At 64.0% G+C, this 55,621-nt stretch carries 53 protein-coding genes and 1 pseudogene (1 of these 54 cut by a window edge); 28 read left to right on the top strand and 26 right to left on the bottom strand.

Annotated features, from left to right (window positions below):
* Positions 1 to 634: pseudogene (locus H3V53_RS08815) on the bottom strand (LysR family transcriptional regulator); the annotation flags it as partial.
* Between the two features lie 98 nt (positions 635 to 732).
* Here H3V53_RS08815 and H3V53_RS08820 point away from each other — a divergent pair.
* A complete protein-coding gene (locus H3V53_RS08820; RefSeq protein WP_336597631.1) occupies positions 733 to 1,116 on the top strand; it encodes a tautomerase family protein in 384 nt (127 codons plus the stop codon).
* 90 nt (positions 1,117 to 1,206) lie between these two features.
* Entirely contained in the window at positions 1,207 to 2,037 is an 831-nt protein-coding gene (locus H3V53_RS08825; RefSeq protein WP_336597632.1) for a TOBE domain-containing protein, read from the top strand.
* 61 nt (positions 2,038 to 2,098) lie between these two features.
* Here the strand turns inward: H3V53_RS08825 and H3V53_RS08830 are convergent, their stop codons facing one another.
* The 4 genes from H3V53_RS08830 to H3V53_RS08845 all read right to left on the bottom strand — a co-directional run bounded on the left by H3V53_RS08830 (position 2,099) and on the right by H3V53_RS08845 (position 5,148).
* Positions 2,099 to 2,800 (bottom strand): ATP-binding cassette domain-containing protein, encoded by a 702-nt coding sequence (locus H3V53_RS08830; RefSeq protein WP_336597633.1) that lies wholly within the window; start codon positions 2,798 to 2,800, stop codon positions 2,099 to 2,101.
* A gap of 1 nt (position 2,801) precedes the next feature.
* On the bottom strand, positions 2,802 to 3,476 hold the full coding sequence (gene modB / locus H3V53_RS08835) for a molybdate ABC transporter permease subunit (protein ID WP_336597634.1): 675 nt from the start codon (positions 3,474 to 3,476) through the stop codon (positions 2,802 to 2,804).
* Between the two features lie 44 nt (positions 3,477 to 3,520).
* Positions 3,521 to 4,300, bottom strand: a complete 780-nt coding sequence (gene modA, locus H3V53_RS08840; RefSeq protein WP_336597635.1) for a molybdate ABC transporter substrate-binding protein — start codon at positions 4,298 to 4,300, stop codon at positions 3,521 to 3,523.
* A 116-nt stretch (positions 4,301 to 4,416) separates the two neighbouring features.
* Positions 4,417 to 5,148, bottom strand: a complete 732-nt coding sequence (locus H3V53_RS08845; protein ID WP_336597636.1) for a phosphatase PAP2 family protein — start codon at positions 5,146 to 5,148, stop codon at positions 4,417 to 4,419.
* 317 nt (positions 5,149 to 5,465) lie between these two features.
* Between H3V53_RS08845 and H3V53_RS08850 the strand changes: the two genes are divergently transcribed.
* Positions 5,466 to 6,656, top strand: a complete 1,191-nt coding sequence (locus H3V53_RS08850; RefSeq protein WP_336597637.1) for an extracellular catalytic domain type 1 short-chain-length polyhydroxyalkanoate depolymerase — start codon at positions 5,466 to 5,468, stop codon at positions 6,654 to 6,656.
* 131 nt (positions 6,657 to 6,787) lie between these two features.
* Complete coding sequence (locus H3V53_RS08855; RefSeq protein ID WP_082427183.1) at positions 6,788 to 6,964, top strand: DUF3563 family protein; 177 nt, start codon at positions 6,788 to 6,790, stop codon at positions 6,962 to 6,964.
* A 55-nt stretch (positions 6,965 to 7,019) separates the two neighbouring features.
* Here the strand turns inward: H3V53_RS08855 and H3V53_RS08860 are convergent, their stop codons facing one another.
* The 6 genes from H3V53_RS08860 to H3V53_RS08885 all read right to left on the bottom strand — a co-directional run bounded on the left by H3V53_RS08860 (position 7,020) and on the right by H3V53_RS08885 (position 12,223).
* The gene (locus H3V53_RS08860) at positions 7,020 to 8,534 is read right to left on the bottom strand and encodes a cryptochrome/photolyase family protein (protein WP_336597638.1); all 1,515 of its coding nucleotides are present in this window, start codon (positions 8,532 to 8,534) and stop codon (positions 7,020 to 7,022) included.
* A gap of 174 nt (positions 8,535 to 8,708) precedes the next feature.
* The gene (locus tag H3V53_RS08865) at positions 8,709 to 9,128 is read right to left on the bottom strand and encodes an Ohr family peroxiredoxin (RefSeq protein WP_054924729.1); all 420 of its coding nucleotides are present in this window, start codon (positions 9,126 to 9,128) and stop codon (positions 8,709 to 8,711) included.
* Between the two features lie 156 nt (positions 9,129 to 9,284).
* Positions 9,285 to 9,740 carry a transcriptional regulator, SarA/Rot family gene (locus tag H3V53_RS08870; RefSeq protein ID WP_054924728.1) on the bottom strand — a complete coding sequence of 152 codons (456 nt, stop codon included), beginning with the start codon at positions 9,738 to 9,740 and terminating at the stop codon, positions 9,285 to 9,287.
* A 127-nt stretch (positions 9,741 to 9,867) separates the two neighbouring features.
* The gene (locus tag H3V53_RS08875) at positions 9,868 to 10,671 is read right to left on the bottom strand and encodes a BPSS1780 family membrane protein (protein ID WP_336597639.1); all 804 of its coding nucleotides are present in this window, start codon (positions 10,669 to 10,671) and stop codon (positions 9,868 to 9,870) included.
* 18 nt (positions 10,672 to 10,689) lie between these two features.
* Positions 10,690 to 11,661 carry a homoserine kinase gene (locus H3V53_RS08880; protein WP_336597640.1) on the bottom strand — a complete coding sequence of 324 codons (972 nt, stop codon included), beginning with the start codon at positions 11,659 to 11,661 and terminating at the stop codon, positions 10,690 to 10,692.
* Positions 11,662 to 11,815: 154 nt separating this feature from the next.
* Positions 11,816 to 12,223, bottom strand: coding sequence for a hypothetical protein (locus H3V53_RS08885; protein WP_054924725.1), 408 nt, complete (start codon positions 12,221 to 12,223; stop codon positions 11,816 to 11,818).
* Positions 12,224 to 12,442: 219 nt separating this feature from the next.
* Between H3V53_RS08885 and H3V53_RS08890 the strand changes: the two genes are divergently transcribed.
* Positions 12,443 to 13,969 carry an AMP nucleosidase gene (locus H3V53_RS08890; protein WP_054924724.1) on the top strand — a complete coding sequence of 509 codons (1,527 nt, stop codon included), beginning with the start codon at positions 12,443 to 12,445 and terminating at the stop codon, positions 13,967 to 13,969.
* A gap of 7 nt (positions 13,970 to 13,976) precedes the next feature.
* Here H3V53_RS08890 and H3V53_RS08895 read toward each other — a convergent pair whose 3' ends face one another.
* Together H3V53_RS08895 and H3V53_RS08900 are read right to left on the bottom strand one after the other, a co-directional pair.
* Positions 13,977 to 14,510, bottom strand: coding sequence for a chromate transporter (locus H3V53_RS08895; RefSeq protein WP_054924723.1), 534 nt, complete (start codon positions 14,508 to 14,510; stop codon positions 13,977 to 13,979).
* The gene (locus tag H3V53_RS08900; RefSeq protein WP_336597641.1) at positions 14,507 to 15,109 is read right to left on the bottom strand and encodes a chromate transporter; all 603 of its coding nucleotides are present in this window, start codon (positions 15,107 to 15,109) and stop codon (positions 14,507 to 14,509) included. Before H3V53_RS08900 ends, H3V53_RS08895 begins: the two co-directional genes overlap by 4 nt.
* A gap of 110 nt (positions 15,110 to 15,219) precedes the next feature.
* Between H3V53_RS08900 and H3V53_RS08905 the strand changes: the two genes are divergently transcribed.
* Positions 15,220 to 16,155 (top strand): transcriptional regulator GcvA, encoded by a 936-nt coding sequence (locus tag H3V53_RS08905; RefSeq protein ID WP_336597642.1) that lies wholly within the window; start codon positions 15,220 to 15,222, stop codon positions 16,153 to 16,155.
* 105 nt (positions 16,156 to 16,260) lie between these two features.
* On the opposite strand, the gene H3V53_RS08910 is transcribed toward H3V53_RS08905, so the two are convergent.
* Positions 16,261 to 17,004 (bottom strand): LOG family protein, encoded by a 744-nt coding sequence (locus tag H3V53_RS08910; protein ID WP_336597643.1) that lies wholly within the window; start codon positions 17,002 to 17,004, stop codon positions 16,261 to 16,263.
* 1 nt (position 17,005) lies between these two features.
* Between H3V53_RS08910 and polA the strand changes: the two genes are divergently transcribed.
* The 3 genes from polA to H3V53_RS08925 all read left to right on the top strand — a co-directional run bounded on the left by polA (position 17,006) and on the right by H3V53_RS08925 (position 22,347).
* Positions 17,006 to 19,753 (top strand): DNA polymerase I, encoded by a 2,748-nt coding sequence (gene polA / locus H3V53_RS08915; protein WP_336597644.1) that lies wholly within the window; start codon positions 17,006 to 17,008, stop codon positions 19,751 to 19,753.
* A gap of 275 nt (positions 19,754 to 20,028) precedes the next feature.
* Positions 20,029 to 21,375: an NAD(P)/FAD-dependent oxidoreductase gene (locus H3V53_RS08920; protein ID WP_336597645.1), complete on the top strand. Its 1,347-nt coding sequence runs from the start codon at positions 20,029 to 20,031 to the stop codon at positions 21,373 to 21,375.
* Between the two features lie 99 nt (positions 21,376 to 21,474).
* Entirely contained in the window at positions 21,475 to 22,347 is an 873-nt protein-coding gene (locus H3V53_RS08925) for a dienelactone hydrolase family protein (protein ID WP_336597646.1), read from the top strand.
* Positions 22,348 to 22,445: 98 nt separating this feature from the next.
* Here the strand turns inward: H3V53_RS08925 and H3V53_RS08930 are convergent, their stop codons facing one another.
* Together H3V53_RS08930 and H3V53_RS08935 are read right to left on the bottom strand one after the other, a co-directional pair.
* Positions 22,446 to 23,315 carry a sulfurtransferase gene (locus H3V53_RS08930; RefSeq protein WP_336597647.1) on the bottom strand — a complete coding sequence of 290 codons (870 nt, stop codon included), beginning with the start codon at positions 23,313 to 23,315 and terminating at the stop codon, positions 22,446 to 22,448.
* Positions 23,316 to 23,426: 111 nt separating this feature from the next.
* Positions 23,427 to 24,533 carry an aromatic ring-hydroxylating oxygenase subunit alpha gene (locus tag H3V53_RS08935; RefSeq protein ID WP_336597648.1) on the bottom strand — a complete coding sequence of 369 codons (1,107 nt, stop codon included), beginning with the start codon at positions 24,531 to 24,533 and terminating at the stop codon, positions 23,427 to 23,429.
* A gap of 286 nt (positions 24,534 to 24,819) precedes the next feature.
* Here H3V53_RS08935 and H3V53_RS08940 point away from each other — a divergent pair, with 286 nt between their 5' ends.
* The 4 genes from H3V53_RS08940 (at position 24,820) to folE2 (ending at position 28,968) form a co-directional block, all read left to right on the top strand.
* Positions 24,820 to 25,128 carry an exodeoxyribonuclease VII small subunit gene (locus H3V53_RS08940; protein ID WP_054924715.1) on the top strand — a complete coding sequence of 103 codons (309 nt, stop codon included), beginning with the start codon at positions 24,820 to 24,822 and terminating at the stop codon, positions 25,126 to 25,128.
* Positions 25,125 to 26,018 carry a polyprenyl synthetase family protein gene (locus H3V53_RS08945; protein WP_336597649.1) on the top strand — a complete coding sequence of 298 codons (894 nt, stop codon included), beginning with the start codon at positions 25,125 to 25,127 and terminating at the stop codon, positions 26,016 to 26,018. The genes H3V53_RS08940 and H3V53_RS08945 overlap by 4 nt, the downstream gene beginning before the upstream one ends.
* A 96-nt stretch (positions 26,019 to 26,114) precedes the next feature.
* Entirely contained in the window at positions 26,115 to 28,013 is a 1,899-nt protein-coding gene (gene dxs / locus H3V53_RS08950) for a 1-deoxy-D-xylulose-5-phosphate synthase (RefSeq protein WP_054924731.1), read from the top strand.
* 148 nt (positions 28,014 to 28,161) lie between these two features.
* Positions 28,162 to 28,968, top strand: coding sequence for a GTP cyclohydrolase FolE2 (gene folE2 / locus H3V53_RS08955; RefSeq protein WP_336597650.1), 807 nt, complete (start codon positions 28,162 to 28,164; stop codon positions 28,966 to 28,968).
* A 90-nt stretch (positions 28,969 to 29,058) separates the two neighbouring features.
* Here folE2 and tsaD read toward each other — a convergent pair whose 3' ends face one another.
* Complete coding sequence (gene tsaD / locus H3V53_RS08960; protein ID WP_336597651.1) at positions 29,059 to 30,084, bottom strand: tRNA (adenosine(37)-N6)-threonylcarbamoyltransferase complex transferase subunit TsaD; 1,026 nt, start codon at positions 30,082 to 30,084, stop codon at positions 29,059 to 29,061.
* 122 nt (positions 30,085 to 30,206) lie between these two features.
* Between tsaD and H3V53_RS08965 the strand changes: the two genes are divergently transcribed.
* The 4 genes from H3V53_RS08965 to dnaG all read left to right on the top strand — a co-directional run bounded on the left by H3V53_RS08965 (position 30,207) and on the right by dnaG (position 34,400).
* A complete protein-coding gene (locus H3V53_RS08965; RefSeq protein ID WP_336597652.1) occupies positions 30,207 to 31,424 on the top strand; it encodes a BaiN/RdsA family NAD(P)/FAD-dependent oxidoreductase in 1,218 nt (405 codons plus the stop codon).
* A gap of 93 nt (positions 31,425 to 31,517) precedes the next feature.
* Complete coding sequence (rpsU, locus tag H3V53_RS08970) at positions 31,518 to 31,730, top strand: 30S ribosomal protein S21 (protein WP_012403240.1); 213 nt, start codon at positions 31,518 to 31,520, stop codon at positions 31,728 to 31,730.
* A 241-nt stretch (positions 31,731 to 31,971) separates the two neighbouring features.
* Positions 31,972 to 32,418, top strand: coding sequence for a GatB/YqeY domain-containing protein (locus H3V53_RS08975; protein ID WP_336597653.1), 447 nt, complete (start codon positions 31,972 to 31,974; stop codon positions 32,416 to 32,418).
* Between the two features lie 104 nt (positions 32,419 to 32,522).
* Positions 32,523 to 34,400 (top strand): DNA primase, encoded by a 1,878-nt coding sequence (dnaG, locus tag H3V53_RS08980; protein ID WP_336597654.1) that lies wholly within the window; start codon positions 32,523 to 32,525, stop codon positions 34,398 to 34,400.
* Between the two features lie 31 nt (positions 34,401 to 34,431).
* Here the strand turns inward: dnaG and H3V53_RS08985 are convergent, their stop codons facing one another.
* Positions 34,432 to 34,776, bottom strand: coding sequence for a hypothetical protein (locus H3V53_RS08985; RefSeq protein WP_336597655.1), 345 nt, complete (start codon positions 34,774 to 34,776; stop codon positions 34,432 to 34,434).
* A gap of 61 nt (positions 34,777 to 34,837) precedes the next feature.
* On the opposite strand from H3V53_RS08985, the gene rpoD reads away from it, so the two are divergent.
* Together rpoD and H3V53_RS08995 are read left to right on the top strand one after the other, a co-directional pair.
* Positions 34,838 to 36,880, top strand: a complete 2,043-nt coding sequence (gene rpoD / locus H3V53_RS08990; protein WP_336597656.1) for an RNA polymerase sigma factor RpoD — start codon at positions 34,838 to 34,840, stop codon at positions 36,878 to 36,880.
* A gap of 649 nt (positions 36,881 to 37,529) precedes the next feature.
* Positions 37,530 to 38,288 carry a YoaK family protein gene (locus H3V53_RS08995; protein WP_336597657.1) on the top strand — a complete coding sequence of 253 codons (759 nt, stop codon included), beginning with the start codon at positions 37,530 to 37,532 and terminating at the stop codon, positions 38,286 to 38,288.
* A gap of 99 nt (positions 38,289 to 38,387) precedes the next feature.
* Here H3V53_RS08995 and H3V53_RS09000 read toward each other — a convergent pair whose 3' ends face one another.
* From H3V53_RS09000 to H3V53_RS09020, 5 genes are all read right to left on the bottom strand, one after another.
* Complete coding sequence (locus H3V53_RS09000; protein WP_054923914.1) at positions 38,388 to 39,098, bottom strand: dienelactone hydrolase family protein; 711 nt, start codon at positions 39,096 to 39,098, stop codon at positions 38,388 to 38,390.
* Positions 39,099 to 39,344: 246 nt separating this feature from the next.
* Positions 39,345 to 39,782: a carboxymuconolactone decarboxylase family protein gene (locus tag H3V53_RS09005; RefSeq protein WP_336597658.1), complete on the bottom strand. Its 438-nt coding sequence runs from the start codon at positions 39,780 to 39,782 to the stop codon at positions 39,345 to 39,347.
* Positions 39,783 to 39,909: 127 nt separating this feature from the next.
* A complete protein-coding gene (locus tag H3V53_RS09010; RefSeq protein ID WP_054923916.1) occupies positions 39,910 to 40,755 on the bottom strand; it encodes an ABC transporter permease subunit in 846 nt (281 codons plus the stop codon).
* Positions 40,752 to 41,642: an ABC transporter permease subunit gene (locus H3V53_RS09015; RefSeq protein ID WP_054923917.1), complete on the bottom strand. Its 891-nt coding sequence runs from the start codon at positions 41,640 to 41,642 to the stop codon at positions 40,752 to 40,754. Before H3V53_RS09015 ends, H3V53_RS09010 begins: the two co-directional genes overlap by 4 nt.
* A 176-nt stretch (positions 41,643 to 41,818) precedes the next feature.
* A complete protein-coding gene (locus H3V53_RS09020; protein ID WP_336597659.1) occupies positions 41,819 to 43,051 on the bottom strand; it encodes an ABC transporter substrate-binding protein in 1,233 nt (410 codons plus the stop codon).
* 302 nt (positions 43,052 to 43,353) lie between these two features.
* On the opposite strand from H3V53_RS09020, the gene H3V53_RS09025 reads away from it, so the two are divergent.
* The 3 genes from H3V53_RS09025 (at position 43,354) to H3V53_RS09035 (ending at position 46,194) form a co-directional block, all read left to right on the top strand.
* Positions 43,354 to 44,127: an SDR family oxidoreductase gene (locus H3V53_RS09025; RefSeq protein WP_336597660.1), complete on the top strand. Its 774-nt coding sequence runs from the start codon at positions 43,354 to 43,356 to the stop codon at positions 44,125 to 44,127.
* Between the two features lie 59 nt (positions 44,128 to 44,186).
* Entirely contained in the window at positions 44,187 to 45,251 is a 1,065-nt protein-coding gene (locus tag H3V53_RS09030; protein WP_336597661.1) for an ABC transporter ATP-binding protein, read from the top strand.
* 70 nt (positions 45,252 to 45,321) lie between these two features.
* Entirely contained in the window at positions 45,322 to 46,194 is an 873-nt protein-coding gene (locus H3V53_RS09035) for an SIS domain-containing protein (RefSeq protein ID WP_054923920.1), read from the top strand.
* Between the two features lie 6 nt (positions 46,195 to 46,200).
* Here H3V53_RS09035 and H3V53_RS09040 read toward each other — a convergent pair whose 3' ends face one another.
* Positions 46,201 to 47,055, bottom strand: a complete 855-nt coding sequence (locus H3V53_RS09040) for an IclR family transcriptional regulator (protein WP_336597662.1) — start codon at positions 47,053 to 47,055, stop codon at positions 46,201 to 46,203.
* Positions 47,052 to 47,888 (bottom strand): IclR family transcriptional regulator, encoded by an 837-nt coding sequence (locus H3V53_RS09045; protein ID WP_336597663.1) that lies wholly within the window; start codon positions 47,886 to 47,888, stop codon positions 47,052 to 47,054. Before H3V53_RS09045 ends, H3V53_RS09040 begins: the two co-directional genes overlap by 4 nt.
* 217 nt (positions 47,889 to 48,105) lie before the next feature.
* On the opposite strand from H3V53_RS09045, the gene H3V53_RS09050 reads away from it, so the two are divergent.
* The 4 genes from H3V53_RS09050 (at position 48,106) to H3V53_RS09065 (ending at position 52,575) form a co-directional block, all read left to right on the top strand.
* The gene (locus tag H3V53_RS09050; RefSeq protein ID WP_336597664.1) at positions 48,106 to 49,065 is read left to right on the top strand and encodes an MBL fold metallo-hydrolase; all 960 of its coding nucleotides are present in this window, start codon (positions 48,106 to 48,108) and stop codon (positions 49,063 to 49,065) included.
* A gap of 70 nt (positions 49,066 to 49,135) precedes the next feature.
* Positions 49,136 to 50,848, top strand: coding sequence for an FAD-dependent oxidoreductase (locus H3V53_RS09055; protein WP_336597665.1), 1,713 nt, complete (start codon positions 49,136 to 49,138; stop codon positions 50,846 to 50,848).
* A 41-nt stretch (positions 50,849 to 50,889) separates the two neighbouring features.
* The gene (locus tag H3V53_RS09060) at positions 50,890 to 51,126 is read left to right on the top strand and encodes a DUF2783 domain-containing protein (RefSeq protein ID WP_336597666.1); all 237 of its coding nucleotides are present in this window, start codon (positions 50,890 to 50,892) and stop codon (positions 51,124 to 51,126) included.
* 114 nt (positions 51,127 to 51,240) lie between these two features.
* Positions 51,241 to 52,575, top strand: coding sequence for an MFS transporter (locus tag H3V53_RS09065; protein WP_336597667.1), 1,335 nt, complete (start codon positions 51,241 to 51,243; stop codon positions 52,573 to 52,575).
* Between the two features lie 26 nt (positions 52,576 to 52,601).
* Here the strand turns inward: H3V53_RS09065 and H3V53_RS09070 are convergent, their stop codons facing one another.
* Positions 52,602 to 53,075, bottom strand: a complete 474-nt coding sequence (locus H3V53_RS09070) for an Lrp/AsnC family transcriptional regulator (protein WP_336597668.1) — start codon at positions 53,073 to 53,075, stop codon at positions 52,602 to 52,604.
* Positions 53,076 to 53,599: 524 nt separating this feature from the next.
* Here H3V53_RS09070 and H3V53_RS09075 point away from each other — a divergent pair.
* Both H3V53_RS09075 and H3V53_RS09080 read left to right on the top strand, forming a co-directional pair.
* Positions 53,600 to 55,069: an NCS1 family nucleobase:cation symporter-1 gene (locus H3V53_RS09075; RefSeq protein ID WP_336597669.1), complete on the top strand. Its 1,470-nt coding sequence runs from the start codon at positions 53,600 to 53,602 to the stop codon at positions 55,067 to 55,069.
* Between the two features lie 217 nt (positions 55,070 to 55,286).
* Positions 55,287 to 55,621 carry the beginning of a LysR family transcriptional regulator gene (locus H3V53_RS09080; protein ID WP_336597670.1) on the top strand. The gene runs 592 nt beyond the window's last position, so 335 of the gene's 927 nt are visible here — the first part of the coding sequence; the start codon lies at positions 55,287 to 55,289; its stop codon lies off the right edge, out of view.

Consider the following 55,621-nt stretch of genomic DNA (forward strand, 5'->3'; position numbering starts at 1 on the left):
CGACAAACGCCTCGCGCATGCCAGGCCCGCGCCGTCGAGCGTGCGCAGCGCGATTGCGCGGACGTTGCATGGCGCGGCGAGCAGAGCGAGCGGCAGCGGTTCGCCGCTCGCGCTGCCATTCGGGCGTCGCGAGCCACGCGAGCGGCTCGGTGAAGAGCAACTGGCCATCGTCGCGCGGCAAGTCGTCGGGCTCGGAACGCGCGATGACAGCGTCGAGGCGCCTCTCGTCGAATTGCTGCAGCAGCGCGCCCGACAAGCCCATGTGCAGTTCCAGCAGCAGCCCCGGATCATGCGCATGGATGCGCGCGAGCAGCCCGGGCAGATCGGTTCCCGCCACGTGCTCGCTCAGGCCGAGCACGAGGCGCCGCCGGTCGGCGGATAACGCGCCGAGCGCCCGGTCGTGCGCCGACAGCAGATCGCGCGCGCCTTCGAGAAACGCTTCGCCATCCGCCGACAGCCGCACCACGCGCGGCGTTCGCTCCAGCAATTGCTTACCCAGGTGAGATTCGAGCCTCTTCAGCTTCAGGCTGACGGCGGATTGCGTGGTGTTGAGCGCGTCGGCGGCACGCGTGAAGCTGCGCAGATCCGCAACGAGCACGAACGCGCGCACGGCGTCCAGATCGAGCATGTCCATTTCAAACGAAAATAGATGAAATATCCATCAATGTCTGGTGACAATGATAGACCTGAACTAACCTGAATGCACTTTCTCGTCATTCAAAGGAGTTCGACATGCCTCTCACCCGCATCGCATTGCGCGCCGGCAAACCGGCGGAGTATCGCCGGGCGCTGACGCAAGGCATCCAGCGCGCGCTGATCGCCGAGTTCAAGGTACCCGAAGACGACATCTTCATGGTCATCACCGAGCACGACGAAAGCAATTTCGTGTACGGCCGGAACTATCTCGACATCGAGCGCAGCGCCGATCTCGTGCTGATCCAGATCGCCGCGAACAACACGCGCACCGTCGAGCAGAAAAAAGCGCTCTACAAACACATCGCCGACAACCTCGCGGAGAATCCGGGCGTCCGGCGCGAGGACGTGTTCGTGAATCTCGTCGAAGTGCTGAAGGAAAACTGGTCGTTCGGCAACGGGATTGCGCAGTACGCGCTCTGAGTCCGCGCTGGCCGGCTCGCGTGCGGGCAGCAAGACGGGCGTCGCTATAATGGGCCGCATCGCTCCCCTTCGACGACATGCACGCGGGCCATGACAACCGACAATAACGACGCTCCCCAGCACGCTTTGCAATTCGGCGGTTCCGTATGGTTCCGGGCGGGCGAGCAGACGCTCGGCGGCGCGCAGCGCATCGCGCTGCTGGCCGCGATCGGCGAAACGGGCTCGATCACGGGCGGCGCGAAAGCCATTGGCATGAGCTACAAGGCAGCGTGGGATGCCGTCGACGCGATGAACAACCTGGCCGGCGAAGCGCTCGTGATCCGCTCGACGGGCGGCAAGGGCGGCGGCGGCACGCAGCTCACGCCGCGCGCGCAGGCGCTGATCGACACGTTTCGCGCCGTCGATCGCGAGCACCGGCTGTTTCTGGAACGCGCGGGCGCCGCAGTGGCCCGTTTCACCGACGACTGGCAGCTGATCGGCCGCATCGGCCTGAAGACGAGCGCGCGCAACCAGCTGTACGGCAAGGTCAGCGCGATCCGGCGCGGCACCATCAACGACGAAATCTCGCTGGCGCTGCCGGGCGGGGAAACGCTGGTCGCCGTCCTCACGCACGAAAGCACGGAGACGCTGGGGCTCGCGGTTGGCGCGGCGGCGGTCGCGCTGATCAAGGCGTCGTCGGTGATGCTCGTCGCCGACGATGGCACGCCGGAACGACTGTCGACACGCAATCGACTGCGCGGCACCGTGTCCGCCGTGCAGCGCGGCGCGGTGAACGCGGAAGTGTCGCTGACGCTCGCAGGCGGCGCGGTCGTGACGGCCGTCGTCACGAACGACAGCCTCGCGGAACTCGGTATTGGACAAGGGCAGCCGATCGTGGCTGCGTTCAAGGCGTCGAGCGTGATTCTCGGCGTGACGGCCTGAGCGGCGCGCCGTTTTCCCGTTTTTCCTTCCGGACACGCAACACGAGGAACAGCAAGCCGCGCTACGAAACCGTGCGCGGGTAGTCCTTCAGCGACGCGTTTTCGCGCACGCTGCCGTCGTACACCTGCACGACCTGGTCGCCGAACGCGGCGACATCGTCGGGGTCGTGCGTGATCAACAACATGGGAATGTCGAGCCGCGTCTGCAGATCGGACAGTTCGCGGCGCATGCGATCGCGCAGCGCGTAGTCGAGTGCGGAAAACGGCTCGTCGAGCAGCAGCAGGCGCGGCTGCGCGACGAGCGCGCGCGCCAGCGCGACGCGCTGCTGCTGTCCGCCCGACAGTTGCGCGGGATGATGTCCGGCCACGCCGCGCAGATCGAGCGCGTCGAGCCAGTAGTCGATCTGCGGATGCGAAAAGCGCCGCCCCGGATTCAGCCAGCCCGAATGCACGCCGAAGCCGATGTTCTGCCGCACGTTCAGATGCGGAAACAGCGCGTAGTCCTGAAACAGATAGGCGAGGCGGCGCGCCTGCGGCTTCTGGTCGATGCCGCGCGCGCTATCGAAAAGCGCATCGCCGTGCAGCGTGATCCGGCCTTCGTCGGGGCGCAGCAGCCCGGCGATCGCCTGCAGCGTCAGGCTCTTGCCCGCGCCCGACGGCCCGAACAGCACCATGCGCTGCGCGCTCGCTGTGAACGATATGTCGAGCGCGAACTGACGTTCGGCCGTGCGCAGCGTTTTGCGGATATCGACGGTGAGCGGCATATCAGCGGGACGTCATCAGCGAATGTTGCGGCACGAGCCGTCCCGCGAGCACGAGGATCACGACGCACGTGACAGACGTGACGAGCACGAGAAAATTGGCCGTGGTGTCGTCGCCCGCCTGCACGGCGGCGTAGACGGCCACGGAAAGCGTCTGCGTGCGGCCGGGCAGATTGCCCGCGATCATCAGCGTCGCGCCGAACTCGCCGAGGGCCCGCGCGAACGCGAGCAGCGCGCCCGCCGCGATGCCGCGCGACGCGAGCGGCAGCGTCACGCGAAAGAAGAGGGCCGTCTCACTGATGCCGAGCGTGCGTGCCGCGCGCTCCAGCTGCGGATCGACGGATTCGAACGCGGCGCGCGCCGATTTCAGCACGAGCGGAAACGCGACCACCATCGACGCGATCACGGCGCCCTGCCACGTGAACACCAGCTGGATATCCATGCGGTCGAGCCACGCGCCGATCACGCCCCGCCGTCCGAGCAGCACCAGCAGGTAGTAGCCGAGCACGGTCGGCGGCATCACGAGCGGCAGCGTCAGCAGCGAATCGACCAGGTCGCGCGCGCCCGAGCGCCAGCGCGACAATCCGAAGCCGAACGCCACGCCGAACACGATGTTCAGCGCCGTCGCCCAGCCTGCGACTTTCAGCGACAACATCAGCGGAATCCAGGCTTGTTGCATGTTCTCGTCGTGTGTCTTCGGTTGGCGGAGGCTCAGTGCGTCGCTCAGTGCGCTGGCCTGAAGCCGTACTTCGCGAGCACCGCCTGCCCCGCCGGCGACAGCACGAACGCGATGAACGACTGCGCGTCGGCGGCGTGCTTGCTGCCTTCCACTTGCGCGATCGGATAGCGGATGGGTGTGGTCGTCGGCACGGTCAGCGCGACTTTCACCTTGTCGGGCATCAGGGCGGCGTCGGTGCCGAACACGAAGCCCGCGTCGACCTCGCCGCGTGACACGTAATCGAGGCTCTGGCGCACGTTCGACGCCAGCACGCCCTTGGCGCTGACGGCGTCCCACACGCCCGCGGCCTTCAGTGCGCCTTCCGTGTAGCGGCCTACTGGCACGGACGCCGGGTCGCCGTACGCGACGCGCTTCACGTTCGGCGAACTCAGCTCGTTGACGCTGGACGGCGCGAGCTTGCTGTCCGTCGGCACGATCAGCACCAGCGAGTTCGCGGCGAAGTCCTTGCGCGTCGACGGGGAGATCACCTTCTGCTCGGCGGCCTTGTCCATCGCCTTTTGATCCGCGGAGGCAAACACGTCGGCGGGCGCGCCCTTGACGATCTGCTGCATCAGCACGTCGGACGCGCCGAAGTTGAACAGCAGCCTGGTGCCGGGATGCTGCTGTTGATACGCGTCGCCGACGGCCTTGAACGCGTTGGTCAGACTGGCTGCCGCCGACACGACGATCTCGTCGGCGCGAGCCTGCGCGCGGACAGCAAACGAAATCGCGCTTGCGGCGAGCAGGGCAGGTTTCAGAAAGCGGATCATCGACGGGAGGGACATGGAAAGTGGCGCGGGGTGGACCGGATCGACGTGGAAAACGCCATCGTAATATATGCGAGGCTACAGCGGTCGGCATGTTGAACATGTCGGAGCCGAACTAGCCGAATTCGTGTGATTTATGCGTCGGAATCGGCCAAAGGCACCGCGACGTTGCGAGTTTTCTGCAGCGGCGGCGCAGGCGAGGCGGGTGACGAGGGCGAAAAAGGCATGCCGTTGTCGAGCATCGCTTTCCAGCGGGCGCGGACGAACGGATGATCGTGACCCGACACTTTCAGCGCGATATGCGTGATCCAGCGCTGCGTCGGCACGTGCACGTTGTGCAGGCCGAGCGCGACCAGCATCAGGCTCAGCGCGACGGGGACGATGGGCAGCAGGCGGCCCGGCGTCGCGTGCCACGCGATGCGAACGAACACGAGCGCCGTCAGCGCACCGACGATGCAGCCGGTAATGGCCTCTGACGGCGAATGCGCCTCGATGACCACGCGCGAAAAGCCGACCATCGCGCCGCCGAACAGTGCGAGCGCCACGCCTGCCGCGCGCACGGCGGGCGGCGCGGGCAGCAGCACCAGCAAGGCGCCGACGGGGAACACGGCGGTGGCGAGCATCGCGTGTCCGCTCAGGCCTGTGAAGTCCCACACGCGCAGGCCCACGCCCCAGCCGAGAAACGCCAGCTTGGTCGCCGTCACCAGCGCGATGGCCACGCCGAGCAGAAACAGCCAGCCGGCCGCGAGCCGCCACGAATAACCGACGGCCAGCCAGAGCGCAATGGCGAAGGCCAGCGGCAGCGTGACGCCGGCGCCGCCGAAGCTCGTAATCAAATACCAGAGGTGAGGTGGCAGATGCAGCATAAGTAGTTGTTCACGACGTATGACGGGGCGCGGACGGCGGGCTCTTCGGCCACACAGCGTCGAGGAATATGCGCGAGCCGCGCGAATTCTATAAGTATAGAGGGGGGTGTTCTGCTGCAGTCGCATACAGAAAGCGCTAAAACTGCCAGATGTTAGGACAATTCGGAAATCGTCTGACGCAAAAGCCCGTCGCCTCGGGCTTTCTCGGAAAAGCGCCCCTGTCGATGCCAGCATCGCACGGGGATTGATGTTATTGTGCATTGCACAAGTCTGCCTTTAGGCGGACAGCATTGATCCCTATTTGCGAGAAAAACCCTATGCCAAAAAGTTTCTCCAAGATCTGGCTAGGCGGTCTGAAACGCCTGTTTGCGATCCAGACGGAGCATGCCCGTTCGACCTTGAAGCGCGCCGCCAAGCGGCCATCGACGCGCGCGGCGACCCGCCCGGCCGCGACGGTGGCGAAGCCTTCCGCGAAGGTCCGCAAGACGACGACCCGCGACACGCCCCAGCGCGGCGCGCGCGAATCCCGCGTGCGGCCGCGCGCTGCCGCGTGGGCGAGCGGTTCGTGGACCCGCTCGTTCCACTCGGCGCCCGCGGCGCCGGGCAGTCTGGTCAATCATTTGCAATACGGGCTGTATCTGCCCGCCGGCAAGCCGGTCAAGCACGCGCCGCTGGTCGTGATGCTGCACGGCTGCCAGCAGTCGATCGACGAATTCGCCGAAGGCACGCGCATGAACCTGCTCGCCGACCGCTACGGATTCGCCGTCGTTTATCCCGAGCAGTCGAAGCACGCGCACGCGCACCGCTGCTGGCACTGGTACGACGATACGGAGCGCGCGGGCCGCGCGGAGGCGCGCGCCGTGGTGTCGCTCGTCGATGCGCTGGTCGACGCGCACGGATTCGACCGCGAGCGCGTGTATGTGGCGGGATTGTCGGCGGGTGCGGGGCTGGCGTCGCTGCTGGCGCTGCATTTCCCGGAGCATTTCGCGGCCGTCGCGCTGCACTCCGGGCCGGCGTTCGGCGAAGCGCACTCCGGCATCACCGCGATGGACGTGATGCGACGCGGCGCGCGCCAGGAACCCGTCGCGCTCGTCGACGCGATCGCGGACGTGACCGCCTACCCCGGCATGCCCGCCATCATTCTGCAGGGCGAGGCCGACCGCGTCGTGGCGCCCGTCAATGCGCAACAGCTGACCGAGCAGTTCTTGCGGCTGAACGGCATCGTCGATGCGCAAGGTTTGCGCAGGGTCGGCGACGTCAAGGAGGACCATAAGGCGACTGTCACGACCCGCGACTACACGCGCGGTGGGCGGCGCGTGGTGCGCCTGTGCCGCGTGCAGGGGCTCGGCCACGCCTGGAGCGGCGGCGACGACGCCATACCGTTCCATTCGTCGAAAGGGCCGGACGCGTCCAGTCTGCTATGGGATTTTTTCCGCTACCAACGCCGGGCGGAGTCGACGCGCACGGCTGGCCGCGGCTCGGAAAGCGCCCGGCAGCGGGCCAGTTGACGGACGATTGAGGCGCTGAGTTGACAAATCGCCACACCTCGAATTTTGACACTGGCGTTGACCTAGGGTTTTCCCTATAATACGGGTTATCCCTAGGTGAGAATCACCTGACGCCAATTTCGAGGTTCACCATGTATCTGCTCAGCCGCCTTTTCCTGTTCCTGACGAAGTCGTACGACGAGATCAGCAAAGAACGCAACGACGCGTATCTGGCTGAAGCCACGGACCTGTACGACCTCGAGTTCCGCATGCGCAAGATCGACCGCGAGTCGAAGCTGCGTCATCCCTCGTGGATGAGCCAGCACTAAGCATCGCGATCAGCGCGTGCACAGGCCGGCGGCAAGCCGGCCCTATATTTGCCGCTCAACGCGGGCGTATCACGCCATAGCGCGCCAGGGTTTCCTCGCGCGCTTTTGCATGATCGACGACAGGCTGCGGATACGTTTCCCCCAGCACCACACCCCATTCCTTCAGATCGTCGGGATTTGCCTGCCACGGCGCGTGAACCCACTTCGCGGGCACCTGTTCCAGTTCCGGCAGGAAGCGCTTGATGAAGAACCCCTGCGCGTCGAATTTCTCCGATTGCGTCACCGGGTTGAAGATGCGGAACCAAGGCTGCGCGTCGCAGCCCGTCGATGCCGCCCATTGCCAGCCGCCGTTATTCGCCGAGAAGTCGAAGTCGTTGAGCTTTTCCTCGAAATAGCGCTCGCCGCGGCGCCAGTCGATACCCAGATCCTTCGCCAGAAAGCTCGCCGTCACCATCCGCAGACGGTTGTGCATGAAGCCTGTCTGGTTCAGTTGCAGCATCGCCGCGTCGATGAGCGGATAGCCCGTACGTCCGTTGCACCAGGCGTCGAACAGCACGTGGGCGTCCTTGCCCGTCTTCCAGCGCAGTTTGTCGAACGCGGGCTTGAACGGCGCCCCCTTCGCGATCTGCGGATGATGGGCGAGGATCATGAAGTAGAAGTCCCGCCAGATCAGCTCCGATAACCACGTGGCCGCGCCCGCGCCGTCGGGTTGCAGCGACCGCTCGTGCGCGAGCCGCGCGAGCGTGCGGATCGACACGGTGCCAAAGCGCAGATGCACGGACAGGTGGCTCGTGCCGCCGGCGGCGGGAAAATCGCGCCGCTCGGCGTAGCTGTCGATGCGCGTGAGGAAATCTTCGAGCCGTGCCCGCGCGCCGCTCATGCCAGGTTGAAGTTGAGTCTGCGCGAGCTTGCCGGGCGCGAAACCCATTTGCTCGAGCGTCGGCCACGCGCGATCGAGCTCGCGCGGCGGCTTCGCGAGATGGTGCGCATAGCGCTCGACGGGATACGGTTTCAGATCGAAAGGCGTCAGCTGTTTTAGCCACGCGTTCTTGTAGGGCGTGAAAACGGCAAATGGCTTGTTTTGTCCGTTCAGCACTTCGTCGCGCTCGAAGATCACCTGATCCTTGAACGTGAGCAGCTGCTGGCCTGCGTCGCCAAGACGCTCGGCGACCGTCTCGTCGCGTTCGATGGCCGCCGGTTCGTAATCGTGATTGGCGAACACGGCCTGCGCTTCGAGCTGCGCGGCGAGCGTCGGAATGACGTCGGCGGGATCCCCGTGCAGTACGATCAGTCCGCCTCCGCCGTCTTTTAGCGACCGGTCGAGTTCGTCGAGCGACGCCAGAATGAATTCGATCCGCTGATCTTTCACTTTTCCGGCGCGCGTCTCACGCTTGTGAGCCCAGTCGATCAGCGGTTGAAGAATCGTCGTGTCGAACACGAACACGCACCAGACGCGCTCGCAATGCTTGAGCGCGTAGTAGAGGGCGGCGTTGTCGCCCGTGCGCAGGTCACGGCGAAACCAGACAAGTCCGTTCTGAAAATGTGCGTCGAGTTGGCGGGCGCGGGTCATGTGTCGTCGGGATGGTGGCGCGTCCGTCGATGCGGACGTCCGATGATAGTGTCGTCGTCGCGCAAACCCAATGCCGGACGCGTCGGGAACCGACGCAAAAATGAAGCAGCGCCCGCGTCTCTTGCGAGAGGCGGGCGCTGCGCGACGAAAAAAAGCCGTGCTGAACCAGCCGCCTTAGACGACCTTCACGCGCACGTCGACGTTGCCGCGCGTCGCGTTCGAGTACGGGCAGACCTGATGCGCTGCGTTCACCAGATCCTGCGCCGCCGCCGCGTCGAGGCCCGGCAGCGACACGCGCAGTTCGATGTCCAGCGCGAAGCCGCCCTTGTCGTTCGGGCCGACACCGACGTCTGCGGTTACGGTCGTTTCGGCGGGGACGGCCTGCTTGCGCTGCCCCGCCACGAACTTCATCGCGCTCAGGAAACACGCCGAGTAACCGGCCGCGAACAGCTGTTCCGGGTTCGTGCCCTGCGCGCCGTTGCCGCCGAGTTCGCGCGGCGCGGCGAGCTTCACGTCGAGCGCGTTATCCGACGAAACCGCACGACCATCGCGACCACCATTGCTCGTTGCCGTTGCCTTGTACAGTACGTTCATGTTGACACTCCTTGATCGGTTTCAGTGATTGGGTCAATGCTTGCCAGTGTTTCGCGCCTTCGCTATCGAACTGGCATGAATCGAAAGATATCGAACTAATCATTAGTGTGCAAACTAAATTGCCTATCGAAACGATAGGTGCGACGGCGCGCGCTGTCAGTAGCGTTCGAGGTGGTCGTTCAGCGTGCCGCGCAACTGCTGGAGATCGTCACGCAGCCGCATCAGGAACTCGGGTGTCTGTTGGGTCGCGCAGAAGATGGCTTCGGGCACGTCGCGCGCGGCACGCTTGAGCGCGACGCCCGATTTCGTCAGCCGGATGAATACGAGCCGTTCGTCGTCGGTGCCGCGCACGCGTTCGACGTAGCCCTGAGTCTCGAGCCGCTTGAGCAGCGGTGTGACCGTGGCCGAATCGAGATTCAGCCGCGCCGCGATGTCCTTGACGGTGACGTCGTCGCTTTCCCACAGGATCAGCATCGTCAGATACTGCGGATACGTGAGGCCGAGCTGATCGAGAATCGGCTTGTAGGCCTTGGTCATCGCGAGGGACGTCGAATACAGCGCGAAGCAGAGCTGCTCGTCGAGCGTGACAGGAAATGCGGTGCGCTGGGTCATGTGCGTCCCCTTGAAGCGAAGCGTGCGAATGGATTGCGTGCAAACCATTGTGCCGCAAAACCGGCCCGATGCAATCGGGATGCTCAATCGCGCGCGAAGCGCATGCCGCGCGCGGGCGCGGCGTATCTCAGGGTGAAGGCTCGGGCGGCAGCGGCTGGCTCGGCGACTGAACGCCGAAGCAGCCGCGATAGGTCGCGTAGAACGAGCAGTAGAGCATCGTCGTGACGATGATCGACGCGGGCATCAGGATGACGACCGCGAGGTCGGTCGCGCCGAGGGCCTGCAGCAGCTGCGACAGTCCAAACGACACCACCGTGGCGACGGCGAACCACAGCGCGCCATACACGATGAACGCCCCGCGATTTCGCCAGCAACTGACGATGCTGAAGAACATCGCCTTGATGGTCGGGACGTCGTGCCATGCAGCGAGAACGGGCGCGAACCAGAACAGCATCGCGACGGGCACATAGAACGCGAGCGCCGTCAGCACGGCGAGCGCGATATCGCTGTTGGCGATCGTTTCCGGCTGCATCGATTCGCCGCTGATCATCAGATGCAGCAGCACGCCGCCGTCCGCGAGCGCGGAGCCCGTCAGCACGATCGCCATTGCGATGATGTAGAGCACGCCGAGCAGCAGCAGGCGCTTCGCGACCTGACTGCCATAAGAGCGAAAACCGTCGACGAGAATGGTGGGCAGCACCGGCTTGCCCGCGATCGTATCGCGGCAGGCCGCCATGAAGCCCACGGCGACGCCCGGAATCAGCATCAACGGCAACACGCTGCCGATGATGGGAATCAGCGAGATCGCCGTCATCGCGAGCAGATACGCGAAGAACAGCGTCAGAAACGCAAGCGGGTTCCGGCGGAACAGCCAGATGCCTTGCCGGAACCACACGTAGCCGGTTTTCGCCGGAACTTCGATAAGTTGCATGAGGTGTGTCAACAGACCCTAGAGTGCGGCGCCTGCAAGGCGCTCGCGGAGAATGCGCTCGAAATGGCCGGGATCATGCGGCTTGAGCAGTTCGGCGGCGCGCGGCATGTGGAAATCATACAGGCGCGAGACCCAGAAACGATACGCGCCCGCGCGCAACATGTCGTTCCAGTGCCGGTTTTCGGCGGGCGTGAACGGTCGAACGGTTTGATAGGCGCGCAAAAGCGCATCGACGCGCGCCTCGTCGAGCTTGCCCGTGGGCAGATCGACGCACCAGTCGTTGACCGTCACGGCGACGTCGAACAGCCACTTGTCGCAGCCTGCGAAATAAAAATCGAAGAAACCGCCGAGCGCCACTTCGTGATGCGTGCCCGGCGCGGGATGCGCGAACAGCACGTTGTCGCGGAACAGATCGCAATGGCACGGGCCGCCGGGCAGCGACGCATAATCCGCCGACGCGAAGAACGCTTCCTGATGCGCGAGTTCGCTGGTGAGCAGCGCACTCTGGGCGTCCGTCAGAAACGGCAGGACGCTCGGCACCGTCTCGCGCCACCATGGCAGGCTGCGCAGATTCGGCTGATGATGCGCGAAGTCGCGGCCCGCCAGATGCAGACGCGCGAGCATCTGGCCCACTTCGACGCAATGGTCCGCGTGCGGCGCGAGCTCGGGCGCGCCGTCGAGCTTCGTGACGATCGTCGCGGGCTTGCCGTTGAGCATGCCGAACAGGGCGCCGTCGTCGCGCGGCATCGGATCGGGCACGGGCACGCGATGCGACGCCAGATGCCGCATCAGGTCGAGATAGAAGGGCAGTTGCTGCGCCGTCAGCTTTTCGAAAATCGTCAGGACGTATTCGCCGCGTGTGGTCGTCAGAAAGAAATTGCTGTTCTCGATGCCGGACGTAATGCCGCGGAAGGCGACGACTTCGCCGAGATCGTAGTGGCGCATCCAGTCTGCTAGCTGGGCTTCGGTGACAGCGGTGAAAACGGCCATGCGTGGGGCGTCGAATCAGGTTGGTCGGCTGGCGTAGCGCCAGTGCGAGGTCGGGACAAGCGGGTTGAAAGCGGCGTCGCGCCGCCGGATGGCGGGCGGATCGGCCTGAAGCAAGGCGGACGCGCCTTGCCAGGCGGGCGCCCGCGCGCGTCGATCAGTAATGCAGGTTCACGGACGGCAGGCGCGCAGGCGGCTTGCCGGATTCGTACACCTTCGGCGAGGTATCGGTGGGCGCGCTCATCTGATAGCGCGTGCCGAAGTTCGAGCGGACGTCGATTTCGACGGGCTTGCCCTTGTCGCGGTATTCGGTGATTTCGGTGCCGTTGCCGCTGCGCTCGTAGAAGCTCGGCTGGCGCGGCTGGTTGATGTCGACTTTCGAGCTGACTTCAGCCGCGGGGCGGTTGATCGCTCTCAGATCCGGCAGACCCGCCCGTTCGTTGGCTGCGGCTTGAGCGTCTGCGTCGGCCTGCGACTGCTTCGACGACGGGGCGGGCTGGGCAGCCATCGCGGCGCCGCTGACAGCAAGCATCAGCGCAACGGCGACGGGGAAGAGCGGCTTCATGATGTTTCTCCGGAAAGGTGGCCCAATTCTAGCAAATCCACTGCTGCTCACGGACATCGGCGACGGGCGATAGCCTTATTTTGCGCGCTTCCCGCGCGGCACGCAGCAAGCGCGTCAGAACGCGCGCGACGCCGCGCAGGCAGGCGCCGCGAAGGCGCCGGGTCATCAGAATGCGCGGGTTCCGTGGTAATGTCGTTGCATCCATCGAGGCGAACGAAGATGAACTACGAGACCAATCAACGCGCGGTGCACATGCCCGCCAACGCGTTCCCGACCGAGGCGTTCGACGACGCCGCCGACGCCGTCACGCGCCTGTCCGCCATCTATGAAGCGAACACGTCGTTTCTGCGCGACGCGTTCGCGCGCTACCGCCGCAACGAGCCGTTCGACCGGCGCGTGCGCGCGTGCTATCCGTTCGTGCGCGTGCGCACGGAAACCAACACGCATGTCGACTCGCGCCGCTCGTATGGCTTCGTCGCGGGCCCGGGCGTGTTCGAGACCACGGTCACGCGGCCCGATCTGTTCGGCAATTACTATCGCGAGCAATTGCGTTTGCTGGTGAAGAACCATCATGTGTCGGTGGAAGTGGGTGTGAGCGATCAGCCCATTCCCATTCACTTCGCGTTCGCGGAAGGTATCCATCTTGAAGGCGATCTGGACCGCGAGCGCCTGCTCGCGATGCGCGACGTGTTCGACGCGCCCGATCTCGCGCTGCTCGACGACCGCATCGTCAACGGCACGTACGAACCGCTGCCGGGCGAGCCGCATCCGCTCGCGCTGTTCACGGCGGCGCGCGTCGATTTTTCGCTGCATCGGCTGAAGCACTACACGGCGACCTCGCCCACGCATTGCCAGAACTACGTGCTGTACACGAACTACCAGTTCTACATCGACGAATTCGTGAAGCTTGGCCGCACGATGATGGCGAAGACCGACGACGCCGATCTGCGCGCGTATCGCAGCGAGTACACGTCGTTCGTCGAACCCGGCGACGTGATCACGTACAACGCCAATCTCGGCGAACAGGACGACGAAGGCCACGCGCCGCCGCGCCTGCCGCAGATGCCTGCCTACCACCTGAAGCGCGCGGACGGCAGCGGCATCACGATGATCAACATCGGCGTCGGGCCATCGAACGCGAAGACGATTACCGACCACATCGCCGTGCTGCGCCCGCATGCGTGGATCATGCTCGGCCACTGCGCGGGTCTGCGCAACACGCAGCGTCTGGGCGACTACGTGCTCGCGCACGGCTATGTGCGCGAGGATCACGTGCTCGACGACGATCTGCCGCTGTGGGTGCCGATTCCCGCGCTCGCCGAAGTGCAGGTCGCGCTGGAGCGCGCCGTGGCTCAAGTCACGCAGCTCGACGGCGCCGAACTCAAGCGCGTGATGCGCACGGGCACGGTGGCGAGCGTCGACAATCGCAACTGGGAACTGCGCGATCATCGCGAGCCCGTGCTGCGGCTGTCGCAAAGCCGGGCCATTGCCCTCGACATGGAAAGCGCAACCATTGCCGCGAACGGTTTCCGGTTTCGCGTGCCGTACGGCACGTTGCTGTGCGTATCCGATAAACCGCTGCACGGCGAATTGAAACTGCCCGGCATGGCCGACCAGTTCTATCGCGCGCAGGTCGACCAGCATCTGCAGATCGGCGTGAAGGCGATGGAAATTCTGCGCACCAACGGGCTGCACAAGCTGCATAGCCGCAAGCTGCGCAGCTTTGCGGAAGTGGCGTTTCAGTGAACGCTGTCTAGCTGAAATACGGGAGCGCGACGAGCCCTGCCAGCGCGCCGCCTCCCAGCAGCCATAGCGGATGGATGCGCGTTCTGAATGCGAGCAGCGCGCAAGCGCCCGTAATGGCCCACGCAAACCACGACTCGTCCGAAGCCCTTGCGATCAGCAGCGCGCTCGCCGCGACGAGACCCGCCGTCACGGGCACCAGCCCTTTCTGCGCGATGCGCCGCCACGGGCGGTCCTTGAAGCGGTTCCAGGCGTGCATCGCGAGCAGGGTCACGACCGACGACGGCCCGAACTTCGCCAGCGACGTCACCAGCACCCCCGCCCAGCCGGCCACGTGCCAACCGACCAGCGTCACGACCATCATGTTCGGGCCGGGCGCGGCCTGCGCGAGCGCGAACAGCGCGCTGAATTCGCTGGCTGGCATCCAGTGATGCACGTCGACGACTTGCCGCTGCATCTCCGGCAGGATCGTATTGCCGCCGCCGAACGCGAGCAGCGAAAGCTGGCTGAAGATGACGGCCAGCGCGATCAGCGTTTCGATCATCTGGATGCCTCGTCCTGTTGCGCCGGGCGGGCCGCCTCGGCTTTCGCGACACGCGCCGCGACGGCGATGCTGAGCGGCGTCAAAACGAGCATCGTCGGCAGAAGCGGAAAGCGCAGCAGCGCGATCACGAAGCCGAGCGCGGCGATGGCCGCGGCGCGCGGATCATGCCGCAACGGCAGCAGGATCTTGACGGCCATCGCGATCAGCAGCCCCGCCGCCGCCGCCGCGAGCCCGGCGAACAGATGTTTGATGCGCGGGTCGTCCTGGGTGTGCTCGTACAGCACGCCGAGCGCGATGACGACCAGCGACGGCCCGGCAATCAGGCCGAGAATGCCCGCCAGCGCGCCGCGCAAACCGCGAAAGCGCATGCCGAGCGCCACCGACAGGTTGATCACGTTGCCGCCCGGCAAAAACTGGCACAAGCCGAGCAGGTCGGTGAATTCGGCGCCCGTCAGCCAGCGGTGCCGTTCGACAATGGTCCGCCGCGCGAGTGGCAGCGCGCCGCCAAACGACGTCAGGCCGAGGCCCAGAAAGCCCATGAAGATTTCGCGCGAGGTCGGGGCGGGCGCGAGCCCCGGCGCGTCGGGTTGCTGATCCATGGTGGTTCGCTATCCAGTACAAGCGGAATACAAGCGGGAAAGCGTAGCGCCGTTTCGCGCCCGCTCAAAACGATTTCTTCAGCCGTTCTTTGTGACCTAGAATCACAAGGATGAACCGCAAGCTTCCTCCATTTCCGGCGCTGCGCGCCTTCGAAGCCGCGGCGCGACACAACAGCTTCACGGCCGCCGCCGATGAGCTCCATGTGACGCACGGTGCAATCAGCCGGCAGGTCGCAGCGTTCGAGACGTGGGTCGGCGTGCAGGTGTTCCATCGCAACGGCAAGCGCGTGCGTCTCACGGAAGACGGGCGGCGGTATCTGTCCACGGTGCAGGCCGCGTTCGACAGCATCGCCGTTGCGACCGACCAGCTGCGCGACACGGGCGTGGTGCACGTGTTGCGCGTGAACGCGCTGCCCACTTTCGCGATGAAGTGGCTGCTGCCGCGGCTGTCGCAGTTTCAGCGGATGGCGCCGAACGTCGAGTTGCGCCTGGCGACGTCGAACGAGCCCATCGAGCGGCTGGACAGCTTCGATGTGGCCGTGCGGCGCGGGCCCGCGCACTGGCCCAATTGCGCGAGCGGCCACTTTCTCGACGAGAGCGAGCTGCCCGTATGCAGTCCGGCGCTGCTGCGTCGCTTGCCGATCCGCACCGCGGACGACCTCTCGCGTCACGTGCTGCTGCATTCCGATACGCGGCCGGACGCGTGGCATCACTGGCTGCAGGCGGCGGGCGTCAAGGCGAAGTGCCGCAAGAAACAGTCGTTCGACCATTTCTATCTGGCGCTGCAGGCTGCCGTGGATGGTTTGGGTGTTGCGCTCGGTCCGATGCCGCTGCTCGACGACGAACTCGCGTCAGCGCGGCTCGTGACGCCGCTCGCGGGGCCGCGCATCGATGCGCGCGGCTATTGGTGGGTGGCGAGGCGCGAAGTGGCGAATGCGCCGCTGGTCGAGCAGTTTTGCCGCTGGCTCGAAACGCAGGCCGCGCAGCCCGACGAGGGCGAGACGGAACAGAAGAAGCGCGGCACGACACACGCCGCATCGCAGTAAGAAGGATTGCAGTAAGAGAAATTGCGGTAAGCCAGATCGCAGTAAGACAAATCGCGGACACGGCGCCCGGCGTGTCCGCGATGCGACTGCGGTCTCAGACGGCGATTACAGATAGAACATCCGGTCTTCGTCCGATTTGGCGGGATGCGGCTCGGGCTCTTCGCGCTCTTCATAGAACGCGAGCACCGCTTCCAGAACCTGGTCGGGATCATCGATCACCTGCATCAGGTTCATGTCGCCGGGATTGATGAGGCCCATCGGCACCAGCTGCGATTCGAACCAGGCGAGCAGACCTTTCCAGAACTCCGCGCCGACCAGAATGATGGGCACGTGCCGCGACTTCTTGGTTTGAATCAGCGTGAGCACTTCGGCAAGTTCGTCGAGCGTGCCGAAGCCGCCTGGCATCACGATCACGGCATCCGAGTTCTTCACGAACGTGACCTTGCGCGTGAAGAAATGCCGGAAGCGCAGCGAGATGTCCTGCCACTGGTTGCCCGACTGCTCGTGCGGCAACTCGATGTTCAGACCGACGGACGGCGCCTTGCCTGCGTGCGCGCCTTTATTGGCCGCTTCCATGATGCCCGGGCCGCCGCCCGAGATGACGGCAAAGCCCGCATCGGACAGTTTGCGCGCGATCTGCGTGGCCAGTTTGTAGTACGGCGAGTTCGGCTTCAGACGCGCCGAACCATAGATGCTCACGGCCGGGCGGATCTCCGACAGGTACTCGGTCGCCTCGATAAACTCTGCCATAATCGTGAACATCTGCCACGATGCGCGGGCCTTCTTGGCTGTTGCGCGCTCTTGATCTGCGAGTGATCGCAGACTCGGAATCACTTTTCTCTTAGTCATAATGCCTGAAGAACAGAACCTGGAAGGTAAGACCCTGCTATTGGTTGACGGTTCGAGTTATCTGTACCGGGCCTACCATGCGATGCCCGATCTGCGCGGTCCCGATGGCGGGCCAACAGGTGCGCTCTACGGGATCATCAACATGCTGCGCCGTATGCGCAAGGAGGTTACGGCAGAGTATAGCGCGTGCGTGTTCGATGCCAAAGGCAAGACGTTTCGTGACGACTGGTACCCGCAATACAAGGCGAACCGCCCGTCGATGCCTGACGATCTCTCGAAGCAGATCGAGCCGATTCACGTCGCCGTGCGCGCGCTCGGCTGGCCTTTGCTGATGATCGAAGGCGTCGAGGCCGACGACGTGATCGGCACGCTCGCGAAGCGCGCGCAAGCGCGCGGCATGAGCGTGATCGTATCCACGGGGGACAAGGATCTGGCTCAGCTCGTGACGGATCATGTCACCCTCATCAATACGATGACCAACGAGAAGCTCGACCGCGAGGGTGTCGTCGCGAAATTCGGCGTGCCGCCCGAGCGCATCGTCGATTATCTGTCGCTGATCGGCGATACCGTCGACAACGTGCCCGGCGTCGAGAAATGCGGCCCGAAAACGGCGATCAAATGGCTCACGCAATTTGAAACCCTCGATGGCATCGTCGCACATGCAGACGAAATCAAAGGTGCGGTAGGAGACAATCTGCGACGCGCGCTCGACTTTCTGCCGATGGCGCGAAAGCTCGTCACGGTCGAAACGGATTGCGATCTGACCGAGCACGTCATGTCGTTTGAAGAGACGCTCGCGACGCGCCCCGAAGCGCGCGAAGAACTGCGCGACGTCTTTACGCGCCATGGCTTCAAGACGTGGCTGCGCGAAGTGGAAATCGCGGATGCCGTCGAAGGGCCGGAGACGGACGTGCCGCCCGCGCCCACCATCGAAGGCGACGGCGAGCGCGAGTACGACACCGTGCAGACGTGGGAACAGTTCGACGCATGGCTCGACAGGATTAATGCCGCCGACATCACGTCGTTCGATACGGAAACCACTTCGCTCGACCCGATGACGGCGCAGATCGTCGGCATTTCGATTTCGGTCGAGGCGGGCAAGGCCGCGTACATTCCGCTCGCGCATCGCGGGCCGGATGCGCCCGTGCAGCTGCCGCGCGACGAGGTGCTTGCGAAGCTCAAGCCCTGGCTCGAAAGTGCGGACAAGAAAAAGGTGGGCCAGCATCTGAAGTACGACGAGCAGGTGCTCGCGAACTACGGCATCGCAATGGACGGCGTCGAGCACGACACGCTGCTGCAATCTTATGTGCTCGAATCGCATCGTCCGCATGACATGGACAACCTCGCGCTGCGTCATCTCGGGCTGAAGACGATCAAGTACGAGGACGTAGCAGGCAAGGGCGCGGCGCAGATCGGCTTCGACGAAGTCGCGCTCGACAAGGCCGCCGAATACGCCGCGGAAGATGCCGACATCACGTTGCGTCTGCATCAGGCGCTGTATCCGCAGATCGCCGCCGAAGTGCCGCTCGATCACGTGTATCGAAACATCGAAGTGCCCACGTCGCGCGTGCTGCGCAAGATGGAGCGCAATGGCGTGCTGATCGACACGGAAAAGCTGCGCGTGCAAAGCAACGAGATCGCGGCCCGCCTGATCGAACTCGAACAGCAGGCGTATTTGTTCGCGGGCGGCGAATTCAATCTCGGTTCGCCGAAGCAGATCGGTCAGATCTTCTTCGAGAAGCTCGAACTGCCCGTGATCAAGAAAACGCCGAGCGGCGCGCCGTCCACTGACGAAGAAGTGCTGCAGAAGCTCGCCGAAGATTACCCGCTGCCGAAGACGATTCTCGAGCACCGCGGGCTGTCGAAGCTGAAATCGACGTACACCGACAAGCTGCCGCGCATGGTCAACGCGAGCACGGGCCGCGTGCACACGAACTATGCGCAGGCCGTCGCGGTGACGGGGCGTCTCGCATCGAACGATCCGAATCTGCAGAACATCCCCGTGCGCACGGGTGAAGGCCGCCGCATCCGCGAGGCGTTCATCGCGCCGCCGGGGCATAAGCTCGTGTCGGCGGACTACTCGCAGATCGAACTGCGCATCATGGCGCACATCTCCGGCGACGAAGCGCTGCTTCGTGCGTTCCAGCAAGGCGAGGACATTCACCGCGCCACTGCTTCCGAAGTGTTCAGCGTGACGCCGCTCGAAGTATCGAACGATCAGCGGCGCATCGCGAAGGTCATCAACTTCGGGCTGATCTATGGCATGAGCTCGTTCGGACTCGCATCGAACCTCGGTATCACGCGCGATGCGGCGAAGCTCTATATCGACCGCTATTTCGCGCGTTATCCGGGCGTGGCCGCGTACATGGAAAACACGCGTACGAGCGCGAAGATGAAGGGCTACGTCGAGACGGTGTTCGGACGCCGTCTGTGGCTGCCCGAGATCAACGGCGGCAACGGTCCGCGCCGCCAGGCGGCCGAACGCGCCGCGATCAACGCGCCGATGCAGGGCACGGCCGCCGATCTGATCAAGATGTCGATGATCGCCGTGCAGAAGTGGATCGAAGAGTCGGGCATCGGCACGCGCATGATCATGCAGGTGCACGACGAACTGATTCTCGAAGTGCCCGACGACGAACTATCGGATGTGCGCAAGCGCCTGCCGGAGTTGATGTGCGGCGTCGCTCAACTGAAGGTTCCCCTCGTCGCCGAAGTGGGCGCGGGTGCGAACTGGGAAGAGGCGCACTGAGGGCGCGCGCGCGGACAGGACGCACCGGGCGCGACTGGCATGTCAGTCGCGCTTTATCCGAACACTGACACACCAATATTGCCTCTCCGGGGCAACGGACGACGCGGGGACAAATAGGGCATAACGTCGCTCGCATGTCACAGTTTGGTTTCGACAGACTTGTGACTTGTCCCCTTGCTCGCCGACAATCGACGGAACGCGAATAATAAAAGCGGCCGCACGCGCGAAGCGCGCCGCATCGACGCACAACTTGTCGTTTCACACGGAGAGTTCTGATGCATCGTATTGTCGTCGTGGGTGGAGGTGCGGGCGGTCTCGAACTGGCGACGCGGCTCGGCGACCGTTATGCGCGCAAAAAAAGCAACGGCGTGCCGTTCGCGCAGGTCACGCTGGTTGACCGTTATCCGACGCATATCTGGAAGCCGTTGCTGCATGAAGTGGCCGCAGGCAGCATGGACCCGTTCACGCAGGAACTCGAGTACGCGGCGCAGGCGCGCTGGCATGGCTTCGAGTTCCAGCAGGGCGAGCTGGCCGGGCTCGATCGCACGGCCCGACGCATCACGCTTTCGCGTGTACTCGACGACGACGGCGCCGAGCTGCTGCCCGAGCGCATGCTCGAATACGACACGCTCGTCATCGCAATCGGCAGTACGACGCATTTCTTCGGCGTAAAGGGCGCGCCCGAATATTCAATTGCGCTCGATACCGTTCACCAGGCCGAACGCTTCCGCAAACGCCTGATCGCGGCCTGCATGCGCGCCGAGCATCAGGCGCACGAGCCTGTCGAGTCGGAGCATGGCGCGGTGTCGACGGAGCCGCGCATCCAGGTGGCGATTGTCGGCGGCGGCGCAACCGGGGTGGAACTGTCGGCGGAACTGCGGAATACGGCGCAGGTGCTGTCGGCCTACGGGCTGCACAAGCTCGATCCGCGTCATGACGTCGGCATCGTGCTGATCGAGGCCGGGCCGCGCATTCTGCCGGCGTTGCAGGAGCGCGTGTCGACGGCGACGGCGGAACTGCTGCAGAAGCTGGGCGTGAAGCTGATGGTCGGTGAGACGGTCGCGGAAGTCGCGCCGGGCGTTGTTCGCACGGCGAGCGGCAAGAGCGTGCGCGCGGATCTGACCGTCTGGGCCGCGGGCATCAAGGCGCCCGCCGTGCTGGGGCAGCTCGACGGTTTGCCCGTGAACCGGCTCGGGCAGCTCGAAGTGCGCCGCACGCTGCAGACGGCCGTCGACGACAACGTCTTCGCGCTCGGCGATTGCGCGGCTTGCCCGTGGCCCGGCAACGAGCGCAACGTGCCGCCGCGCGCGCAGGCCGCGCATCAGCAGGCGAGCTTTCTGCTGCGCGCCATCGCGAACCGGATCGAAGGCCGGCCGCTGCCGGAATTCACGTATCGCGACTTCGGCTCGCTGGTGTCGCTCGGCCACTTCAGCGCCGTCGGCAATCTGATGGGCGGCGTGATCGGCGGCAACATGCTGATCGAAGGGCTGTTCGCGCGCTTCATGTACATGTCGCTGTACCGGCTGCATATCGCCGCGCTGCACGGCTATGCGCGCATGGTGCTCGATACTTTCGCGCACTGGCTGCGGCGCACCACGCTGCCTCGCGTCAAGCTGCACTGACGCCGAGCCTGACCGCTTTCGATGCTCATGCAACAGGATGCGCTTTACGCGTATCCTGTTGGCTCCCTTGCCGATACCCATTCCATCGAGGAGCACAGCATGTTGAAGCCTGAAGTCGACAGTCTCGTTCCGCATGTTCCGTTTGACCGGCGTACGTTCATCAAGGCGGCGCTCGGCAGCGGCTTCGCGGCGTGCGTGCTGCCCGTGTCCGCGCAAACCATCCATACGGACAGCGAGGGTCTCGATGCGGGCGAAGTCGGCATCAAATCGGGCGACACGCTGGTGCCCGCGTACCGCGCGCAGCCGAAAGGCAAGACGCATCTGCCCGTTATCATCGTGGTGCACGAGATTTTCGGCGTGCACGAGCACATCGCCGATGTCTGCCGGCGCTTCGCGAAGCAGGGCTACCTGGCCATCGCGCCGGACCTCTACACGCGGCAAGGCGATGCGAGCAAGTACACGTCGATGCAGCAGCTCAACGATCAGCTCGTCAGCAAGGTGCCCGATTCGCAGGTGCTGGCCGATCTCGACGCGACGTTCAAATGGGCGGGCGAGCATGGCGGCGACGTCAACAAGGTGGGCATCAACGGCTTCTGCTGGGGCGGGCGCATCGCGTGGCTGTATGCGGAGCACAATCCGCGGCTGAAGGCGGCTGTCGCGTGGTACGGCCGGGTAGCCGGCAACCAGACGCCCATGACGCCCGCCAATCCGATCGACCGCGTGTCCGATCTGCAGGTGCCCGTGCTGGGTCTATACGGAAGACAGGATCAGAGCATTCCGCAGGAAACGCTGGAGCAGATGAAGCAGGCCATCGCGCAAGGGCCGCAGGCCGGACGCGGCTCGCAGTTCGTCGTGTACGACGATGCAGGGCATGCGTTCTTCGCGGACTATCGGCCGAGTTACAAGCAAGCCGATGCCGAAGACGGCTGGCGCCGTGCGCTGGCCTGGTTCAAGGCGCACGGCGTCGGTTGACGGAGCTTGTTGTCTTTGTCTGCGGCGCCATCCAGGCGCGAGCGCCGCAGACGCCGGCAGGCAACGGCAGGCAACGGCAGGCAACGGCAGGCAACGGCTCAGGGATTCGGGCCTGTCGCCACCGGCCGCGCGGGATCGGCACTCCACTCGCTCCACGAGCCGGGGTACAGCGCCGCGCCGTGCAGGCCGGCGACTTCCATCGCGAGCGCGTTGTGGCAGGCGGTGACGCCCGAGCCGCATTGCAGGACGATATGCTCGGCCGCGACGCCTGGAATGATCGCGCTGAATTCTTCGCGCAGCGTGTGCGCCGGCTTGAAGCGGCCGTCGGGAGTCAGGTTTTCGCCGAAAAAGCGGTTGCGCGCGCCCGGAATGTGGCCGCCCACGCGGTCGAGCGTTTCGTTCTCGCCGCGATAGCGGTCGGCGGCGCGCGCATCGAGCACCACGCGCTCCTTCGTGCCGATATTGCGCTCGACAGCCTGCGCGTCGACGGTCACCGCCAGCGGTGCGCCCGCCTTCAAGTCGCCCCTCGCCTGGGCCGGCGCGTCTTGCGTCAGCGGCTGGCCCGCGGCCTGCCAGGCGGCGAGCCCGCCATCGAGCAGCGCGACGGAATCGTGCCCCAGCCAGCGCAACAACCACCACAGGCGTGCGGCGTAGCGGCCGTCTTGCGCGTCGTACGCGACGACCTGCTGGCCTTGGTTGAGGCCGAGTTCGGCCAGCCGTTCGACCAGCTTTTGCCGGTCCGGCAGCGGATGACGCCCGTTCGTGCCCGTCTTCGGGCCCGACAGATCGCGATCGAGATGAAGATAGTGCGCTTGCGGCAGATGACCCGCTGCGTAAGCCTTTTCGCCGGCTTCCGTGTCGGCGAGATCGAAACGGCAATCGGCGATAAACACGCTCCCTGGCGCGGCGGCGAGACGTTCGGCGAGATTGCCTGCGGAGATCAGTGTGGTGTAGTGAGTGTGTGGCATGACGGCTCCTGAGAGACGGACTTCGGCTGCGCCGAACGATATCTCTAGTCTAAACAAAAAAGACGGGCCGAAGCCCGTCTTTCCTCGTTCATAGCCGTTTGGCCAGGTGCGTCAGATCGTGCCGAGCTCGCGCCGCAGGAACTCATGGAAGTGCTGCATGCCGTCTTCCATCGGGCTCTGATACGGACCGACCTGCGATTCGCCGCGCTGCATCAGCGCGAAACGGCCGGCGTCCATGCGCTCGGCGATTTCATCGTCTTCGCGCGCCGTTTCCATGTACGCGGCGCGCTCCGCCTCGACGAAGTCGCGCTCGAACAGCGCGATTTCCTCAGGGTAATAGAACTCGACGACGTTGGTCGTTTTCTGCGGACCACGCGGAATCAGCCAGGACACCACGAGCACATGCGGATACCACTCGATCATGATGCCCGGGTAATACACCATCCAGATCGCGCCGAAGTCCGGCATCTTGCCGTCGCGGAAACGCAGCACCTCGTCGTGCCACTTGCGATACGTCGGGCTGCCCGGACGCGCAAGCTCGTTGTGCACGCCGACCGTCTGCACGCTGTACCAGTCGCCGAACTCCCACTGCAGATCGTCGCAATTGACGAAGCTGCCGAGGCCCGGATGGAACGGCACGACGTGATAGTCCTCCAGATAGACCTCGATGAAGGTCTTCCAGTTGTAGTTGCACTCGTGCACTTCGATGTGATCGAACATGTAGTCCGTGAAGTCGAAGTGCTGCGCCGTGCCGAGACGCGCGAGGTCTTTCGCGGCGTCGCGGCCCTGCGCTTCGAACAACAGGCCATTCCAGCTTTGCAGCGGCGTGCCGCCGAGATTCAGACACGGGTTGTCGGCGAAATGCGGCGCGCCGAGCAGCTGGCCGTTCAGGTCGTACGTCCAGCGGTGCAGGGGGCAGACGATGTTCTCCGTCTGGCCGCGGCCGTTCAGCATGATTGCCTGGCGGTGGCGGCATACGTTCGACAGCAGTTCGATCTGCGACTGCTGATTGCGCACGAGCACGCGCCCCTCGCTCTCGCTGGGCAAGGCGAAATAGTTGCCCGCCTCTGGAACCATGAGTTCGTGCCCGATGTAGCGAGGACCTTTCTTGAAAAGGGTTTCGAGTTCGCGCTGGTGAAGCGCCTGGTCAAAGTAAGCCGTGACTGGCAGCTGGCTGTGAATAGCCTTCAGCTGCAATGCATTGCTCAGATTGGACATTCCCACTCCCGATGAAGACGTGAAAGCAGTGAACAACCCAACCATCGAAGATTCGATTTAGGGAGCCCGCGATTATACCTGTTTCCCCCTCCTTGGGGCACTTAAGTACCTGATTTGGGTTAAAAATGTCATCGAAGTTCGCTATTTCGGCGCGTGAACGTCAGATTCTTTTCTGATGCAGAAAGTGTTGCGCAAGCGTCGCGCCAGCACCGATTGGTGCGCTCACAGGTCGAAAATATTGCTTTTGCCGTAGAATGTCCGACTTGTTTTAATTTTGCGACGATTCATGGCGAAGACGGATACGGCTGGTTTGTCCCCTACCAGCGCCGAAGGTTCCGACAGCACGCCGCTGCCCGAGAGCTACGAGGCGGCACTGGCCGAGCTGGAGGGGCTTGTCGGGCGGATGGAAGGCGGCAGCCTCAATCTCGAGGAGTCGCTGGCGGCTTACCGGCGCGGCGCCGTGCTCGTGGCGTTCTGCCAGCAGCAGCTCGAGAAAGTGGAGCAGCAGGTGCGCGTGCTCGATGGCGAAACGCTCAAGCCGCTTCCCGTGAATACAGCAGGTACAACCGCTGCCGACAGCGGAGACGATCTATGACCTTCGAACAATGGATGCGCTCGGTGCTGGACCGGGTAGAGAGCGCACTCGAAAACTACTTGCCGTCTGAAGCGACCGAGCCGGCGAAGCTGCATGAAGCGATGCGCTATGCCGTGCTGGGCGGCGGCAAGCGGGTACGCCCGCTGCTCTGTCATGCGGCAGGCGAGCTGACGGGCGCGAAGGCCGAGTGCCTCGACGCGGCGTCGGCGGCGCTGGAGATGATCCACGTCTACTCGCTCGTACACGATGACATGCCTTGCATGGACGACGACGCGCTGCGCCGCGGCAAGCCCACCGTACACGTCAAGTATGACGAAGCGACGGCCTTGCTGGTCGGCGACGCGCTTCAGTCCCAGGCTTTCGTTGCACTGACATCGGACGTGCTCGCGCCCGCGGCGCAGGCCGCGCTCGTGCGCGAACTGGCGCTCGCGAGCGGCTCCATCGGCATGGCCGGCGGCCAGGCGATCGATCTGGCGAGCGTCGGTCATACGCTGACGCGCACGCAGCTCGAAACGATGCATCGTCTGAAAACGGGCGCGCTGCTGCGCGCCGCCGTGCGGATGGGCGCGCTGACGGGCCAAATGGATAACGGCGGCCCGGACGCGAAGGCGCTGGCCGCGCTAGACGCATATTCTGCCGCTGTCGGGCTGGCGTTCCAGGTCGTCGACGACATTCTCGACGTCACGACGGACTCCGCGACGCTCGGCAAGACAGCTGGAAAGGACGCGAAGGACGGCAAGCCGACCTACGTGTCGATCATCGGGCTCGATGCTTCGCGTGCGCTGGCTGCGCAATTGCGCAGCGACGCGCACGATGCCCTTGCACCTTTCGGCGCCCGCTCGCAGCGGCTCGCCGAGTTGGCCGACCTCGTGGTGAACCGGGTCAGCTGAAGTAGCTGTAACGCGAAAGCCCGCCGCCCGCACAAGCACCTTCGGATGTGCGCGAATGAAGTGCGGGCGCGTAAGTTTTCCTACAATGGAACGACGATGTACGACTTGCTGAAAACCATTGACGACCCCGCGGACCTGCGCCGCCTCGATCGCCGCCAGTTGCAACCGCTTGCAGACGAGTTGCGTGCCTTCGTGCTCGACAGCGTCTCGCAAACGGGCGGCCACCTGTCGTCCAACCTCGGCACGGTCGAACTGACGATCGCGCTGCACTACGTGTTCGACACGCCGCGCGATCGCGTCGTCTGGGATGTGGGTCACCAGACCTATCCTCACAAGATCCTGACAGGCCGCCGCGATCAGATGTCGACGCTGCGCCAGCTCGGCGGCATTTCGGGCTTCCCGAAACGCGACGAGTCGCCGTACGACACATTCGGCACGGCGCACTCGAGCACGTCGATTTCGGCGGCGCTCGGCATGGCGATCGGCAGCAAGCTACGCGGCGAAGACCGCTTCGCGATCGCCGTGATCGGCGACGGCGCGATGACGGCGGGCATGGCCTTCGAGGCGATGAACAACGCCGGTGTCGAAGACGACGTGCCGTTGCTCGTCATCCTCAACGACAACGACATGTCGATCTCGCCGCCCGTCGGCGCGCTGAATCGCCATCTCGCGCGCCTGATGTCGGGCCGCTTCTACGCGGCCGCGCGTGCCGGCGTCGAGCGGGTGCTGCGCCATGCGCCGCCCGTGCTGGATCTGGCGCGCAAGCTCGAAGAGCACGCGAAGGGCATGATCGTCCCCGCCACGCTGTTCGAAGAATTCGGCTTCAACTACATCGGACCGATCGACGGTCACGATCTCGATTCGCTGATCCCGACGCTGCAGAACATCAAGGAACTGCGCGGTCCGCAATTCCTGCACGTCGTGACGAAGAAAGGCCAGGGCTACAAGCTCGCCGAGGCCGACCCGGTGCTGTATCACGGCCCCGGCAAGTTCAATCCGGCCGAAGGCATCAAGCCGTCGGCGACGCCCGCCAAGAAGACCTACACGCAGGTGTTCGGCGAATGGCTGTGCGACGCGGCGGAACTCGATTCGCGCGTGGTCGGCATCACGCCCGCGATGCGCGAAGGCTCGGGCATGGTCGAGTTCGAGAAGCGCTTCCCGGATCGCTATTACGACGTCGGCATTGCCGAGCAGCACGCGGTCACCTTCGCGGGCGGCCTCGCGACGGAAGGCATGAAGCCCGTCGTCGCGATCTACTCGACGTTCCTGCAACGTGGTTATGACCAGCTGATCCACGACGTCGCGCTGCAGAACCTGCCCGTTGTGTTCGCGATCGATCGCGCGGGCCTCGTCGGCGCGGACGGCGCGACGCACGCGGGCGCGTACGATCTCGCGTTCATGCGCTGTATTCCGAACATGACGATCATGGCCGCGTCGGACGAAAACGAATGCCGCCAGATGCTGTACACGGCGCTGCAGCAGCCGAACCCGACGGCCGTGCGCTATCCGCGCGGCGCGGGTACGGGCGTCGCGACCGTCAAGCAGATGGCCGCGCTGCCGCTTGGCAAGGGCGAAATCCGTCGCCAGTCGACCCAGCCGGCCGGCAAGCGCATCGCGATTCTCGCCTTCGGCACGATGGTCGCGCCGGCACTCGCGGCAGCCGAGCAGCTGGACGCGACGGTCGCCAACATGCGTTTCGTGAAGCCGCTCGACGCCGACCTCGTGCGCGAACTGGCCGAGTCGCACGATGCCATCGTCACGGTCGAAGAAGGCTGCATCATGGGCGGCGCGGGTTCCGCGTGCGTGGAAGCCATGATGGAGTGTGGGGTTATCCGGCCCGTACTACAATTGGGCCTTCCCGATCGCTTTATCGATCACGGAGATCCCGCCAAGCTGCTCGCGTCGTGCGGTCTGGACGCAGCGGGCATCGCGAAGTCCATCCGTGAGCGCTTTGTGGAGCACGCAAGCGGCAAGTCGGTCAAACGCGTCGCTTAACATTGCCCGGGCCATCAGGAACGAAACAGCGGCCCGTTGCATCTACTCCAATATGAATCGGCGGGTGGCATACCCGTCGGACTCCGCCGGCGCAAGCCGGCGGTTGTCATTTTGCGCGTCGATTCGCGCTGCAAGTGAGGACAAGAACATGAACCAGATGAACCCCGCCTTCGTGATGCCCGACGTGCAGAGCACGCTCGACACCCGCCAGATTCCCATTCAACGGGTCGGCGTGAAGGCGGTGCGTCATCCGCTGACGGTCCGCATGCCCGATGGCAACGTGCAGCCGACCATCGGCACGTGGAATCTCGACGTCCATCTGCCCGCCGAGGTGAAGGGCACGCACATGTCGCGCTTTGTCGCGCTGCTCGAAGAGAACAAGGCGCCGCTCGATTCGTCGGTGTTCCGCACGATGCTCGCGTCGATGCTCGAAAAGCTCGAAGCGCCCGCGGGCCGCATCGAAGTGTCGTTCCCGTACTTCGTCAACAAGACGGCGCCTGTGTCAGGCGTGCAAAGTCTGCTGGACTACGAAGTGACGCTGACGGCCGACTCACGCAACGGTGCGACGCGCCTGTTCCTGAAGGTGACGGTTCCCGTCACGAGCCTGTGCCCGTGCTCGAAGAAGATTTCTCAATATGGCGCGCACAACCAGCGCTCGCATGTGACGATCGACGCCGAACTGGCCGGCGACGTGCCCGTCGAGGATCTGATCCGGATCGCGGAAGAAGAGGCTTCGTGCGAGTTGTGGGGATTGCTCAAGCGCCCGGACGAGAAGTTCGTCACCGAGCGCGCGTATGAGAATCCGAAGTTCGTCGAAGATCTGGTGCGCGACGTCGCGCAACGTCTGAATGCCGATCCGCGCATCGTCGCGTACGTGCTCGAAGCCGAGAACTTCGAGTCGATTCACAATCACAGCGCCTATGCCGTGATCGAAAGCGACAAGCGGACGGCTTGACGACGCCTTCGTCCTGCCTGAAACGAAAACGGCCGCCCGTCACCGGGCGGCCGTTTTAGCTTGTGGCGCAGAAGCCGCGCGTCACGCGACTCAACGCGCGAGCGACGACAGATCCCAGCGCGGCTTCACTGTGAACGCATAATCGTTGGCCGCTTGAGCGGGCCACCGCTGCAGGCGCAAGGCGCCCGCGAGCGCGATCATCGCGCCGTTGTCCGTGCACAGCGACAGATCCGGGTAATGCACGGCGAAGCCACGCTTTTGCGCCACGGCCGACAGCGCCTCGCGCAACTGCCGGTTCGCGCCCACGCCGCCCGCGACGACCAGTCGCTTGAGCTTCGTCTTCTTCAGCGCCGCGAGCGATTTCGCGGCCAGCACCTCGACGGCTGCGTCGACGAAGCCGCGCGCCAGATCCGCCTTGGCCTGCTCGCAGACATTGCTGCCCAGCTTCTTCATGTGCGTCAGCACGGCTGTTTTCAGGCCGCTGAAGCTGAAATCGAGATCGCCGGAATGCAGCATCGGACGCGGCAGCACGACGGCGCCCGGCGTACCGAACTCCGCGAGACGCGACACTTCCGGCCCGCCAGGGTAGCCGAGGCCAAGCAGCTTCGCGGTCTTGTCGAACGCTTCGCCCGCGGCGTCGTCGAGCGTTTCGCCGAGCGTCTCGTAGACGCCGACGTCGGTCACGCGCATCAGCTGCGTATGACCGCCAGACACGAGCAGCGCGACGAACGGAAACGGCGGCGGCTCGTCGACCAGCAGCGGCGACAGCAGATGCCCTTCCAGGTGGTGAATGCCGACGGTCGGCTTGTTCCATGCCATCGCCAGCGAATTGGCGATGCTTGCGCCCACCAGTAGCGCGCCCGCGAGCCCAGGTCCTTGCGTATAGGCGATAGCGTCGATGTCGCCGCGCGCGGCGCCCGAGCGCGCCAGCACCTCTTCGAGCAGCGGCAGCGCGCGGCGGATATGGTCGCGCGACGCCAGCTCCGGCACCACGCCGCCGTACTCGCGATGCATCGCGATCTGCGAATGCAGCGCGTGCGCGAGCAGGCCGCGCTCCGTGTCGTAGAGCGCGAGGCCGGTTTCGTCGCAGGAGCTTTCTATGCCGAGAACGAGCATGATCGAACGCCGATCGGGCGCCCACAAATGCGCCCGAAACTTGAGAAAAGGAACCTGAAAGTATAGCAGCGCGGGCTTCGGGCCGCCGGACGCCCCGATGGCGCCGGTTACAATGCAACCCCATGGAATCCTTCGATATCGCCGTAATCGGCGCGGGCGCGGCGGGCATGATGTGCGCATCGGTGGCGGGGCAGCTGGGCCGGCGCGTCGTGCTGATCGACCACGCGGCGCGTCTCGCCGAAAAAATCCGCATTTCGGGCGGCGGCCGCTGCAACTTCACGAATCTCTATGCGGGTCCGGCCAACTATCTGTCGGCGAATCCGCATTTTTGCCGCTCGGCGCTCGCGCGTTATACGCCGCGCGATTTCATGGCGCTGCTCAGGCGGTATCGCGTGACCTGGCACGAGAAGCACAAAGGACAGCTGTTTTGCGATCAGTCGAGCGATGCCGTCATCGACGTGCTCAAGAGCGAATGCGACGCCGGCCAGATCGCGTGGCGCCGGCCGCTTGCCGTCGAGCACGTGCGTCACGGCGGCTCCGACGGTTTCACGCTGGACACGCACAATGGCCCGATCCGCGCTCGCGCGCTCGTGATCGCGACGGGCGGGCTGTCGATTCCGAAAATCGGCGCGACCGATTTCGGCTATCGCATTGCCAAGCAGTTTGGACACAAACTGATCGACACACGCCCGGCGCTCGTGCCGCTCACGTTCGCGCAGGCTGACTGGGAGCCGTTCTCGGCGTTATCGGGCGTGTCGCTGGAAGTGCATCTGGCGACGGGCGCGAAGAAAACGGGCGGCGAATTCGTCGAAGATCTGCTGCTCACGCATCGCGGGCTGTCCGGCCCCGGCGTGCTGCAGATCTCGAGTTATTGGCAGCCGGGCGAGCCCGTGCACATCAACCTGCTGCCGGAGCGCGACGCCACGTCCGCGCTGCTGGAGGCGAAAAGCGCCACGAAGCGCCAGATCGCCAACCTGCTGGCCGAATGGGTGCCCGCGCGGCTCGCGCATGTCTGGCTGCAGACGCACGGCGTGCCCGCCGAGGCGCGCCTCGCCGATCTGCCCGACAAGACGCTGCGGCGCGTCGGTGAGGCGTTATCGCGCTGGACGCTCACGCCGAACGGTACCGAAGGCTACAAGAAGGCCGAAGTGACGCGTGGCGGCGTGGACACGCGCGAGCTGTCGTCGGCGACGATGATGAGCGCGCGCGTGCCGGGCTTGTACTTCATCGGCGAGGCCGTCGACGTGACGGGTTGGCTCGGCGGCTACAACTTCCAATGGGCGTGGGCGTCGGGTGTGGCGGCCGGCCAGGCGGCCTCGGAGTATGTCGGAAGGGCATGAGCGAAACGCGTCAATAGGGGGTTGACACTGCCATGCGATTGTGCGAAACAGCTGCTATACTTTCCAATCTTTGCCACGCTCCGTTATTGAAAGATGACGACCATTCGCGTAAAAGAAAACGAGCCTTTTGAAGTCGCGATGCGCCGCTTCAAGCGCACAATCGAAAAGAACGGTCTCTTGACTGAACTGCGTGCGCGCGAGTTTTACGAAAAGCCGACGTCTGAGCGGAAGCGGAAAAAGGCGGCTGCGGTGAAGCGGCATTTCAAGCGCCTGCGCAGCCAGCAATTGCCAAAGAAGTTTTACTGATTCAACGTGAAGTCGCAATGCTCGCCAGTGTTTTTAGCGGGCGAAAGCAGCGGCCCACAAATAGGTGACGGCGCGGGCGCGTGCCGGCGCTTGCGGCAACTGGCTGTGAAAGCCCCGTAACGCCGCATCCAGGTGCACGGATTCGCCGCGTATTTGGCACTAACCCGCTTGAGGAACGATCCCAAGCGGGTTTTTGCGCTCTGCGCCACCCGTTTTAAAACCCACGCAATTCAGGTGAACGATGAGTCTCAAGGTCCGAATCAACGACGACATGAAAGCAGCGATGCGCGCACGCGAAACCGAGCGTCTCGGTACGATCCGTCTGCTGCTCGCCGCCATCAAGCAGCGTGAAGTCGACGATCGCGTGGAACTCGACGACGCCGGTGTCACGGCCGTCGTCGACAAAATGATCAAGCAGCGCAAGGACTCGATCGCCCAGTTCGAAACGGCTGGCCGCACGGACCTCGTCGACAAGGAAAAGGCCGAACTGGACGTGCTGAGCGCGTACATGCCGGAACAGCTGTCGGACGCGGAGATCGCCGCCGAAGTGCAGGCCGCCGTCGCGCAGGTCGGCGCCGCGGGCCCGCAGGACATGGGCAAGGTGATGGGCGTGCTCAAGCCGAAGCTCGCCGGAAAGGCCGACATGACGACCGTGTCCGCACAGGTCAAGGCCGCGCTGTCGAAGTAGGCGGTTCCCGTGTTTGCCGCGCGTAGCGCGCCGTTCGAACGGCCGCGCGCGGCGCGCTGTGTCTCACCCAAGGTGCCCAACCCTTTTAAGGCCGCGTCTGCGCTGTGATTCCGCATTCTTTCCTGCAAGATCTGTTGAACCGCGTCGATATCGTCGACGTGGTCGGCCGGTATGTGCAGCTGAAAAAGGGCGGCGCGAACTTCATGGGACTCTGCCCGTTTCACAACGAAAAGAGCCCCTCGTTCACCGTTAGTCCGACTAAGCAGTTCTATCATTGTTTCGGCTGCGGCGCGCATGGCACGGCCATCGGCTTTCTCATGGAGCATGCCGGGCTTTCGTTTCCGGAGGCCGTCAACGAGCTGGCGCAGTCCGTCGGTCTGACCGTCCCGCAGGAGCCCTCGCCGATGCGCGGCGGCGGCGCGGGCGGCGGTGGCGAAGGCTATGCGCCCGCCGTCTCGAAGGCCGTCACGACGGCGCTGTCCGACGTGATGCAGACAGCCAGCGACTACTACAAGACGCAACTGCGCGGCGCGCCGAACGCGATCCAGTACCTGAAAAAGCGCGGCCTCACGGGCGAAATCGCCAAGCGCTTCGGCCTCGGCTACGCGCCGGACGGCTGGCAGAACCTCGAGTCCGCCTTTTCCAACTATCGGGACGACGCGCTCGTCGAGGCAGGTCTCGTGATCGTCAGCGAAAAGTCCGACGCTCAGGGCCAGAACCGCCGTTACGACCGCTTTCGCGAGCGGGTCATGTTCCCGATCCGCAACGTGAAAGGCCAGGTGATCGGCTTTGGCGGACGCGTGCTGGACAGCGGCGAGCCAAAATATTTGAATTCGCCCGAAACGCCTTTATTTAACAAAGGCAGCGAACTGTACGGCCTGTTCGAGGCGCGGCTCGCGATCCGCGAACAGCGCTACGTGCTGGTCGTCGAAGGCTATATGGACGTGGTTGCGCTCGCGCAATTGGGCTTCGAGAACGCGGTTGCAACGCTCGGTACCGCCTGCACGCCGATTCATGTGCAGAAACTGATGCGGCAGACGGATACGGTGGTGTTCAGCTTCGACGGCGATTCGGCGGGCCGGCGCGCTGCGCGTCGCGCGCTCGACGCGTGCCTGCCGCATGCCGCCGACAATCGCACGATCCGCTTTCTGTTTCTACCGGCCGAGCATGATCCCGACAGCTACGTCCGCGAATTCGGCACGCGAGCGTTTGCGGACCAGGTCAAGCGGGCTATGCCGCTGTCGCAGTTCCTGCTGAACGAGGTGCTGGCGGGCAAGGAACTGGATCAGCCCGAAGGCCGCGCCCGCGCGTTGTTTGACGCGAAGCCGCTGTTGCAGCAGTTGCCGGCCAACGCGCTGCGCGCGCAGATCATGCATATGTTCGCCGACCGGCTCGACGTGCCGTTCGAGGAAGTCGCCGCTTTATGCGAAGTCGATGCGCGGATCGCGGCCGTAGCACGCAGCGCGCCTGCCCGCAAAGACAGGCGCAGCGTGACGGGTATCGAGCAGCGCGCGCTGCGCAATCTCGTCATGCATCCGCGCATCGTCGCCGTGCTCGACGAGGAAGAAGAGCAGGCGCTGCTGCAGGTCACGCGTCATGGCGAACTGTTCGAAGAAGTGACGACGCATGCCCGCGGGCTGGGCGACACAGCAGAGTTCCAGTTGCTGTCCGACCTGTTGCGAAACGGGGCAAATGCCCCCACGTTCGAGGAAATCTTCCGGGAAATTCTGGACTATGATGAAAACGTTCGGGATCTGCTGTTGAAGAACCCCGAGGACGCGACCGTCGTCGAAGAGCGTCGCGAGCATGAACGGCTTGCCGGAGAGGAATTGAAAGCAGCCATTCTGAAGATGCGTTATGACGCTTATAGCGAGCGGTTGACTCAACTTTCGCGCCAGTCGAGCCTCTCCCCGGAGGAGATGAAGGAGTATCAGGAATTGAGCAGGACGTGCGCTGACATGAAGCGCCAGCGCGGGCAGTGAACGGGAAGGGCTGAAACCCCGGATGCTATAATTAAAAGATTTCAGCGGTTTTGTTTTTCTCCAGGCAAAGGCGATAAAAGGCGATTGCAATGGTAAAGACTACAGGCGGAAAAAAAGCGACAGGCACGGGCTCCTCGGAGCCGAAAAAGACCACCAGGGTCAGCGCAGCCAGTCCCGTTTCTTCCGTCAGGAAAACGTCTGCCGAAACCGCCACGCCTGTTGTCCGGAAAAGAGCCTCGACCTCTTCGGCCGCGCGAGCGGCATCGGTGACCTCGAAGTCGGTGGCATCGGTCGCGAAGCGGCAGGGAGTCAGAAGCGAAAGGGAAGCGGATGCCGCGCAGGACGATGCGGCTCCCCGCAAGTCTTTGGTATCCACGGTTCAACCGGCTGCCGTCCAGCAGCCGGCAGTCGAGACTACAGCCGGTATGGCGAACTCCATGACGAAAAAGCTGAATGAAGTATCCGTCGATGACGACGCATCCCAGGGCGAAGAAGCTGCTGCTCCCGCTACGGGCAAGGTCGAAAAGGTCAAGGCACGCGACCGTCGCGCAAAGGAGAAAGCGCTGCTGAAGGACGCGTTCGCGTCTTCGCAGCCTGGCACCGTCGAGGAGCTTGAGGAGCGCCGCTCCAAGCTGCGCGCGCTGATCAAGCTCGGCAAGGAGCGTGGCTTCCTGACCTACGGCGAAATCAACGACCACCTCCCGGACAACTTCACGGAAACCGAGGCGATCGAAGGCATCATCAGCACGTTCAACGACATGGGCGTCGCCGTGTACGAACAGGCGCCCGATGCCGAAACGCTGCTGCTGAACGACAACGCGCCCAACGCTTCGTCGGACGACGAAGTGGAGGAAGAAGCGGAAGTCGCGCTCTCCACGGTGGATTCCGAATTCGGCCGCACGACCGACCCCGTGCGCATGTACATGCGCGAAATGGGCACCGTCGAGCTGCTCACGCGCGAAGGCGAAATCGAAATCGCCAAGCGCATCGAAGACGGCCTCAAGCACATGGTGATGGCCATCTCCGCGTGCCCGACCACGATCGCGGATATTCTCGCGATGGCGGAGCGCGTCGCGAACGACGAAATCCGCATCGACGAACTGGTCGACGGCCTGATCGACGCGAACGCTGAAGACGCCGACGGCTTCTCCGAACAGGAAGCGGAAGCGATCGAGAACGAAGACGAAGAAGCGGAAGAAAGCGACGAAGAAGAAGAGGAAGACGACGATGGCGCTGCGCAGGCCACGGCGAATGCCGCGCAGCTCGAAGAGTTGAAGCGTCTGTCGCTGGAAAAGTTCGCGCTTATCAGCGAATGGTTCGACAAGATGCGCCGCGCGTTCGAAAAGGAAGGCTACAAGTCCAAGTCCTACCTGAAGGCGCAGGAAACCATTCAGGAAGAGCTGATGATGATCCGCTTCACCGCGCGTACCGTCGAGCGTCTGTGCGACACGCTGCGCGCGCAGGTGGACGAAGTGCGTCAGGTCGAGCGTCAGATCCTGCATACCGTCGTCGACAAGTGCGGCATGCCGCGCGCCGAGTTCATCGCGCGATTCCCGGGCAACGAGACGGATCTCGACTGGGCAGACAAGATCGTCGCCGAGAACCACGCGTACAGCGCGATCCTGTCGCGTAACGTGCCGGCTATTCGCGAACAGCAGCAGCGTCTGCTCGACTTGCAAGCGCGCGTCGTGTTGCCGCTGAAGGACCTGAAGGAAACCAACCGTCAGATGGCGGCAGGCGAACTGAAGGCGCGTCAGGCGAAGCGCGAAATGACGGAAGCGAACCTGCGCCTCGTGATTTCGATCGCGAAGAAGTACACGAACCGCGGCTTGCAGTTCCTCGATCTGATCCAGGAAGGCAACATCGGCCTGATGAAGGCCGTGGACAAGTTCGAATATCGCCGCGGCTACAAGTTCTCCACGTACGCGACGTGGTGGATACGTCAGGCCATCACGCGTTCGATCGCGGACCAGGCGCGCACCATCCGCATTCCGGTTCACATGATCGAGACGATCAACAAGATGAACCGCATCTCGCGTCAGATTCTGCAGGAGACGGGTCTGGAGCCCGATCCGGCAACGCTGGCTGAGAAGATGGAAATGCCTGAGGACAAGATCCGCAAGATCATGAAGATCGCGAAGGAGCCGATCTCGATGGAAACACCCATCGGCGACGACGACGATTCGCATCTCGGCGATTTTATCGAAGACACGAACACGGTGGCGCCGTCGGATGCCGCGCTGCACGCCAGCATGCGCGACGTCGTGAAGGACGTGCTGGATTCGCTGACGCCGCGCGAAGCGAAGGTGCTGCGTATGCGCTTCGGTATCGAAATGAGTACGGACCACACGCTCGAAGAAGTCGGCAAGCAGTTCGACGTGACGCGTGAACGCATCCGTCAGATCGAGGCTAAGGCGCTGCGCAAACTGCGTCACCCGAGCCGTTCGGACAAGCTGAAGTCGTTCCTCGAAGGGAACTAAGCGGGCGTACGCAGCAATTCAAAGCGGGCTCGATCTGCATAAGGGCTTCCCCGATCGTTTTGTTTAAGCGATCCCGGAAGCCCTTATTTCATATGCGGCGCCGTCGCGCGTGCCGCATATGGCGCGTTCCCTGAAGACAGCCGATTGCCCCCTTCAAACGAGGGGGAGACGTCGTCTCCATCTACGCGTTAAATAAAGCTCAAACGATAGATGTGATTTCGGGCGTCAGCGTCACCGCTTTTCGGCAGGATGCAGCGCAGCCTGACGGCGCGGAGCAGGGCGTGACGCGTTCCCGGCGACTCCCGGCGCTTCCGCCAGCCTTGGCGTGACGGTGGTCACGGCGCCTGCGCGGACGCCCGAGCGACGTCGAGGTTTGATCTTTGGAGCGGCCATGCACGAGACAGAATCGAGCCAAACGGACAGCAAACTTGCGCGCGAAGCGCTGCTACAAGAAGAAGCACAAGCATCGCCACTACGACTGAAGCGCGGGCTGAAGGCGGCGCGGCGTGAGCCAGTCCAACGGGCGCCATTGAAGACGCGCGTCGGCCGCTGCGACAAATCATCGCAGCGATTTGTCGCGAATCCAAGTCGGGATAGACGCGGTTTGCGGGTACGATCGAGGGAATTCCCTCGTGTTGCAGACAATATCGTGCCCGTCGACTATCTTCGCGGCTTTACGTCGGCCGCTCGCACCGACGCCGCCAACCGGCGCCTCGGCCTGGCGCTCGCGGGCATCGCGGGCGCGGCGAACGCCGGCGGCTTTCTGGCCATCGGCCAGTACACGTCGCACATGTCCGGTATGGTGTCGTCGCTTGCCGATGGTCTCGCACTCGGCAACATGTCGTTCGTGCTGTCGGCGGCGAGTTCGATTGTTGCGTTCGTCGCGGGCGCTGCCAGTTCGGCGATTCTGATCAACTGGGGCCGCCGGCGCGGCACGCAGAGCGTCTATGCGATGCCGCTCGTTGTGGAAGGGCTGCTGTTGCTGTGTTTCGGCATGCTAGGCGCGAACCCCGAGCATCACCGTCTGCTGTTCGTGCCCGCCACCGTCACGTTGCTGTGCTACGTGATGGGCCTGCAAAACGCCATGATCACCAAGATCTCGAAAGCGGAAATCCGCACCACGCATGTGACGGGACTCGTGACGGATATCGGCATCGAAATTGGCAAGGGCCTGTACTGGAACCGGGGCGCGGGAGCGGCGGAGGCGGGCTACGTCGCCGCCGACATCCGCCGGCTTGGTCTGCTGGCTTCGCTGCTCGGCATGTTTCTCGCCGGCGGACTGGCCGGCGCGATTGCGTTCAAGCAGCTCGGGTTCGTCGCGACCGTGCCGCTGGCTGCGCTCCTGCTGGTACTCGCGGCCGTGCCCGTCGCCGACGATTTGCGGAGCTATCCGCGTCGGTCGCGCTGAGCCGCGTCGATCTCAAAGTCCCACCCGAAAAATCGTAGCAACACGCGGCCTGCATTCCTTTTCGACCGACGCGCGGCGAAACGCGTCAGCGGCGCGCGCTCACTTCTCCCAGAGCGTGCGGCCGAAGAACGTCAGCGTGCGGTCCCACGCAAGCTGCGACCACACCGGGTCGAATTGCGTCCCCGCAATGCGGCCGGGTCCAACGGCCGTCTCGTTGGTGAACCCGTGATGCGCGAGATAGCGATGAAACTCGACATCCACGTTTGCGTCGCGCAGCTTCGATTCCAGCGTGTCCACCGTCGCGATCGGGAAGAACGCGTCTTGCGTGGCGTAGTGGCCGAGCACGCGCGCCTTGATTTTCGATGCGTCGATGTAGTCGAGCGGCGGGAAGCCGTAGAACACCACACCTGCCGTCACCTCGGGGCTTTGACACAGCGTGAGCAGCGTCAGCGCGCCGCCCATGCAATAGCCCATCACGGCGACACGGCCCGCGCGCTGCTTCAGGTACTGCACCGCGCCGCGCAGATCTTGCGACGCGGCATCGCCGAAGTCGAGGCCATCCATCAGGTGATGCGCTTCTTCTTCTTCGACCGTCGATTTGCCGCGATACAGGTCGGGCACGAGCGCCAGATAGCCGGACTTCGCGAGGCGATCGGCGACGCCGCGAATCTGGTCGTTCAATCCCCACCATTCCTGGATCACCACCACTGCAGGCGCGCCGTCCGTTTTCTCGGGCGTGGCGAGATAGCCTTGCAGTTCCTTGCCGTCCGGGCGGCTGAAAGTGATCATGGTTCCCGTCGTCGTGTTCATGAGCGTGTTCCTGTTGGAGTAGACGCAATAGGATAGCGCCGAAGCACGTCGGATGCAGGCGCTCGCCCTTGCTGGCAATGGGCTTTCAGTCGCCGTGGCGTCGCGTGGCATTGGATCAGGTGGATCGGGTTGGGTCGCGTTGGAGCCTCGCGGCCGTGCCCGTTGGCATCGCCAATGAAAAAAGCGGGCGATTGCCCGCTCTCTGTACACGCGCAAAACGAATCCGCGCGATGTCTTGAAGTCGCGTTAAGCCGGCATCTTCCGGAACGAAATCGCAAAGCGGTTCCATGCGTTGATGGCCGAAACCAGCAGCGTCAGATCGACCAGTTCGGCCTCGCTGAAATGCGGCTTCACGGCTTCCCACACGGCGTCGGGCACATGGTTTTCGGACACCAGCGTCAGGGCTTCCGTCCATTCGAGCGCCGCGCGTTCGCGCGCCGTGAAGAACGGCGTCTCGCGCCACACGACCACCGTCGCCAGGCGCCGCTCGGTTTCGCCGCCCTTGCGCGCATCTGTCGTGTGCATGTCGACGCAGAACGCGCAGCCGTTGATCTGCGACGCGCGCAGGCGGACCAGTTCCGTCAGCGATTTTTCGAGGTCGCTCTTGCCGATGCGCTCTTCGAGCGCGAGCATCGCCTTGATTGCGTGCGGGTTGGCTTTGTAGAAGTCGAGACGTTGTTCCATGATGGTTTCCTGTAAGTGACTGCGCAAAGGCTTGCGCGACAGAGCAAGATTAGGCGTTCGATTGGCCATATGAAATGGCCAATTTCGGCTAATTACAGGTAACCACTTTGGACGCGACCGTCCCGCCTTACTTGACGGCGCCGAGCGCGAGACCCTTCACCAGATAGCGCTGCAGCCACGCGAACACGACGGAAACGGGCAATGTCGCGCACAGCGTCGCCGCCATCACGAGATGCCATTCGACGACGTATTTGCCCGCCACCATATCGGTGACCTGCACGGTGAGCGTCTTGTTTTCCGGCGAGCGGATCAGCGTATAGACGACGGCGAACTCGTTCCACGCGTTGATGAACGTAAAGATCGCCGTCACGACGATGGCGGGCACGGCGAGCGGCAGGAACACCTTGAACACGGCGCGCGTGCGGCTGCACCCCTCGAGCCACGCGGATTCTTCAAGATCGCGCGGCACGGTCGCGAAGTACGACGACAGCATCCACACGGCAAACGCGATATTGAACGCCGCATACGACACGATCACGCCGATCTTCGAATCGACGAGATTGCCGTCGCCGTACGGAATCATCGCGGCGAGGCGGAACAGGCCGACCACCAGCAGAATGGGTGACAGCATCTGCGTGACGAGCAGGAACTGACGATACAAACCGCGTCCGCGAAACGGAAAGCGCGCGAGCGCATACGCGGCGGGCAGGCTGACGGCGAGCGCCAGCGCTGTCGACAGCAGGCTGATCACGCAGCTGTTGCGCAGCGCGACGCCGAAGTTCGCCGCCGTCCACATATCGACGAAGTTTTGCCATTGCCAGTGCGCGGGCAGCCAACGCGCCGGATAAATGAACACTTCGTTCGCGGGTTTCAACGCCGTGAACAGCATCACGGCGAACGGAAACAGCACGATCACGATGAGCGGCGACAGCGCGAGCCAGCACCAGACGGTGCGCTTCATCTTGGCGTTCATGCCGGCTCTCCTTCTTTTTGCGGCTGCATGCGCAGATAGAGCATCGAGAACACGAACAGCATCACGAGCATGACGAGCGACACGGCAGCCGCCTGGCCCGGACGCCCGAGCCGGAAGCCGAGTTCGTACAGATAAGTGACGAGAATGTGCGTGCCGTTGTCGGGGCCGCCTTGCGTCATCACCCAGATGATCGGAAACGAGTTGAACACGTAGATCACGTTCAGCAGGATCGCCATGTTCACGAACGGGCGCAGCAGCGGCAGCGTCAACTGACGGAACTGCTGCCATGCGCTCGCGCCGTCGATGCGCGCCGCTTCATAAATATCGCCGGGCACCGACGACAATCCGCCGAGCAGAATCGTCACCGTGAACGGAATCGAAACAAGAATGCCGACCGCGATCTCGACGGGAAACGCGAGTTCGGGCGTCGCGAGCCAGTGGATCGGGCCGCCGATCAGTCCCAGCCGCTGCAACGTCACGTTGACCATGCCGTAGTCGTCGTTGAAGGCCCAGCGCCAGACCACGGCTGTCATCGTCAGCGACACGGACCACGGCAGCATCACGATCGTGCGCGCGATGCCGCGGCCGTGGAAGTCCTGGTTCAGCACCAGCGCGACGGGCACGGAAATGATCACCGTGCCGCCCACCACGCACGCGGTCCAGACGAGCGTGCGGCGCAGCGAATCGAGGAACACGGGGTCGGCGAAGACGGTGAAGAAGTTCTTCAGGCCGGTGAAATCGCGGATCGCGCCGAAGCGCGACACATCGTGCAGCGACTGGTACACGATGTTGAAGATCGGATAGCTGATGATGAACAGCGCGAGAATCAGACTCGGCGCGATCAGCCACCACGGCGCGGCGGCGCGCGGTGCGATAGAACGGCTCATGCGTGCTCGATCGACGGATGCTTGGGCGTTGGAACTCATGAAGCCCTCGGGACGGAATGGGCCGGCTGCAACATCGCGCTTCGGATGGGATGAAGCGCTTATCGAAGGTGAAGCCGCATCGGCATGAGCCGACGCGGCTTCCGGTACTGCGTCAGCAGTTCATCACGCGCTTGCGATCAGTGACCGAGCGCCTGGTTTGCCTGATTCGCGGCCTGCTTGAGCGCGTCGTCGGGCTTCGCCTTGCCGAGGTACACGGCCTGCATCGCGTTCGTGACGGCCTTCGCGGTGTCTTCCCAGCCCGTCACCGTCGGCGCGAAACGCGCTTGCGGCAGGAGCGCGATGAACGCCTTCGTGTCGGCATCGTTGAACGCCGGGTCGGTGGCTTCCGCTTTCGTCGTGGGCAGGAAGCCTTCCGTGCTCGTGAACTCGACGCGCGGTTCCTTCGTGAACAGATAGTCGAGGAACTTCCATGCGTCCTTCTTCACCTTCGAGTTCTTGAACATCACGATCGAATCGGTGACGGCATACGTCGCGCCGTTCGTGCCGACGGGCAGCGGATCGATGCCGTATTTCAGATTCGGCGCTTCCTTCTTGATCTGCTTCGCGAGGAACGGCGCGGAGATCATCATCGCGACGCGGCCCTGCTTGAAGAGGTTCTGCACGTCTTCACGGCTGTAGCCGGTGACGCCCGGCTGCGTCAGGCCCTGGTCGATCATCGACTTGTACAGCGTCGCCGCCTTGATGCCGGCGGGCGAATCGAAGCCGGCCTTGCCTTCCTTGTTCAGCACGTCGCCGCCGTTGGTCCACAGCGCGTAGTAGTAGTACACGTCGGTTTCGATTTCCTTGCCTTGCAGGCCGAAACCGGCGATGCCCTTCGCCTTCAGCTTCTTCGACGCGTCGATCACGTCGTTCCACGTTTTCGGGCCGTTCGGATAACCGACGCTCGCGAGCAGGTCCTTGTTGTAGTACAGCGCGCGCGCCGATGCCGCGATCGGCAGGCCGTACGTCTTGCCGTTGATCTGGCCCGGCGCGAGGAACGGTGCGATGAAGCGGTTCTTGAAGCTCGCGTCCATGTAGCCGTCGAGCGGCTCGGCGACGTCGTCTTTCACGAAGTCGAGCAGCCAGCGCGTGCCGACGATAGCGAGGTCGGCGTTGGCGTTACCCGAGATGTCTGTTTGCAGTTTCTGTTGCAGCGTGTCCCAGTTCACGTCCTCGATCTTGATCGTGGTGCCGGGATTGGCCTTCTCGAACTGGCGGGCCATTTTTTCGAAGTACGGCGCCGTCGCGTCGCTGTAATGCGCGACCGTCACACGCACCGTGTCGGCGTGCGCCGATAGGGCTAGACCTGCAAACGCGAGCGCTGCGGCGACTTTGCCGAGCGTAAGGGAAGCACGTGCATGCAACGACATTTCGTCTCTCCTGGGGTGGTCCGCCGCCGTAGCCGGCTGCTTGGGGTTGAATTGTTTGAAAAAATCCTACACACGAAAAAAAAATGTTGTCACGTAGGGGTGACGATATTTTTTGTCGTCGAGTTTTTTGCATAACATGCTGTAAATGATGGGCTTTTTGTGCGGTGCAGGGTATGAGGGTTTGTCAGGGCGCGCACGGTGCGTCTGCCCTGAAAATGCGCAATATGTAGGAAATTTACATGCCGGAAACATGTCGGCGCGCCACGCGGCGCTGGCGCCCGGCGAACGTGGAGAGGATGGACATGAAGCGTGTCGTGCTGGTGACGGGTGCATGCGGCGGGATCGGCAGCGTGCTATGCAAGCGTTTCGTTCAGGACGGCGCGACGGTGCTCGCGCTCGACGTCGATGCCACGGCGCTCGGGGCGCTGGTCGCCGATCTCGGCGCGGACAACGTCACGCCCATCGCGGTCGATCTCGGCGATTCAGATGCGGTGCGCGCACAGGTCGCGCAAGCCGTCGCGCTGCGCGGTCCCGTCGACGTGCTGGTCGCGAATGCCGGTGCAGCGGAAGGCCTGACGCTCGCCAAAACGGACGCCGCAAGCTGGCAGCGCGACGTGCATCTGAATCTGAACGGCATGTATCACACGGTCGAAGCGGTGCGCGAACAGATGATCGCGCGCCAAAGCGGCTCGATCGTGCTGATCGGCTCCGTCAACGGCATCACGGCGCTCGGCCATCCCGCGTACAGCGCGGCGAAGGCGGGTTTGATCAGCTACACGAAGGCGCTCGCGATCGAACTTGGGCGCTACGGCATCCGCGCGAATATCGTGTGTCCGGGCACGGTAAAGACGAAGGCATGGCAGGCGCGCGTCGACAAGAATCCGCAGGTGTTCGAGAACCTGAAGAAGTGGTACCCGCTGCGCGACTTCGCGACGCCCGACGATATCGCCGATGCCGTGCTCTTTCTCGCCTCGCCGATGGCGCGCGTGATCACGGGCGTCGTGCTGCCCGTCGACGGCGGGCTGATGGCGGGCAACCGGCTGATGGCGGAAGAGCTGACGCTCGAATCGCTATAGCGCTTGAATCGCTACGCCACTTACACGCACGAAACCGCATACGAGACGACGAGGACAGCATGGCAGCAGTGCAACTGAACGGCATCTACAAGCGTTACGGCGACACGCAGGTCGTGCACGGCATCGACCTGCACATCGACGACGGCGAGTTCGTCGTGCTGGTCGGCCCGTCGGGTTGCGGCAAGAGCACGTTGATGCGCATGGTCGCGGGCCTCGAAGAAATCAGCGGCGGCGAATTGACGATCGGCGGCACGCGCGCGAACGGCTTGCCGCCGCAGCAGCGCAATATCTCGATGGTGTTCCAGAGCTACGCGCTGTATCCGCATCTGTCCGTCTACGACAACATTGCGTTCGGGCCGCGCATCCGCAAGGAATCGCAGACGAGTTTCAAGCCGCGGATCGAGGCCGCCGCGAAGATGCTGAACCTGAGCAGCTATCTGGACCGCTTGCCGCGCGCGCTGTCGGGCGGGCAGCGTCAGCGCGTCGCGATGGGTCGCGCCGTGGTGCGCGAGCCGTCGCTGTTTTTGTTCGACGAGCCGCTGTCGAACCTCGATGCGAAGCTGCGCGTGCAGATGCGCACCGAGATCAAGGCGCTGCATCAGCGCCTGAAAAACACGGTGATTTACGTCACGCACGACCAGATCGAAGCGATGACGATGGCCGACCGCATCGTCGTGATGAACGCGGGGCGCATCGAGCAGATCGGGCGTCCGCTGGAACTGTACGACCGGCCGGCGAACCTGTTCGTCGCGAGTTTTCTCGGCTCGCCTTCGATGAACTTCGCTGAGGGCGAGGTGGTGAGCGCGGCGAACGGCGTGGCGTTGCAGCTTGCAGACAACGTGCGGATTCCGCTGCCGGGCGCCTCAGCGAAACCGGGCGCGAGGCTCACGCTCGGCGTGCGGCCCGAGCATATCGAAGCGTCGAGCGAAGGCATTCCGATGGATGTCGAAGTGATCGAGCCGACGGGCGCGGAGACGCATCTGTACGGCAAGATCGGCGGCGCGGCGTGGTGCGTGACGATGCGGCAGCGCGCGTCGATCGAGCCGGGCCAGCGCGTGACGCTGCGCTTTCCCGAGCAGCACATGCATCTGTTCGACACGGACAGCGGGCGCAGACTGGGCTGACGGCGCCACGGCGCCACGGCGCCACGGAATCGGGCGCCGCCGATTCACCATCCATCCAAAGGAACGCACGGTGTCCGCACCGAACCTGATTCCTCATATCCGGAGCGCGCTCGAATCGCTGCGGCCCGCCGAGCGCAAGGTCGCCGACATGGTGTTGTCCGATGTCGACTTCGCGATGCGCGCGAGCATCACCGAACTCGCGCAGCGCGCGGACGTGTCCGAGCCTTCCGTCACGCGCTTTTGCCGTGCCGTCGGCGCGCACGGTCTGCGCGACTTCAAGATGCAGCTGGCGCAGAGCGTGGCGGGAGGAATGCCCTATGCGTCCACGGCCATCGCGCGCGGCGACGACACGCAGACGCTATTCGACAAGGTCGGCGAAGCGGCCGTCGAGGGCATCACGCAGGCGCGCGGCGCAATCGATCCTGTCGCGGTGAACGCGGCGCTCGCCGCGCTGGCGAGTGCGCGGCGCGTGTATTTCTTCGGCGTCGGTTCGGGCTCGGGGCTCGTCGCGCAAGACGCGGCGCTGCGGTTCCTCAGGCTCGATATCGCGGCGAGCGCATTCACGGACGCGCATTTGCAGCGGCTTTACGCGGGCCTTCTGGAACCCGGCGACGTGGCGTTCGCCATTTCGCATTCGGGCCGCAGCGTCGAAGTGAACGAGAGCATGCAGATCGCGAAAGAACGCGGCGCGACGACGATCGCGCTGACAAACGTCGGCTCGCGGCTTGCGTGGCTCGTCGATATTCCGTTGCTGCTGCGCGTGCCGAGTCCCATCGATCCGAACACGCCGGGCGTCTCGCGTCTCGTGCATCTGTGCGTGATGGATGCGCTCGCGATCGGCGTCGCGCTGCGGCTCGAACCGCACACGCTGGAGAAGATGCGGCACGCGAAGGCGCGGCTGTCGCATGAACCGGATGCGGCGTCGGAGGATGAGCCGCAATAGCCCACCCTATCCCTCCGCATACCCAAAGCGCCGCGACAGCCGGTTCGTGGCGGCAACCAGCGTTTGCGCGGCCCCGCCGTGCGTATCGCTGTCGAAGCTGCCCGCCGTGCCCATCAACGCGATCACGAGCACGATGCTGCCCGTGTGATCGAACACAGGCGCCGCAAGCGTGCTGATGCCGGGGATCGGCTTGTTCAGCGCCGTGTCGATGCCTTGCTCGCGGATTTGCGCGAGACGCTGCGCATAGGGCGCGGCGAGTGTCGCGTCGCGCGCATCGGGAGCATCGGCAAAAATCTCGGGCGCCTGCGCGCCCGCCAGCCGCAGATGATCCTGCGCGAGCAGACCATGGCGCACTTCGTCGGCGACATGCGCGGCGAACACGCGCCCGATCGCCGTGTTCACGAGCGACATCACCGTGCCCACGCGCAGGCTCACGTGAAGCGGCCGCGCCGATTCTTCGAGCCGCACGACGGTGGGGCCCAGCGGACCGAGCACGGCCATCGCGACGCTCATGTCCGTCGTCGCAGCCAGCTCGACGATCTCGGGCTCGGCCTCGCGCGTCGGCGACAGGCGCTGCAAGCCGATCAAACCGAGTTCGAGCGCGAGCGGCCCAGCTTCGAAACAGCCCGACGCGTCGCGGCCAAGCAGGCCAATTTTCTGCAGGCTCACGAGATGCGGAAACGCCTTCGCGGGCGGCATCCCCGCCGCCGCAGCCAGGTCGCGCAACGACAACGGCTTGCCCGCCGCGACGAGTGCCGACAACAGCTCGCCCGTGCTGTCGAGCGACTGGATGCCGCGCTGCTGTTTCGCGTCGGGGCTCGCCGCCGACGCGGCCGACGCGGAATTGATTGCTTCGTTCATGTTCGATATGCCGCCATTTCCGCGCCGATTTCGCGTGCCGCGCGCTGCAACGCACGGGCAGTCGGGCCATCCCAGCTCACGTCGATAGCGCCGCTCGGGCCGATGACCGTCAACGCAAGGCACAACTGGCCGCGCGCGTCGAGCACAGGCGCCGCGAGACTGCTGATGCCGGGGCTCGGCGCATCGATGCCACGTTCGATGCCGCGCGCGCGGATCGCATCGAGCGTCGCGTCGAGCGAGGCGCGCTGCCCTGGCTCGACGAGATCGCCCGCGCCGCCCGACTGGTTCGTCCACATCGTCCGCAATGCGTCGGGCGCGAGGTACGCACAGAACACGCGTCCCGTGGATGTAGCTGGCAACGACATCACCGTGCCCACATGCAGGTTCACATGCAGCGGAAAGCCCGCATGCTCGTACCGGACGATGGTCGGTCCCTGCGGACCGGCCGCGCAGATCGCGACGCTGAAGCCGATCTCCTCGGCGAGCGCGGCGACGCGCGGCACGGCGGCGCGAAAAGCGGGCTGGTTCGCAAGCTGCATCAGACCGAGCCGCAGCGACAGCGGCCCCGGCTCGTAGCGCCCCGACAGCTCGTCGCGCTTGATGAGACCGAGCCGCGTCAGGCTCACGAGATAGGCGTGCGCCTGGCCGGGCGCAAGGTCGGCGCTTGCCGCGAGATCGGACAGGGCGAGCGGCGCGCGCGCCGTCGCCAGTGCCTGCAGCAGCCGTCCGCCCACTTCGACGCTCTGGATGCCGCGCTGCTGCTTGCCCGCGCCCGGATCGCTCTCTTTCGCCGCCTTGCTCACGTCGTCGTTCCGCCCGGAAAAAAGGTCCATGTTAAACGAACGGCGCCGCGGCCATTTCGCGCCAGGGTAAACACGAAATTAGTATATAGCAACACGTTTAGCCATTGACAAATAAAAGCCAGGCGCTAAGATGGAATCACGCCGGCCTCACAGTCGCCGGACATCATTCCAATCAGACAGGGCGAGCTGTCACTGCCGCGCCGGCGTGCGCGGGCTCGCGCTTGCCCCTCAATTCATGGAGACGAGCATGGCCAAGGCATTCGCATCGCAAGCCGACCTCGAAGAAAAGAAGATAACGTGGACGCAGCTGTCCGAGAACGCGTACGCCTACACGGCGGAAGGCGACCCGAACTCGGGCGTGATCGTCGGTGACGACGGCGTGCTGATCGTCGACACCACCGCGACGCCCGCGATGGCGCAAGACCTGATCGCGAAGATCCGCAGCGTCACCGACAAGCCGATCAAATACGTGGTGCTGTCGCACTATCACGCGGTGCGCGTGCTTGGCGCGTCGGCGTATTTCGCCGAGGGCGCGCAGCAGATCATCGCGAGCCGCGGCACGTACGAAATGATCGTCGAGCGCGGCGAGGCCGACATGAAATCGGAGATCGAACGCTTTCCGCGCCTGTTTGCCGGCGTCGAAACGGTGCCGGGCCTCACGTGGCCGACGCTCGTGTTCGAGAAGGAAATCACGCTGTTCCTCGGCAAGCTCGAAGTGCGCATCGCGCATCTCGGCGCGGGTCACACGAAGGGCGACACGATCGTCTGGCTGCCGTCGCAGAAGGTGCTGTTCTCGGGCGACCTCGTCGAATACGAAGCCGCCTGCTATTGCGGCGATGCGCAACTCGAACAGTGGCCCGCGACGCTCGAGGCGCTGCGCGCATTGAACGCCGAGAAGCTCGTGCCGGGCCGCGGCCCCGCGCTGACGACGTCCGAAGACGTGCACAAGGGCCTCGATTACACGAAGGACTTCGTCACGACGCTGTTGCAAAGCGGCCGCGAAGCCGTCGCCGACAAGCTCGACCTGAAGGCCGCGATGGCGCACACGCGCAAGGCGATGGACCCGAAGTTCGGCCACGTGTTCATTTACGAGCATTGCTTGCCGTTCGACGTGTCGCGCGCGTTCGACGAAGCGAGCGGCATCGCGCATCCGCGCATCTGGACCGCGCAGCGCGACAAGGACATGTGGGCCGCGCTGCAGGCGTGACGGCACAGACGGGTTAGACGACATAAACAGCGCCCAGAAACGCCCAGACGAGATGGACGGAGACAGCAGGATGAGCAGCATCAATTACCAGACCTTGTCGTTCGACTACCGGCGCTGCGCCGAGCAGGACGCAGCGTCGCAAGCGCAGATGCACCCGGTGATCGTGGTCGGCGCGGGGCCCGTCGGTCTCGCGACGGCGATCGATCTCGCGCAGCACGGCGTGCGCGTCGTGCTCGTCGACGACGATTGTTCGCTCGCCACAGGTTCGCGCGCGATCTGTTTTTCGAAGCGCTCGCTCGACATCTTCGACCGGCTCGGCTGCGGCGATCGCATGGTCGACAAGGGCATCAGCTGGAATGTCGGCAAGGTGTTCCTCAAGGAGGAACTCGTTTACACGTTCAACCTGCTGCCTGAAGCGGGCCATCAGCGCCCTGCGTTCATCAATCTGCAGCAGTACTACGTCGAAGGCTTTCTGCTTGAACGCGCGCAGGCGCTGCCGAATATCGACATCCGCTGGAAGAACAAGGTGGTCGGCTTGCAGCAGCACGGCGAGCCGCGTTCGGCCGACGCGTCCGTCATGCTGACTGTCGAAACGCCCGACGGCGAGTACGCGTTGCGCGGCCGCTATGTGATCGCCGCCGATGGCTCGCGCAGCCCCATTCGCAATATCATGGGTCTCGACAGCAAAGGCCGCGTGTTCAAGGACCGTTTCCTGATCGCCGACGTGAAGATGGAGGCGGAGTTTCCGAGCGAGCGCTGGTTCTGGTTCGACCCGCCGTTTCATCCGAACCAGTCGGTGCTGCTGCATCGTCAGCCCGACAACGTGTGGCGCATCGACTTCCAGCTCGGCTGGGATGCGGACCCGGTCGTCGAGAAAACGCCCGAGCGCGTGTTGCCGCGCGTGCGCGCGCTGCTCGGGCCGGACGTGAAGTTCGAACTCGAATGGGTCAGCGTCTACACGTTCTCGTGTCTGCGCATGGAGCGGTTCCGGCATGGCAACGTGCTGTTCGTCGGCGACGCGGCGCATCTGGTTTCGCCCTTCGGCGCGCGCGGTGCGAACAGCGGCTTTCAGGACGCGGAGAACGTGGCCTGGAAACTGGCGATGGTGCTGGACGGCCGTGCGTCGGATGCGCTGCTCGACAGCTATGCGAGCGAACGCGAATATGCCGCCGACGAGAACATCCTGAACTCGACGCGCTCGACTGATTTCATCACGCCCAAGTCGCCCGTCAGCCGCACGTTCCGCGATGCCGTGCTCAAGCTCGCGCGCAAGCATCCGTTTGCGCGTCAGCTCGCGAACAGCGGGCGTCTTTCGGTGCCTGCCGTGCTGCGCGACTCCGTGCTCAACACGGCCGATTGCGACTGCTTCGAAGGCAAGATGGTGCCCGGCGCGCCGTGCATGGACGCGCCCGTTTCGCTGGACGGCAAGCCTGCGTGGCTGCTTGCCCAGCTCGGCAACGCCTTCACAGGCGTGCTCTTTTGCGGCAGTGACGGCATCGACGCGGCCGCGCAGCGCGCATTGCAGGCGCTGCAGGCGGGGCCCGTTCCGTTCAGGCTCGTGATCGTGGCGCCGCACGGCGTGCGCCATGCCGTGCAAGCACTGAACGACGCCGTCGTGCTTGAAGATACTGAAGGTCTTGCGTGGTCGCGGTATGACGCGTTGCCGGGCACCTTCTATCTGATCCGTCCGGACCAGCATGTTTGCGCGCGGTGGCGTGCCTTCGATGCCGCCCGTGTCGATGAAGCGTTCGAGCGTGTGTTGTGCGTGGAAACCGTGGCCTGAACACGCGCCGCATCGATATGACAAAAGTTGGAGACAGCAAAGTGGCACTCATCACGCAACTCAATCTGACGCAGCCCGACGACTTCTACGAAGCGCTGATCGACATGCATCGCGACTTCGACGAGGCGCAAAGCCAGGCCGCGAACGCACAGCTGATTCTGCTGCTCGCCAATCACATCGGCGACTACGCGACGCTGATGGAAGCGATCCGCTACGCGCGCGAAGGCGTCGATCGCGACGAACCTCGCGCCGCCAACGCCCCGCGCGCCGCCGCCTGAGCTTGCCCAGCGGGCCCGCCACACCTGCCTGCGGGCCGCCTTCCCTGACAACACGGCGCAATAGACGCCGGACCCCAATGGGTCCGTTGGACCCGCATTGCCCGGAGATCTTTGATGAGTCAGTCAATCACGCCCGCCTATGAGCCTCGCGGGAATGCCGCCGCGCAGCATGACGACCACGCGTTGTATCGCAAGGTCACGTTGCGCATCGTGCCGTTCCTGTTTCTCTGCTACGTCATTTCGTTTCTCGACCGCATCAACATCGGCTTCGCGCAGCTGCAGATGAAGCACGACCTCGGCTTTAGCGACGCGATGTACGGACTCGGCGCGGCCGTGTTCTATATCGGCTACGTGCTGTGCGAAGTGCCGAGCAACCTGCTGCTCGCGCGATTCGGCGCGCGCCGCACCTTCACGCGGATCATGTTGCTGTGGGGCGCGGCATCCGTTTGCATGATGTTCGTGTCGCAGCCTTCCCACTTTTATCTGCTGCGCTTCATGCTAGGCGTGTTCGAAGCGGGCTTTTTTCCCGGCATCGTGCTGTATCTGACGTACTGGTATCCGGCGCAGCGGCGTGCCGTGATCCTGTCGATCTTTTTCGCGGGCGTCGCGGTCGCGGGCGTGCTGGGCGGCCTCATCTCCGGCTGGATCATGCGCGACATGGCGGGCGTGATGGGCCTGCACGGCTGGCAGTGGATGTTCGCCATCGAAGGCGCGCCCGCTGTCGTGCTCGGTCTGCTCGCGGCGTTCTGGCTCGTCGACGGGCCGCAGAGCGCGACGTGGCTGACCCAGCAGGAAAAGGCGTATCTGGCCGCGCAACGCGACGCCGAGCCGCGCCCGGCGAGTTCGCATTCGTCGCGTGCATTCATCGACGCGTTGCGCAACGCGCGCGTCTATCTGTTCGCGTTCATCTACTTTTCGCTGACGTGTGCATCGTTGACGCTGAATTTCTGGATGCCGCTGATGATCCGCGATTTCGGCGTGCGCGACGTGCTGTGGATCAGCCTCTACACGGTGATTCCCAATGCCGTCGGTGCGATCGGACTGATGCTGATTGCGCGCCATTCCGACCGTCGCGGCGAGCGGCGCAAGCACTTTGCCGCGTGCACGATAGGCGGCGGCATCGCGCTTTCGCTGCTGACGCTGCATCTGTCCAGCTTCGCCGCGACGCTCGCGATCCTGTCGGTTGCCTGCGTGCTGATCTTCGCCGCGCTGCCGATCTTCTGGACGGTGCCGTCGGGTTACCTGTCGGGCAAGGCGGCCGCGGCGGGCATTGCGCTGATCAGCAGCATCGGGATTACGAGCGGGATCGTCAGCCCGTGGGTCATCGGCATCATCAAGACGCGCACGGGCAGCATGGACGACGCCCTGTATCTGTTGACGGGATTGCTGTTCGCGAGCGGCGTCGCACTGTTGCTCGGGGTGCCGAAGAAGCCGCGCCTGGTCGCGTGACACGCACGGCAGTCGAGCGTCTGGGCTCAGACCTGCACGGACGGAATGTTTTTCATGCAGCGCAGCGCGAACATCGAACGGCTGTGCCGGATGCCGGAAATCTTGTAGAGCTTTTCGCGCAGGAAGCGTTCGTAGCCCGCGGTGCCGTCGACGGCAACCTTGATCAGATAGTCGTATTCGCCTGATACGAGGTACGCCTCGAGCACTTCGGGCAGCGTGGCGAGTTCGCCGCCGAAGCGGGCGAGTGCGTCGTCGTCGTGCCGGTCGAGCGTGACCTCGATCAGCACGACATCCGCGAAGCCCAGCTTCTGCTGATCGAGCAGCGCAACGTAGCCGCGAATATAACCGTCGGCTTCGAGCTGACGCGTGCGGTTCCAGCACGCAGTCGTCGACATGCCGACGATCTCGGCAAGCTCCGCGTTGGACAGGCGCGCGTTCTTCTGCAATGCGCGCATGATCGCGCGGTCCTGGTTGTCGAGTGAACGGTTGCGGGCTTGCATGCGGCCTATGAAGGAAGAATATTCGTTGATAGACGATTGTACCTGAAGCATCTTCCGTAATTGTCGACCGATGCACGGTAATCAGGAAGCCTTTACGGGGCAATGGCCGGTATATTCTTCACCATGCTTCCTTGCCCGCAACGACGGGCGGATTACCCTCCGCCGACGGGCGCCGCGCCATCCGCAAGACGGCGCCGGCAGGGACGGTCAGCGGCGAAACCCACGCCGTGCGACGCGTTCACCGGTCACGGAAGCATGCATCTCTCCTCATCCTCCCTCGTTGTCCATTCCGCCGATGCATCGGCGCGCTCCGCTTTTTTGACAGCCTCGACAAACGCTTTTATTAGCAAAACAATCTATATTGCAGAAACAAAGACCCGCAAAGGCCCGTCATCGCGCGTTCATATCGGCTAAACCGGGCCCGGCAGTGGACTGTACCTGATCGACTGTACCTGTCGTCACGCCGCATCGTCAGGTCATGGCGGTCCAGCAAGGCGGCCATGCTTCAACCAGCAGGGGGAGCCATGTCTACGTCACCGCTTTTCGACGCGCCGCACGGCCTCGATGATTCCGTCGCACAAGCCGACTCGCGCTTGCACAACCGCGATCTCGCGCCCGTGCCGCACACGCAGCGCACATGGACGGGCTACAGCATCTTCGCGATGTGGATGTCGGACGTGCATAGCGTCGGCGGCTACACGTTCGCGGCCAGTCTCTTCCTGCTCGGCATTTCAGGCTGGCAGGTGCTGATTGCGCTGACGGTCGGCATTCTCGTCGTCTACGTGCTGATGAACTGGGTCGGCAAGCCGAGCTACATGCACGGCATTCCGTTTCCCGTGATGGCGCGCGTCAGCATGGGCGTCATGGGCGCCAACCTGGCGGCCGTGATTCGCGGCGTGGTCGGCATCGTCTGGTATGGCGTGCAAACCTATTTCGCGTCCAAAGCCGTGGCGACGTTGTTGCTCTTGTTCATTCCCGCCTCAGCCGCTTTGCGCGACGTCACCATTCTCAAGCTGGATGGCCTGGGCTGGGTGAGCTTTCTCTTTATGTGGGTCTTCCAGCTAATCATTTTTCAGCGCGGCATGGAAACGATCCGCAAGTTCATCGACTTTTGCGGCCCCGCTGTCTACGTCGTGATGTTCGCGTTGATGGCGTGGATTCTTTCGCAGGCCGGACTTGGCAGTCTGAGCCTGACGCTTGGCGGCAAAACGCTAACGGGCGCGGAACAATTCGCGGGCATGGGCAACGCGGTGCTGCTCGTCGTCAGTTACTTCGCGGCGTTGCTCCTGAACTTCGGAGACTTTTCGCGCTTCGCCAAGAGCGAGCATCAAATGAAAGTGGGCAATTTTCTCGGCTTGCCCGTCAATTTCATCGTCTTCGCGATCATCACGGTGATCGTGACATCGGGCAGCGCGACCGTGTTCGGCTCGATGATCATGGACCCCGTTGCGATCGTCGCGCATATCCAGAACAAGGTGGCCGTGGTGATCGGCAGCCTCACGTTTATCGTGGCGACAATGGGCATCAATATCGTCGCCAATTTCGTCTCGCCCGCTTACGACCTGGCGAATCTTTTTCCGAAGCACGTCGATTTCAAGCGCGGCGGGCTGATCGCTTCCATCCTCGCGGTGCTGGTTTGCCCATGGATTTTTGTCGACAGCCCTAAAGCCATAACGATTTTCGTCAGCGTGTTCGGTGCGGTGCTCGCGCCGCTTTATGGCGTGATGATGGCGGATTTCTATCTGATCAAGCGCCAGCAGGTGCAAACGGCCGAGCTCTACACGATGGCATCGACGGGCCGCTTCTACTACGACGGCGGCTGGAACAAGGTGGGCGTCGCGGCGCTCGTGCTTTCGGGCTGCATCTCCATTGGCTGGGAGTTGTGCACGCAACTGCTACACGTCTTGCCCGAAAACAACTTCGGCTGGCTGATCGGCGCCGTATCGGGCGCGCTGCTGTATGTGGTCATGATGCGGCTCGCGCGAAGAACCTGACGCGCCGCCCCCCTACCACGAACTTCCGCACAACCGGGTTGTGGACCGAATTAAGCGCTAGTTTGTCTTTAGAGGCCGGTCAAAGTATTCGATACTCAGGAGTCGATTCGTGACGTGCTATGGCGCGCCACGGGGTCCATACGCGCTTGCATATGGAGACCAGGCGGCCGGATCGAAAAACTCCATAACCGGAAGTCTCTTTAGAACAGGCGCGAAGATGGACCGGCTGGACGCGTTAAGGCTGTTTGTCGAAATCGCCGAAGCCGGAAGCTTTTCCGCGGCTGCGCGAAAAAACACCGTGTCGACGTCCACGGTGACGCTTGCGTTGCAAAAGCTGGAAGAAGAAGTGGGCGCGCGCCTGATTATGCGCACGACACGGCGGCTCGCTTTCACGCACGAAGGCCAGCGTTTTCTCGATGACGCGCGCCGCGTGCTGGCCGATTGGGATGCCGCCATTCTGAGCTTGCGCGAAGACGGTCCGCTCAATGGGCCGATCCGCTTGACGGCCAGCAGCGATTTCGGCCGCACGCGCGTCGTTCCTTTGCTCGACAA

Origin of the sequence: Paraburkholderia bengalensis (assembly GCF_037126505.1) — a bacterium.
Lineage (GTDB): Bacteria > Pseudomonadota > Gammaproteobacteria > Burkholderiales > Burkholderiaceae > Paraburkholderia > Paraburkholderia bengalensis.

What these genes read in the sequence shown, in the direction of transcription:
- tsaD (WP_336597651.1), bottom strand. Translation starts at nt 30,084, where the DNA reads ATGCTCGTTCTCGGCATAGAAAGCTCCTGCGACGAAACCGGCCTCGCG.
- H3V53_RS08845 (WP_336597636.1), bottom strand. Translation starts at nt 5,148, where the DNA reads ATGCTGCATCTGCCACCTCACCTCTGGTATTTGATTACGAGCTTCGGC.
- H3V53_RS08870 (WP_054924728.1), bottom strand. Translation starts at nt 9,740, where the DNA reads ATGACCCAGCGCACCGCATTTCCTGTCACGCTCGACGAGCAGCTCTGC.
- modB (WP_336597634.1), bottom strand. Translation starts at nt 3,476, where the DNA reads ATGCAACAAGCCTGGATTCCGCTGATGTTGTCGCTGAAAGTCGCAGGC.
- H3V53_RS09005 (WP_336597658.1), bottom strand. Translation starts at nt 39,782, where the DNA reads ATGGAACAACGTCTCGACTTCTACAAAGCCAACCCGCACGCAATCAAG.
- H3V53_RS08975 (WP_336597653.1), top strand. Translation starts at nt 31,972, where the DNA reads ATGAGTCTCAAGGTCCGAATCAACGACGACATGAAAGCAGCGATGCGC.
- H3V53_RS08935 (WP_336597648.1), bottom strand. Translation starts at nt 24,533, where the DNA reads ATGTCCAATCTGAGCAATGCATTGCAGCTGAAGGCTATTCACAGCCAG.
- H3V53_RS08910 (WP_336597643.1), bottom strand. Translation starts at nt 17,004, where the DNA reads ATGACTAAGAGAAAAGTGATTCCGAGTCTGCGATCACTCGCAGATCAA.
- H3V53_RS08905 (WP_336597642.1), top strand. Translation starts at nt 15,220, where the DNA reads ATGAACCGCAAGCTTCCTCCATTTCCGGCGCTGCGCGCCTTCGAAGCC.
- H3V53_RS08830 (WP_336597633.1), bottom strand. Translation starts at nt 2,800, where the DNA reads ATGCCGCTCACCGTCGATATCCGCAAAACGCTGCGCACGGCCGAACGT.
- H3V53_RS09025 (WP_336597660.1), top strand. Translation starts at nt 43,354, where the DNA reads ATGAAGCGTGTCGTGCTGGTGACGGGTGCATGCGGCGGGATCGGCAGC.
- modA (WP_336597635.1), bottom strand. Translation starts at nt 4,300, where the DNA reads ATGTCCCTCCCGTCGATGATCCGCTTTCTGAAACCTGCCCTGCTCGCC.
- H3V53_RS09010 (WP_054923916.1), bottom strand. Translation starts at nt 40,755, where the DNA reads ATGAACGCCAAGATGAAGCGCACCGTCTGGTGCTGGCTCGCGCTGTCG.
- H3V53_RS08925 (WP_336597646.1), top strand. Translation starts at nt 21,475, where the DNA reads ATGTTGAAGCCTGAAGTCGACAGTCTCGTTCCGCATGTTCCGTTTGAC.
- H3V53_RS08855 (WP_082427183.1), top strand. Translation starts at nt 6,788, where the DNA reads ATGTATCTGCTCAGCCGCCTTTTCCTGTTCCTGACGAAGTCGTACGAC.
- H3V53_RS08885 (WP_054924725.1), bottom strand. Translation starts at nt 12,223, where the DNA reads ATGAAGCCGCTCTTCCCCGTCGCCGTTGCGCTGATGCTTGCTGTCAGC.
- H3V53_RS08895 (WP_054924723.1), bottom strand. Translation starts at nt 14,510, where the DNA reads ATGATCGAAACGCTGATCGCGCTGGCCGTCATCTTCAGCCAGCTTTCG.
- H3V53_RS09070 (WP_336597668.1), bottom strand. Translation starts at nt 53,075, where the DNA reads ATGCAAGCCCGCAACCGTTCACTCGACAACCAGGACCGCGCGATCATG.
- H3V53_RS09000 (WP_054923914.1), bottom strand. Translation starts at nt 39,098, where the DNA reads ATGAACACGACGACGGGAACCATGATCACTTTCAGCCGCCCGGACGGC.
- H3V53_RS09020 (WP_336597659.1), bottom strand. Translation starts at nt 43,051, where the DNA reads ATGTCGTTGCATGCACGTGCTTCCCTTACGCTCGGCAAAGTCGCCGCA.
- H3V53_RS09075 (WP_336597669.1), top strand. Translation starts at nt 53,600, where the DNA reads ATGTCTACGTCACCGCTTTTCGACGCGCCGCACGGCCTCGATGATTCC.
- H3V53_RS09045 (WP_336597663.1), bottom strand. Translation starts at nt 47,888, where the DNA reads ATGGACCTTTTTTCCGGGCGGAACGACGACGTGAGCAAGGCGGCGAAA.
- H3V53_RS08875 (WP_336597639.1), bottom strand. Translation starts at nt 10,671, where the DNA reads ATGCAACTTATCGAAGTTCCGGCGAAAACCGGCTACGTGTGGTTCCGG.
- H3V53_RS08825 (WP_336597632.1), top strand. Translation starts at nt 1,207, where the DNA reads ATGACAACCGACAATAACGACGCTCCCCAGCACGCTTTGCAATTCGGC.
- H3V53_RS09015 (WP_054923917.1), bottom strand. Translation starts at nt 41,642, where the DNA reads ATGAGCCGTTCTATCGCACCGCGCGCCGCCGCGCCGTGGTGGCTGATC.
- H3V53_RS08880 (WP_336597640.1), bottom strand. Translation starts at nt 11,661, where the DNA reads ATGGCCGTTTTCACCGCTGTCACCGAAGCCCAGCTAGCAGACTGGATG.
- H3V53_RS09050 (WP_336597664.1), top strand. Translation starts at nt 48,106, where the DNA reads ATGGCCAAGGCATTCGCATCGCAAGCCGACCTCGAAGAAAAGAAGATA.
- H3V53_RS08945 (WP_336597649.1), top strand. Translation starts at nt 25,125, where the DNA reads ATGACCTTCGAACAATGGATGCGCTCGGTGCTGGACCGGGTAGAGAGC.
- rpsU (WP_012403240.1), top strand. Translation starts at nt 31,518, where the DNA reads ATGACGACCATTCGCGTAAAAGAAAACGAGCCTTTTGAAGTCGCGATG.
- H3V53_RS09030 (WP_336597661.1), top strand. Translation starts at nt 44,187, where the DNA reads ATGGCAGCAGTGCAACTGAACGGCATCTACAAGCGTTACGGCGACACG.
- H3V53_RS08890 (WP_054924724.1), top strand. Translation starts at nt 12,443, where the DNA reads ATGAACTACGAGACCAATCAACGCGCGGTGCACATGCCCGCCAACGCG.
- H3V53_RS08900 (WP_336597641.1), bottom strand. Translation starts at nt 15,109, where the DNA reads ATGGATCAGCAACCCGACGCGCCGGGGCTCGCGCCCGCCCCGACCTCG.
- H3V53_RS08940 (WP_054924715.1), top strand. Translation starts at nt 24,820, where the DNA reads ATGGCGAAGACGGATACGGCTGGTTTGTCCCCTACCAGCGCCGAAGGT.
- H3V53_RS09065 (WP_336597667.1), top strand. Translation starts at nt 51,241, where the DNA reads ATGAGTCAGTCAATCACGCCCGCCTATGAGCCTCGCGGGAATGCCGCC.
- rpoD (WP_336597656.1), top strand. Translation starts at nt 34,838, where the DNA reads ATGACGAAAAAGCTGAATGAAGTATCCGTCGATGACGACGCATCCCAG.
- H3V53_RS09040 (WP_336597662.1), bottom strand. Translation starts at nt 47,055, where the DNA reads ATGAACGAAGCAATCAATTCCGCGTCGGCCGCGTCGGCGGCGAGCCCC.
- H3V53_RS08930 (WP_336597647.1), bottom strand. Translation starts at nt 23,315, where the DNA reads ATGCCACACACTCACTACACCACACTGATCTCCGCAGGCAATCTCGCC.
- H3V53_RS08965 (WP_336597652.1), top strand. Translation starts at nt 30,207, where the DNA reads ATGGAATCCTTCGATATCGCCGTAATCGGCGCGGGCGCGGCGGGCATG.
- H3V53_RS09055 (WP_336597665.1), top strand. Translation starts at nt 49,136, where the DNA reads ATGAGCAGCATCAATTACCAGACCTTGTCGTTCGACTACCGGCGCTGC.
- dxs (WP_054924731.1), top strand. Translation starts at nt 26,115, where the DNA reads ATGTACGACTTGCTGAAAACCATTGACGACCCCGCGGACCTGCGCCGC.
- H3V53_RS08920 (WP_336597645.1), top strand. Translation starts at nt 20,029, where the DNA reads ATGCATCGTATTGTCGTCGTGGGTGGAGGTGCGGGCGGTCTCGAACTG.
- polA (WP_336597644.1), top strand. Translation starts at nt 17,006, where the DNA reads ATGCCTGAAGAACAGAACCTGGAAGGTAAGACCCTGCTATTGGTTGAC.
- folE2 (WP_336597650.1), top strand. Translation starts at nt 28,162, where the DNA reads ATGAACCAGATGAACCCCGCCTTCGTGATGCCCGACGTGCAGAGCACG.
- H3V53_RS08850 (WP_336597637.1), top strand. Translation starts at nt 5,466, where the DNA reads ATGCCAAAAAGTTTCTCCAAGATCTGGCTAGGCGGTCTGAAACGCCTG.
- H3V53_RS08820 (WP_336597631.1), top strand. Translation starts at nt 733, where the DNA reads ATGCCTCTCACCCGCATCGCATTGCGCGCCGGCAAACCGGCGGAGTAT.
- H3V53_RS08860 (WP_336597638.1), bottom strand. Translation starts at nt 8,534, where the DNA reads ATGACCCGCGCCCGCCAACTCGACGCACATTTTCAGAACGGACTTGTC.
- H3V53_RS08865 (WP_054924729.1), bottom strand. Translation starts at nt 9,128, where the DNA reads ATGAACGTACTGTACAAGGCAACGGCAACGAGCAATGGTGGTCGCGAT.